Annotated in this window: 49 protein-coding genes, 10 pseudogenes and 1 riboswitch (1 of these 60 running past the window's edge); of the genes and pseudogenes, 35 read left to right on the top strand and 24 right to left on the bottom strand. The window is 59.9% G+C overall.

All coding sequences use genetic code 11. From position 1 onward, the window contains the following. Both HMPREF1024_RS20630 and HMPREF1024_RS20635 read right to left on the bottom strand, forming a co-directional pair. A protein-coding gene (locus HMPREF1024_RS20630) for a hypothetical protein (protein ID WP_004179939.1) crosses the window boundary here: on the bottom strand, positions 1-399 show its 5' portion. 135 nt of this gene lie to the left of the window's left edge; the window shows 399 of its 534 coding nt (coding positions 1-399); its start codon is at positions 397-399; its stop codon lies beyond the left edge, outside the window. Between the two features lie 64 nt (positions 400-463). Continuing rightward, positions 464-1,354 carry a LysR family transcriptional regulator gene (locus HMPREF1024_RS20635; protein WP_004218747.1) on the bottom strand — a complete coding sequence of 297 codons (891 nt, stop codon included), beginning with the start codon at positions 1,352-1,354 and terminating at the stop codon, positions 464-466. Between the two features lie 174 nt (positions 1,355-1,528). On the opposite strand from HMPREF1024_RS20635, the gene HMPREF1024_RS20640 reads away from it, so the two are divergent. Then, on the top strand, positions 1,529-2,506 hold the full coding sequence (locus HMPREF1024_RS20640; RefSeq protein ID WP_009307839.1) for a nitronate monooxygenase family protein: 978 nt from the start codon (positions 1,529-1,531) through the stop codon (positions 2,504-2,506). Positions 2,507-2,538: 32 nt separating this feature from the next. Here the strand turns inward: HMPREF1024_RS20640 and hpxK are convergent, their stop codons facing one another. The 7 genes from hpxK to hpxU all read right to left on the bottom strand — a co-directional run bounded on the left by hpxK (position 2,539) and on the right by hpxU (position 8,940). Then, positions 2,539-3,798: an allantoate amidohydrolase gene (gene hpxK, locus HMPREF1024_RS20645; RefSeq protein WP_009307838.1), complete on the bottom strand. Its 1,260-nt coding sequence runs from the start codon at positions 3,796-3,798 to the stop codon at positions 2,539-2,541. Beyond that, complete coding sequence (locus HMPREF1024_RS20650; RefSeq protein ID WP_004224900.1) at positions 3,795-5,036, bottom strand: alanine--glyoxylate aminotransferase family protein; 1,242 nt, start codon at positions 5,034-5,036, stop codon at positions 3,795-3,797. The genes hpxK and HMPREF1024_RS20650 overlap by 4 nt, the downstream gene beginning before the upstream one ends. Before the next feature lie 15 nt (positions 5,037-5,051). Continuing rightward, on the bottom strand, positions 5,052-5,789 hold the full coding sequence (locus HMPREF1024_RS20655) for an amino acid ABC transporter ATP-binding protein (protein WP_004143660.1): 738 nt from the start codon (positions 5,787-5,789) through the stop codon (positions 5,052-5,054). Continuing rightward, a complete protein-coding gene (locus tag HMPREF1024_RS20660) occupies positions 5,770-6,426 on the bottom strand; it encodes an amino acid ABC transporter permease (RefSeq protein ID WP_004176118.1) in 657 nt (218 codons plus the stop codon). Before HMPREF1024_RS20660 ends, HMPREF1024_RS20655 begins: the two co-directional genes overlap by 20 nt. Continuing rightward, the gene (locus tag HMPREF1024_RS20665) at positions 6,426-7,091 is read right to left on the bottom strand and encodes an amino acid ABC transporter permease (protein ID WP_004176117.1); all 666 of its coding nucleotides are present in this window, start codon (positions 7,089-7,091) and stop codon (positions 6,426-6,428) included. Before HMPREF1024_RS20665 ends, HMPREF1024_RS20660 begins: the two co-directional genes overlap by 1 nt. A gap of 9 nt (positions 7,092-7,100) precedes the next feature. Next, positions 7,101-7,886 carry a transporter substrate-binding domain-containing protein gene (locus tag HMPREF1024_RS20670; protein WP_004143665.1) on the bottom strand — a complete coding sequence of 262 codons (786 nt, stop codon included), beginning with the start codon at positions 7,884-7,886 and terminating at the stop codon, positions 7,101-7,103. Between the two features lie 214 nt (positions 7,887-8,100). Further along, a complete protein-coding gene (hpxU, locus tag HMPREF1024_RS20675; RefSeq protein ID WP_004176115.1) occupies positions 8,101-8,940 on the bottom strand; it encodes a MurR/RpiR family transcriptional regulator HpxU in 840 nt (279 codons plus the stop codon). A gap of 179 nt (positions 8,941-9,119) precedes the next feature. Between hpxU and hpxW the strand changes: the two are divergent. The 5 genes and pseudogenes from hpxW (at position 9,120) to HMPREF1024_RS0125775 (ending at position 13,188) form a co-directional block, all read left to right on the top strand. Continuing rightward, positions 9,120-10,707, top strand: a pseudogene (gene hpxW / locus HMPREF1024_RS0125785) (oxamate amidohydrolase). 10 nt (positions 10,708-10,717) lie between these two features. After that, the gene (gene hpxX / locus HMPREF1024_RS20680) at positions 10,718-10,903 is read left to right on the top strand and encodes an oxalurate catabolism protein HpxX (protein WP_004179955.1); all 186 of its coding nucleotides are present in this window, start codon (positions 10,718-10,720) and stop codon (positions 10,901-10,903) included. Then, positions 10,900-12,298 (top strand): annotated as a pseudogene (locus HMPREF1024_RS31680) (AtzE family amidohydrolase). Before hpxX ends, HMPREF1024_RS31680 begins: the two are co-directional and overlap by 4 nt. Continuing rightward, positions 12,295-12,681 (top strand): oxalurate catabolism protein HpxZ, encoded by a 387-nt coding sequence (gene hpxZ / locus HMPREF1024_RS20685; protein ID WP_009307833.1) that lies wholly within the window; start codon positions 12,295-12,297, stop codon positions 12,679-12,681. Before HMPREF1024_RS31680 ends, hpxZ begins: the two are co-directional and overlap by 4 nt. Positions 12,682-12,765: 84 nt before the next feature. After that, positions 12,766-13,188 (top strand): annotated as a pseudogene (locus HMPREF1024_RS0125775) (GNAT family N-acetyltransferase). A gap of 37 nt (positions 13,189-13,225) precedes the next feature. On the opposite strand, the gene asd reads toward HMPREF1024_RS0125775, so the two are convergent. After that, positions 13,226-14,344 carry an aspartate-semialdehyde dehydrogenase gene (gene asd / locus HMPREF1024_RS20690; protein ID WP_009307831.1) on the bottom strand — a complete coding sequence of 373 codons (1,119 nt, stop codon included), beginning with the start codon at positions 14,342-14,344 and terminating at the stop codon, positions 13,226-13,228. A gap of 201 nt (positions 14,345-14,545) precedes the next feature. Between asd and HMPREF1024_RS31110 the strand changes: the two genes are divergently transcribed. The 5 genes and pseudogenes from HMPREF1024_RS31110 to fabF all read left to right on the top strand — a co-directional run bounded on the left by HMPREF1024_RS31110 (position 14,546) and on the right by fabF (position 19,102). Then, positions 14,546-14,668 (top strand): hypothetical protein, encoded by a 123-nt coding sequence (locus HMPREF1024_RS31110; protein WP_032408689.1) that lies wholly within the window; start codon positions 14,546-14,548, stop codon positions 14,666-14,668. Then, the gene (locus HMPREF1024_RS20695; protein ID WP_009307830.1) at positions 14,665-15,222 is read left to right on the top strand and encodes a helix-turn-helix domain-containing protein; all 558 of its coding nucleotides are present in this window, start codon (positions 14,665-14,667) and stop codon (positions 15,220-15,222) included. The genes HMPREF1024_RS31110 and HMPREF1024_RS20695 overlap by 4 nt, the downstream gene beginning before the upstream one ends. After that, positions 15,206-16,249: an HlyD family secretion protein gene (locus tag HMPREF1024_RS20700; protein WP_009307829.1), complete on the top strand. Its 1,044-nt coding sequence runs from the start codon at positions 15,206-15,208 to the stop codon at positions 16,247-16,249. Before HMPREF1024_RS20695 ends, HMPREF1024_RS20700 begins: the two co-directional genes overlap by 17 nt. Continuing rightward, on the top strand, positions 16,246-17,808 hold the full coding sequence (locus HMPREF1024_RS20705) for a DHA2 family efflux MFS transporter permease subunit (RefSeq protein WP_009307828.1): 1,563 nt from the start codon (positions 16,246-16,248) through the stop codon (positions 17,806-17,808). The genes HMPREF1024_RS20700 and HMPREF1024_RS20705 overlap by 4 nt, the downstream gene beginning before the upstream one ends. Before the next feature lie 19 nt (positions 17,809-17,827). Then, a pseudogene (fabF, locus tag HMPREF1024_RS0125765) lies at positions 17,828-19,102 on the top strand (beta-ketoacyl-ACP synthase II). Between the two features lie 3 nt (positions 19,103-19,105). Here fabF and HMPREF1024_RS31675 read toward each other — a convergent pair. Continuing rightward, positions 19,106-19,297 (bottom strand): annotated as a pseudogene (locus tag HMPREF1024_RS31675) (hypothetical protein); the annotation flags it as partial. Positions 19,298-19,450: 153 nt separating this feature from the next. On the opposite strand from HMPREF1024_RS31675, the gene HMPREF1024_RS20710 reads away from it, so the two are divergent. Further along, positions 19,451-19,807, top strand: a complete 357-nt coding sequence (locus HMPREF1024_RS20710; RefSeq protein WP_072143287.1) for an ASCH domain-containing protein — start codon at positions 19,451-19,453, stop codon at positions 19,805-19,807. Between the two features lie 200 nt (positions 19,808-20,007). Then, on the top strand, positions 20,008-20,907 hold the full coding sequence (locus HMPREF1024_RS28355; RefSeq protein ID WP_009307826.1) for a hypothetical protein: 900 nt from the start codon (positions 20,008-20,010) through the stop codon (positions 20,905-20,907). Between the two features lie 460 nt (positions 20,908-21,367). On the opposite strand, the gene HMPREF1024_RS20715 is transcribed toward HMPREF1024_RS28355, so the two are convergent. After that, positions 21,368-22,168 (bottom strand): helix-turn-helix domain-containing protein, encoded by an 801-nt coding sequence (locus HMPREF1024_RS20715; RefSeq protein WP_008804809.1) that lies wholly within the window; start codon positions 22,166-22,168, stop codon positions 21,368-21,370. A 92-nt stretch (positions 22,169-22,260) separates the two neighbouring features. Between HMPREF1024_RS20715 and HMPREF1024_RS20720 the strand changes: the two genes are divergently transcribed. Next, entirely contained in the window at positions 22,261-22,986 is a 726-nt protein-coding gene (locus HMPREF1024_RS20720) for a GMP synthase (RefSeq protein ID WP_003026048.1), read from the top strand. 331 nt (positions 22,987-23,317) lie between these two features. Next, complete coding sequence (locus HMPREF1024_RS20725) at positions 23,318-24,013, top strand: alpha/beta fold hydrolase (RefSeq protein WP_004176102.1); 696 nt, start codon at positions 23,318-23,320, stop codon at positions 24,011-24,013. A 162-nt stretch (positions 24,014-24,175) separates the two neighbouring features. On the opposite strand, the gene HMPREF1024_RS20730 is transcribed toward HMPREF1024_RS20725, so the two are convergent. Both HMPREF1024_RS20730 and HMPREF1024_RS20735 read right to left on the bottom strand, forming a co-directional pair. After that, entirely contained in the window at positions 24,176-24,400 is a 225-nt protein-coding gene (locus HMPREF1024_RS20730; RefSeq protein ID WP_009307825.1) for a hypothetical protein, read from the bottom strand. A gap of 202 nt (positions 24,401-24,602) precedes the next feature. After that, positions 24,603-25,370 carry a helix-turn-helix domain-containing protein gene (locus HMPREF1024_RS20735; RefSeq protein ID WP_009307824.1) on the bottom strand — a complete coding sequence of 256 codons (768 nt, stop codon included), beginning with the start codon at positions 25,368-25,370 and terminating at the stop codon, positions 24,603-24,605. A gap of 109 nt (positions 25,371-25,479) precedes the next feature. Between HMPREF1024_RS20735 and HMPREF1024_RS20740 the strand changes: the two genes are divergently transcribed. Further along, positions 25,480-26,271 carry a sulfite exporter TauE/SafE family protein gene (locus tag HMPREF1024_RS20740; protein ID WP_009307823.1) on the top strand — a complete coding sequence of 264 codons (792 nt, stop codon included), beginning with the start codon at positions 25,480-25,482 and terminating at the stop codon, positions 26,269-26,271. An 88-nt stretch (positions 26,272-26,359) separates the two neighbouring features. Here HMPREF1024_RS20740 and puuE read toward each other — a convergent pair whose 3' ends face one another. The 3 genes and pseudogenes from puuE to HMPREF1024_RS20755 all read right to left on the bottom strand — a co-directional run bounded on the left by puuE (position 26,360) and on the right by HMPREF1024_RS20755 (position 28,764). After that, positions 26,360-27,292, bottom strand: coding sequence for an allantoinase PuuE (gene puuE / locus HMPREF1024_RS20745; RefSeq protein WP_004179983.1), 933 nt, complete (start codon positions 27,290-27,292; stop codon positions 26,360-26,362). Then, positions 27,177-28,048, bottom strand: a pseudogene (gene hpxA, locus HMPREF1024_RS20750) (allantoin racemase). Before hpxA ends, puuE begins: the two are co-directional and overlap by 116 nt. Continuing rightward, positions 28,048-28,764 carry a GntR family transcriptional regulator gene (locus tag HMPREF1024_RS20755; protein WP_009307822.1) on the bottom strand — a complete coding sequence of 239 codons (717 nt, stop codon included), beginning with the start codon at positions 28,762-28,764 and terminating at the stop codon, positions 28,048-28,050. Before HMPREF1024_RS20755 ends, hpxA begins: the two are co-directional and overlap by 1 nt. Positions 28,765-28,908: 144 nt before the next feature. On the opposite strand from HMPREF1024_RS20755, the gene HMPREF1024_RS20760 reads away from it, so the two are divergent. Next, complete coding sequence (locus tag HMPREF1024_RS20760; protein WP_004891791.1) at positions 28,909-30,405, top strand: NCS1 family nucleobase:cation symporter-1; 1,497 nt, start codon at positions 28,909-28,911, stop codon at positions 30,403-30,405. Positions 30,406-30,506: 101 nt separating this feature from the next. Beyond that, positions 30,507-31,817, top strand: coding sequence for a guanine deaminase (gene guaD / locus HMPREF1024_RS20765; protein ID WP_009307821.1), 1,311 nt, complete (start codon positions 30,507-30,509; stop codon positions 31,815-31,817). A gap of 98 nt (positions 31,818-31,915) precedes the next feature. Here guaD and HMPREF1024_RS20770 read toward each other — a convergent pair whose 3' ends face one another. Further along, complete coding sequence (locus HMPREF1024_RS20770; protein ID WP_032451321.1) at positions 31,916-33,172, bottom strand: sensor domain-containing diguanylate cyclase; 1,257 nt, start codon at positions 33,170-33,172, stop codon at positions 31,916-31,918. A gap of 398 nt (positions 33,173-33,570) precedes the next feature. Here HMPREF1024_RS20770 and HMPREF1024_RS20775 point away from each other — a divergent pair, with 398 nt between their 5' ends. The 3 genes from HMPREF1024_RS20775 (at position 33,571) to HMPREF1024_RS20785 (ending at position 36,913) form a co-directional block, all read left to right on the top strand. Beyond that, complete coding sequence (locus HMPREF1024_RS20775) at positions 33,571-34,611, top strand: LacI family DNA-binding transcriptional regulator (protein WP_004148452.1); 1,041 nt, start codon at positions 33,571-33,573, stop codon at positions 34,609-34,611. A 192-nt stretch (positions 34,612-34,803) separates the two neighbouring features. Continuing rightward, a complete protein-coding gene (locus tag HMPREF1024_RS20780) occupies positions 34,804-35,727 on the top strand; it encodes a sugar phosphate isomerase/epimerase (protein WP_009307819.1) in 924 nt (307 codons plus the stop codon). 13 nt (positions 35,728-35,740) lie between these two features. Continuing rightward, positions 35,741-36,913 (top strand): Gfo/Idh/MocA family protein, encoded by a 1,173-nt coding sequence (locus HMPREF1024_RS20785; RefSeq protein WP_009307818.1) that lies wholly within the window; start codon positions 35,741-35,743, stop codon positions 36,911-36,913. A 37-nt stretch (positions 36,914-36,950) separates the two neighbouring features. Here the strand turns inward: HMPREF1024_RS20785 and HMPREF1024_RS0125745 are convergent. Together HMPREF1024_RS0125745 and HMPREF1024_RS31105 are read right to left on the bottom strand one after the other, a co-directional pair. Then, a pseudogene (locus HMPREF1024_RS0125745) lies at positions 36,951-38,058 on the bottom strand (DUF4056 domain-containing protein). A gap of 159 nt (positions 38,059-38,217) precedes the next feature. Continuing rightward, positions 38,218-38,304 (bottom strand): annotated as a pseudogene (locus HMPREF1024_RS31105) (hypothetical protein); the annotation flags it as partial. Continuing rightward, a riboswitch (TPP riboswitch) is annotated at positions 38,305-38,406 on the top strand. A 68-nt stretch (positions 38,407-38,474) separates the two neighbouring features. Here HMPREF1024_RS31105 and tenA point away from each other — a divergent pair. From tenA to HMPREF1024_RS20820, 7 genes and pseudogenes are all read left to right on the top strand, one after another. After that, positions 38,475-39,170, top strand: a complete 696-nt coding sequence (gene tenA, locus HMPREF1024_RS20790) for a thiaminase II (RefSeq protein WP_004143671.1) — start codon at positions 38,475-38,477, stop codon at positions 39,168-39,170. Continuing rightward, positions 39,167-39,895, top strand: a complete 729-nt coding sequence (locus tag HMPREF1024_RS20795; RefSeq protein WP_004180001.1) for an ABC transporter ATP-binding protein — start codon at positions 39,167-39,169, stop codon at positions 39,893-39,895. The genes tenA and HMPREF1024_RS20795 overlap by 4 nt, the downstream gene beginning before the upstream one ends. Further along, positions 39,892-40,632: an ABC transporter permease gene (locus HMPREF1024_RS20800; protein WP_004143673.1), complete on the top strand. Its 741-nt coding sequence runs from the start codon at positions 39,892-39,894 to the stop codon at positions 40,630-40,632. The genes HMPREF1024_RS20795 and HMPREF1024_RS20800 overlap by 4 nt, the downstream gene beginning before the upstream one ends. 24 nt (positions 40,633-40,656) lie before the next feature. Beyond that, positions 40,657-41,592, top strand: coding sequence for an ABC transporter substrate-binding protein (locus tag HMPREF1024_RS20805; protein WP_004176075.1), 936 nt, complete (start codon positions 40,657-40,659; stop codon positions 41,590-41,592). Positions 41,593-41,898: 306 nt separating this feature from the next. After that, positions 41,899-43,284 carry a diaminobutyrate--2-oxoglutarate transaminase gene (locus HMPREF1024_RS20810; protein WP_002905540.1) on the top strand — a complete coding sequence of 462 codons (1,386 nt, stop codon included), beginning with the start codon at positions 41,899-41,901 and terminating at the stop codon, positions 43,282-43,284. Positions 43,285-43,293: 9 nt separating this feature from the next. Next, entirely contained in the window at positions 43,294-44,775 is a 1,482-nt protein-coding gene (locus tag HMPREF1024_RS20815; RefSeq protein WP_004217942.1) for an aspartate aminotransferase family protein, read from the top strand. Between the two features lie 193 nt (positions 44,776-44,968). Beyond that, a pseudogene (locus HMPREF1024_RS20820) lies at positions 44,969-45,861 on the top strand (LysR substrate-binding domain-containing protein). Between the two features lie 278 nt (positions 45,862-46,139). On the opposite strand, the pseudogene HMPREF1024_RS20825 reads toward HMPREF1024_RS20820, so the two are convergent. From HMPREF1024_RS20825 to HMPREF1024_RS20840, 4 genes and pseudogenes are all read right to left on the bottom strand, one after another. Then, positions 46,140-47,331, bottom strand: a pseudogene (locus tag HMPREF1024_RS20825) (cytochrome c biogenesis protein/redoxin). 102 nt (positions 47,332-47,433) lie between these two features. Beyond that, complete coding sequence (locus HMPREF1024_RS20830) at positions 47,434-48,777, bottom strand: ATP-binding protein (RefSeq protein WP_004180013.1); 1,344 nt, start codon at positions 48,775-48,777, stop codon at positions 47,434-47,436. After that, positions 48,774-49,514 (bottom strand): response regulator, encoded by a 741-nt coding sequence (locus HMPREF1024_RS20835; RefSeq protein ID WP_004180014.1) that lies wholly within the window; start codon positions 49,512-49,514, stop codon positions 48,774-48,776. Before HMPREF1024_RS20835 ends, HMPREF1024_RS20830 begins: the two co-directional genes overlap by 4 nt. Positions 49,515-49,600: 86 nt before the next feature. Beyond that, positions 49,601-50,593, bottom strand: coding sequence for an alpha/beta fold hydrolase (locus tag HMPREF1024_RS20840; RefSeq protein WP_009307813.1), 993 nt, complete (start codon positions 50,591-50,593; stop codon positions 49,601-49,603). 243 nt (positions 50,594-50,836) lie between these two features. Between HMPREF1024_RS20840 and HMPREF1024_RS20845 the strand changes: the two genes are divergently transcribed. The 7 genes from HMPREF1024_RS20845 to pqqF form a co-directional block, all read left to right on the top strand. Then, entirely contained in the window at positions 50,837-51,856 is a 1,020-nt protein-coding gene (locus HMPREF1024_RS20845; RefSeq protein WP_009307812.1) for a dipeptidase, read from the top strand. Positions 51,857-51,992: 136 nt separating this feature from the next. Then, positions 51,993-52,064, top strand: coding sequence for a pyrroloquinoline quinone precursor peptide PqqA (pqqA, locus tag HMPREF1024_RS0125735; protein ID WP_002905689.1), 72 nt, complete (start codon positions 51,993-51,995; stop codon positions 52,062-52,064). Between the two features lie 54 nt (positions 52,065-52,118). Then, on the top strand, positions 52,119-53,045 hold the full coding sequence (gene pqqB / locus HMPREF1024_RS20850; protein ID WP_004148467.1) for a pyrroloquinoline quinone biosynthesis protein PqqB: 927 nt from the start codon (positions 52,119-52,121) through the stop codon (positions 53,043-53,045). Beyond that, positions 53,039-53,794 carry a pyrroloquinoline-quinone synthase PqqC gene (gene pqqC / locus HMPREF1024_RS20855; RefSeq protein ID WP_004143685.1) on the top strand — a complete coding sequence of 252 codons (756 nt, stop codon included), beginning with the start codon at positions 53,039-53,041 and terminating at the stop codon, positions 53,792-53,794. The genes pqqB and pqqC overlap by 7 nt, the downstream gene beginning before the upstream one ends. Positions 53,795-53,796: 2 nt before the next feature. Next, positions 53,797-54,075, top strand: coding sequence for a pyrroloquinoline quinone biosynthesis peptide chaperone PqqD (gene pqqD, locus HMPREF1024_RS20860; RefSeq protein WP_004143686.1), 279 nt, complete (start codon positions 53,797-53,799; stop codon positions 54,073-54,075). Beyond that, on the top strand, positions 54,062-55,204 hold the full coding sequence (gene pqqE / locus HMPREF1024_RS20865) for a pyrroloquinoline quinone biosynthesis protein PqqE (protein WP_004184158.1): 1,143 nt from the start codon (positions 54,062-54,064) through the stop codon (positions 55,202-55,204). The genes pqqD and pqqE overlap by 14 nt, the downstream gene beginning before the upstream one ends. Next, on the top strand, positions 55,204-56,775 hold a 1,572-nt coding region (gene pqqF / locus HMPREF1024_RS20870; RefSeq protein ID WP_009307811.1), incomplete at its 3' end, for a pyrroloquinoline quinone biosynthesis protein PqqF. The genes pqqE and pqqF, both read left to right, overlap by 1 nt.

Genomic DNA, 56,775 nt, shown 5'->3' with positions numbered 1-56,775 from the left:
CTCTTTGACTATGCGGTCACTTTCCTGCTTTGCGTTCTGCTTCACCGCATCGGCCTGGGCTTTCGCCTGCTGGGCGATGGCGTCCGCCTTCTTGTCCGCCTCGGCCTTGATGGCGCTGGCCTGATCCTTCAGGCGATCGGCCTCGGCGTCAGCCTGGCTTTTCAGCGTATCGATTTGCTTATCCGCATCCTGTTTAATTGCCTGCGCTTTATCCGCCGCGGCATCCTTCATCTGCTCCGCATTATCTTTAGCCTTATCCAGTTTGTTATCAACTTTCGACGCATCGTCGCAGCCAAACAGGGTCAGGCACAGGGCGGAAGCGAGTAGTGTTTTATTCCAGAGTTTCATCAGCATTCCCTTACAGGTTAAGTCGTTATCCAGCTTTGTGATTCGTTGCATTAATAGCATTCACATTTTATATATAAACGCTCAGCCGATAGAGTCAAGGCGACAGCGCCGATTGTCAGTCCAGGGTCGCTACCAGCCCCTGCAGCCAGTCGGCAAAGACCCGAACCTTATGCGAGAGATGCCGGTGCGGATAGAGCAGCGACAACGGTCGACGCGGCGCCGGAAAGTCCGGCAAAACTTCCACCAGTTGCCCGCTGTCGATATAAGGTTGCAAAAAGAAACGCATCCCCTGCAGCATCCCCAGCCCCGCCAGCCCGGCAGCAGTAAAGACTTCAGAGTTGTCCAGCACCAGTTTACCGGGAATGGCGATCTGCCTGATGCCCTCCGGGGTCTGGAATCGCCAGGGCATAATCTGCCGGCTGCTGCTGTTCACCCAGTTCACCGCCAGATGCGACTGCAGGTCCTCCAGCGTCGCGGGCGCCCCATAGCGCGCCAGATAGCCCGGACTGGCGCAGGTGGTTAACGCCACCTCCCCCAGCGAACGCGCCACATAGTCGCCATCCTCAAGATCCCCCACCCGCAGCAGGCAATCCAGACCATCGCGCAGCATATCCCGGCGTACGTCGGAGCTGCTGAGGACAATCTCCACCTCCGGATGGGCCTGATAAAAATCCGGCAGATGCGGGATCACCAGCAGCCGGGCAAAGGCGATCGGCATATCAACGCGCAGCTGACCGCGGATCGGCCGGTCCGGCGCGAACGACTCTAGCAGATCGTCGGCCTGGGAGAGCAACGGTTTGCTGCGACGATAAAACTCTTCCCCCTCCGGCGTAAGATACAGACGCCGGGTGGTGCGCTGCAGCAGCCGGACCCCGCTCTCCTGCTCCAGCTGCTGCAGTGCTTTGGTCACCGCCGGTCGGTGGATCTGCAAATTTTCCGCCGCCTGGGCAAAGCTGCCGGCATCGACGATTTCAATAAAAATTTTAATATTTTCAAACAGATTCATTTGCATGATGACCCGCCTCCCACCTCTTCATCAGTTCACATTATTACTAATTTAATAACAGTGATGAAAGTTTTTGCTCATTTTTTAAAACAATAAAGACGCCTACACTGCCCTCATTGCCGCATCGCTGGGGCGAACAAATTTATAACTTATTAACATACAAGGAAAAATAGCATGCAACCTAACCGCGTCGCCCGCATTCTGGGTATTGAAAAACCGGTGGTCCAGGGGCCCCTCTCCTGGCTAACCGATGCTCGTCTGGTGGCGGCCGTCGGCAACGCCGGTGGGCTTGGCGTGCTGGGCCCGAACGCCGGACTGACGGCGGCAACCGCCGTCTCCACCCCGGAGGCCACCGCCGAGAAAATGCGCGAAGAGATCCGCAAAACCAAACAGCTGACGGAGAAACCCTTTGGCGTCAACCTGATCCCGACGGCGGAAAATGACATCTGGACGCCGGCGATCCTCCCGGTGATCAAAGAGGAAGGGGTTAAGGTGGTGGTCTACACCGGCTACGGCGACGGTTCGTTAAAACCGGCGCTGTTCGACGAACTGAAAGCCGCCGGGATCACCATTATCTATCGTGACATCAACCCGACGCCGGAGAACAGCCGCCGCGCGGAGCAGGCCGGAGCGGATATTATTGTCGCCACCGGCTTTGACGAAGGCGGCACGCTGCCGGGTACCGCCCTCGGGACCTTCACCATCGTCCCGCTGATCGTTGACGCGGTACAGCGGGTTCCGGTGATGGCCGCCGGAGGGATCACCGACGCCCGGGGCGCGCGCGCCGTTCATGCCCTGGGGGCGGAGGGCGTCTTCGCCGGTTCGGTATTTATCAGCACCATCGAAAGCCGGGTTCCCGACTCGGTGAAAGCGAAAATTGTGGCCGCCAACGGTCTGGATCTGCGCCTGTTCCGTACCCTGCCGGACTACTACCGCGCGCTGCCCGGCAAACTGAGCGACACACTGGTAGCCATGGACCGGGCCGGCGCCTCAAAAGCCGAGCTGGCCCAGGCGATGGGCGGGCTGCGCGGGATGCGGCTGGGCATGCTGGAGGGGAATACTGATGACGGATATATCTCGGTGGGCGCGGGGATCGGCAACATCCATGCCATCACCTCCGTCGCCGAGGTGGTCAACCAGCTGGCGGTATGAAGCCGCCAGCCGGGGCACGGTAACCGGCGCGATCAGGCGTCAGCCACCTTCTCTACCGCCCGGGAGAACGCGTCGATAGCCAGCCCGACGTCGGCGGCGGTGACCGACTCCGCCGGGTGATGGCTGACGCCCCCCAGGCAACGCACAAACAGCATCGCCGATGGCCAGCGCTCGGCGATGGCGATGGCGTCATGCCCTGCGCCGCTCGGCAGCGTCAGCGAACGGCCCTGCACCGCCACCACCGCCTCGCTCAGCACCGCCTGCAGGTGACTGTCGCAGGCGGTGGCGGCGATGCGATAATACTCCTCGGCGGCGAAACGCAGCTGGCGACGCCCGGCAATGGCCTGCGCCTCGCCCAGCAGCTCATCCAGCAGCGCCGTCAGCGGCGCATCATGCGGGCCGCGAATATCCAGCGTCAGCTGCACCTCGCCCGGTATCACGTTTACCGCGCCCGGCGCACAGCGCAGGGTGCCGACCGTCGCCACCAGGTTACCGCCGTGCTGCCGGGTCAGGTTTTCCACCTGCATCATCCATTCCGCCGCCGCGGCGAGGGCGTCCTTGCGATGTTGCATCGGCACCGTGCCGGCATGGCCAGCTTCGCCGGTAAAGCGGCAGTTCAGCCGTCTGGCGCCGTTAATTGCCTCCACCACGCCGAGCGCCAGCCCCGCCTGCTCCAGGCACGGCCCCTGCTCGATATGTAGTTCCAGATAGGCAGCGATATCCCGCGGGTGACGGGCGGCGTGGGCGATCCGCGCCGGATCGAGTCCGGCATTCACCAGCGCCTGGGCGACGCTCACTCCATCAGCATCGCACTGTGACAGCCAGCTTTCAGGCCAGGTGCCGGTGACGCCGCGGCTGCCGAGCAGGGTGATGCCAAAGCGGGTACCCTCTTCATCGCCAAAGCCGACGATCTCGATTGCCTTTGCCAGCCGTCGCCCCTGCTGGTGCAAACGCTGGACCACCTCAATCGCCGCCAGCACGCCGAGCATGCCGTCGTAGCGTCCGGCGTTGCGCACGGTATCAAGATGAGAGCCCAGCAGCACCGCCGGCGCCCCCTCCTGTTGCCCTTCATAGCGTCCGCAGATGTTGCCGACGCTGTCCTGCCACACCATCATGCCGGCAGCCTGCATCCACTGGCCCACCAGCTGGTTGGCCTGCAGATGCTCGGGTGACAGATAGACCCGGGTCAGGGCATCGGCGGTTTCGCTGAGGGCGGCCAGCCGATCGGCACGCGCCATCACCCGGCTGGCGGCCGCCTCTCTCTCCGCCTGCTGGCGGACGGTGTCACTCATAGGATGGCCTCGGTGCGATAGTGATCCCAGGCCGCCTGCATTGCCGCGCCCTGGGTGGTGGTGAACCTGAGGTAGTTCAGGACCGCTTCCAGCGCGCTGAGCGTCTGCATCACGCAGTCTTTACGCGCGTTATAGCCCATGGTGCCAATGCGCCAGACTTTACCGTGCAGCGGACCAAACGAGGTGCCAATTTCAATGCCGAAATCTTCCAGCATCAGTTTGCGTACCTGATCGCCGTTGACCCCGTTGGGGATCACCACCCCCAGCACGTTATTCATTTTGTGCCGCAGGTCGCCAAAGGTCTCGAGCCCCATCGCCTGGATGCCCTTCAGCAGCGCATCGCCGTGCAGTTTGTGGCGGGCGATGCCGTTGTCGAGTCCCTCCTGGAGGATCAGGCGCGCGCACTCCCGGGCGGCGAACAGCGCCGAGGTCGCTTCGGTATGGTGGTTAAGGCGCTCCGGCCCCCAGTAATCCATTACCATGCCGAGATCGAAATAGTTGGAGTAGATCATCTCGTCGACGCCATCGTGATGGGCATCGGTGCGGATCCCCTGCTCAATACAGCGGCGGCGGCGGATGACCTCTTCCATCCGCGGGCTGAGGGTGATGGGCGAGGTGCCGGAAGGACCGCCCAGGCACTTCTGCATCCCGGCGGACACGGCGTCCAGCTGCCAGGCGTCGGTTTCCAGCGGGTTACCGCCGAGCGACGCGGTGGCGTCGGTATAGAACAGCACATCGTGACGACGGCAAATCTCTCCCAGCTCCGCCAGCGGCTGCAGCATGGTAGTGGAGGTATCGCCCTGCACGGTGAGCAGCAGGCGCGGCCGCACGCGCTTGATCGCATCCTCAACCTGATCCGGTTTAAAGACCTCGCCCCACGGCACCTCGATGGTGTGCACTTCTGCCCGACAGCGACGCGCGATCTCGCACAGCAGATGACCAAACCGGCCGAACACCGGCACCAGCACCTTGTCACCGGGACGGATCGCCGACAGCAGAATCGCTTCGATCCCGGCGCGCGAGGTGCCGTCGACCAACATCGTCCAGCGATTTTCGGTGCGAAACACGCCGCGATAAAGCGCCATGACTTCATTCATATAGTGAGTCATCGCCGGATCGTACTGGCCAACCAGCTGACTCGACATGGCGCGCAGCACGCGCGGGTCGGCATTGATCGGCCCCGGCCCCATCAGCAGGCGCTGCGGCGGGTTAATTTGCGAAAACTGAGTGATATCCATCTGCCATTCCTTACGTTAGTTAAGACCGCGCACCGAGGAGATAAACTGTTTCAGTTCGCTGGTCTGCGGGCTGGCGAACAGCGTTTTGCTGTCGCCCTGCTCCCAGACGCGTCCCTGATGCATAAACACCACGCGGTCGCCCACTTCGCGGGCAAAATTCATTTCATGGGTGACGAGGATCAGCGTCATACCTTCCGCCGCCAGTTGCTCCAACACCTTCAGCACTTCACCCACCAGTTCCGGGTCGAGCGCCGAGGTGATTTCGTCACAGAGTAAAACTTTCGGCGACATGGCCAGCGCCCGGGCAATGGCCACGCGCTGCTGTTGGCCGCCGGAGAGGTTGGCCGGGTAGTAATCCAGACGGTCGCCGAGCCCGACCTTCTCCAGCATCCGCTGCGCCAGCTCCCGGCATTCTGCCTGGGACTTCTTCAGCACCCGCCGCGGGGCCAGCATGACGTTCTCCAGCGCCGTCATGTGCGGAAAGAGATTAAAGTTCTGGAACACCATGCCGATGGAGCGGCTGATCTCCCGGGCCTGGGAATCGCGGTTGGTGATGGTCATGCCCCCGAGCTTGATGCTTCCCTCCTGGTAGCCCTCCAGACCATTGATACAGCGCAGCAGGGTGCTTTTACCCGAGCCGCTGCGGCCGATGATCGAGATCACTTCCCCCATGTCGATATCCAGATCGACGCCCTTCAGCACATGGTTGTCGCCGTAGTACTTCTGCATCTGATTAATGGTGATGAGAGGCATTGAATTTGTTCTCCAGATAGCGGCTGTAGCGGGACAGCGGATAGCACAGAATGAAATAGCCCAGCGCCACAAGGGCAAACACTTTAAACGGCTGATAAGTGACGTTGGTCAGCATCGTCCCTGCCTTGGTCAGCTCCACAAAGCCGATAATCGATGCCAGCGCCGTGCCTTTGATCACCTGTACTGCGAACCCGACGGTCGGCGCGATGGCAATGCGCAGCGCTTGCGGCGCCACCACCCGGTACAGAGTCTGGCCGAAGCTCAGCCCGAGACAGCGCGAGGCTTCCCACTGGCCTTTCGGCAGCGCGCGAATGCTGCCGAACCAGATATCCAGCAGAAAGGCGCTGGTGTAGAGCGTCAGGGCGACCGAGGCGGCGGTCCACGCCGAGACGTCGACGCCGAACAGCGCCACGCCAAAGAATGCCAGAAACAGCTGCATCAGCAGCGGCGTGCCCTGGAACAGCTCAATATACCCGCGGATCAGCCGTTTCACTTGGCGTCCGCCGGTGAGGCGCAGCAGCAGTAACGGTAAGGTCACCAGCGCCCCGCCGGTGAACGCGACCAGCGACAGCAGCACCGTCCAGCGACCGGCCAGCAGCAGGTTGCGGATAATGTCCCAGTCAGTAAAAGTGGTCATCAGGCCTGTACCCCCAGCCATTTACGCCCCGCCGCCATCAGCAGCTGGCGCATCGCTATCGATAACGCTAAGTAGATCCCGGTGGTCACCAGATAGACCTCAAAGCTCAAAAATGTCCGCGACTGGATCAGGTTGGCGGCGAAGGTCAGCTCCTCATAGGAGACCTGCGACACCACTGACGAGCCGAGCATCACAATGATGCACTGGCTGACCAGCGCCGGGTAAATCCGCTGCAGCGCCGGGGGCAATACGACGCGAACGAAGGTTTGCGTCCGGCTAAGCCCGAGCACGCGACCGGCTTCCCACTGGCCCTTCGGCGTCACCTGAATACCGGCGCGGACGATCTCGGTGCTATAGGCGCCGAGGTTAACCACCATCGCCAGCAGCGCCGCTTCACCGGCGGTCATCTTCAGTCCGAGGTTCGGTAAACCAAAGACGATAAAAAAGAGCTGCACCACAAACGGCGTATTACGGATGATTTCCACATATCCGCCCCATACCCGGCTGAGCATTCCCGGGCGACCGCTGCGGATCGCCGCCCCAAGGATGCCGATCGCCAGTCCGCCGATCGTCGCCAGCACCGTCAACTGCACCGTCACCCACAGGCCGGCCAGCAGCTCCGGCCAGTGCGGCCAGAGCTCAGAGAAATGAAGTTGCTCCGTCATCCCCAGACCTTACGCGCCGAGGCTGGCAGGCAGTGGCGCTTTCAGCCACTTCTCAGACAGACCGTTGAGGGTGCCGTCCTTAATGCCCTGCTCGATGAGGGTATCCACTTTTGCCTTCAGCGCCGGTTCGTTCTTTTTCAGACCGATAAAGCACGGCGAGTCCTTCAGCATAAAGCTCGGGACCGGCGCTTTGTCGGCGTTCTGCCGGGAGATAGCCGCCACCACCAGGTTTCCGGTGGCGACATACTGCACCTGACCGGACAGGTAAGCCGACAGCGTAGTGTTATTGTCCTCGTAGCGCTTAATCTGCGCCGCCTGCGGCGCCACGCTGGTCAGCACCATATCTTCCACCGCCCCACGGGTCACGCCGATGCTTTTGCCGCTCAGCGCGGCCGCGTCCTTCAGCTCCGCCCCTTTCGGGCCAAACACCCCGAGGAAGAACGGGGCGTAGGCGCGGCTGAAGTCGATCACCTTCTCGCGCTCGGCGTTCTTGCCGAGGCTGGAGATCACCAGGTCCACCTTATCGGTCTGCAGATACGGCACGCGGTTGGCGCTGGTCACCGGGACCAGCTGCAGCTTGAGCTTCATCGATTTCGCCAGATAGCGCGCCATATCGATGTCATACCCCTGCGGCTGCAGGTCGGTGCCCACCGAGCCGAACGGTGGAAAGTCCTGGGGTACGGCAATGCGGATGACGCCGCGTTTTTCAATATCCTGGAGCTGGTCAGCCTGCGCGGCAGAAACAGACGAAAGGAGACAAGCGGCCCCGGCCAGCGCGATCAACAGTTTCTTCATGATGTTTACCCGTTACGTTAGCATGAAACAAAAGATTCTTTGAATCTGTTTTTGCAACTAATGTGCCAGATACAGACGAGGCGAGGGTTGGCGAGGAATTAAAACAAAAAGTGAGAAAGGACAAGCGTTAACGGAAAAGTGCTCAGAGAGCGGCGGCGCCATCACGTGGTTTTTATTGCACCATAATAATGCACAGCACCACGCTGGCGCCCCATCAGCGTTGTTCCAGCTCGTCCAGCTGCTGGTAAAGCGTGGCGATATCGTGGATGCGCGGACGACCGCTGTCGAGCGTTTCATGGAGAAAGGCATTGGCCAGCAGATTAATCAGGCTGTTGACCGAGGCATAGCTATCGTAGGCGGAGACGCTGTCCAGCGGCGCGCAGAGCTGCCAGCGGGAGAGCGGAAACAGGCTGTGGGCCTGCGGCTCGCACATTAACAGGACCGGCACCCCGTCGCGCTGCAGCTGCTGCAGCAGCGGGCGTACTATTCGCGGCCGGCGGCGAAACGCCATCATTACCACCAGATCATCGGCGGTCAGATCGACCAGCTCTTCGCTGAGACTCTGACCCGGCTGGGGCAGCACCAGCACCTGGCCGCGGGCCTGCAGCAGCTGCTGGCGCAGATGCAGCGCCGCCGGATAGGCGTTGCGCATGCCAATCACCACAATGCGGCGGGCGGCCACCATCGCCGTCAGCGCCTCAGCGAACTGGCGGGCGTCGAGGGCGTTGACCCACTGGGTGAGGTTTGCCATCTCCTGCTTATAATGGCGCGCCAGCAGCGTGTTACCCTGCACCGCGTCGCGCTGGTCGGTGAGCGGCATCCCGCTCTGACGCAGAGTGCGCAGTTCATCGCGCATATCCTTATATTTGTCGTAACCGAGGCGCTTAAACAGCCGGCTGACGGTGGCTTTCGACACGCCGCTCAGCTGCGCCAGCTCGGCGCTGTTGTAGCTTATCAGGTCGTCAAAGTGGTCAAAGATGAAATCCGCCACCCGCTGCTCCTGCGGCGACAGCGAGGCGTATTGCCCTTTCAGTCGTTCATCGAGTTGTTGCATAGCGCCCCTGTAACTTTCGTTTCATCATCCATTCCTCATCATACTGTATCTGCTATGCCTTACACATAGCGTGCCAGTGGGAAAATTCTGGTCATCGTTTTTATCAATGAAACGAAACGTTCAGAGATGGAACAGCTTTTGCAGTGTTCTGCGGGTGATTCGTTCAGAAAGGATAATTTATGCACAGTAGCAACGTTTCGACCCACGGCATGGCGGTGGCCCCCCACCACCTCGCCAGTCAGAGCGCGCTGGCGATCCTGCGCGAGGGCGGCAGCGCCATTGAAGCGATGGTGGCTGCCGCGGCGGCCATCGCCGTCGTCTATCCCCATATGAATGGCCTCGGCGGCGATGGCTTCTGGCTGATCGTGCCGCCTGAGGGAGACCCCCATCGCCATTGACGCCAGCGGGGCCGCCGGATCGCTGGCGACCCTCGAGGCCTACGCCGGACAGCGGCATATTCCCCACCGGGGACCGCAGGCCGCGCTGACCGTCGCCGGCACCGTCAGCGGCTGGGACGAGGCGCTGCGTATTTCACGGGACTTAACCGGCCGCGCGCTGCCGGTGGCCCGCCTGTTGGCCGATGCGATCGGCTATGCCGAAGACGGCATTCCGGTCACTGCCTCGCAGGCCCACGCCACCGCCAGCAAACTGGAAGAGCTGCGCCATCAGCCGGGCTTCAGCGAAACCTGGCTGGTCGCGGGCGAGGCCCCGCGGCCCGGCAGCCGCTTCCGCCAGCCCGCCCTCGCCGGTACCCTGCGCATGCTGGCCAGCGACGGTCTCGACAGCTTTTATCGCGGGCCGCTGGCCGAGCGTCTGGCGCAGGGTATGGCCACGCTGGGGATGCCTGTCACCCTCGGCGACCTGCAGGCCCACCGCGCCAGGCGTCCGGGGCCGCTGACGCTCCAGCACCAGCAGGGAACGCTGTGGAATCTTGCCCCTCCCACGCAGGGACTGGTGTCGCTGGCGATCCTTGGCATCACCGACCGCCTGAAGATGGCCGATGCCGACGACGCGCAAACGGTGCACCGTATCGTCGAAGCCACCAAGCGGGCGTTTGCCCTGCGCGATGCGCATATCACCGATCCGCGCCATCTGGATGTGGATGTACAGCAGTTGCTCACCCCGGAAGCCCTGCAGCCGCTGGCCGACAGCATCGACGACGCCAGCGCTTCCCCCTGGGGCGGCGGCAAAGGCCCGGGCGATACCGTCTGGATGGGCGTCGTGGATAACAGCGGACTGGCAGTGTCGTTTATTCAGAGTATCTATCACGAGTTCGGCAGCGGCGTGGTACTCCCGGACACCGGGATCGTCTGGCAAAACCGCGGGGCGGCCTTCAGCCTCGATCCGCAGCATCTCCTGGCGCTGGCCCCTGGCAAACAGCCATTCCACACCCTCAACCCTGCCGCCGCCCGCCTGAACGATGGCCGGGTGATGGTCTATGGCTCGATGGGCGGCGACGGTCAGCCGCAAACGCAGGCGGCGCTGTTTACTCGCTATATCCTGCAGGGGGTGCCGTTGCAGGAGAGCATCTCCCGTCCGCGCTGGCTTCTGGGCCGCACCTGGGGCCAGTCCTCCGATTCACTGAAGCTGGAGGGACGCTTTGCCCCCGCCTGTATCGCGCGCCTGCGCGAGCTGGGGCACGACGTAGAAGTGCTGGCTGATTTCAGCGAAGCGATGGGCCACGCCGGCGCCATTGTCCGCCATCCCAACGGCCTGCTTGAAGGGGCGACCGATCCACGCAGCAACGGCGCCGCCGCCGGATACTAAGGAGCAGACCATGACCACACAGCCAGACTGGAGCGAGTATCTGACGCAGATGACTCACCTGTTGGATATGGAGCTGGATGCGCCGCGCCGTGAGGAGCTGGAGCGCCAGTTTGCCCGCATCGCCGCCATGGCGCAGCCGCTGATGGACTATCCCCTCGGGCCGCGCGAGGAGATTGCGGGGGTGTATAAAGCATGACACTTCAACATTTCACCATCGCCGAGATCCAGCGTGCGCTGCACGAAGGCGAACTGAGCGCCCGGGAGATCGCCCGCCAGACGCTGGACGATATCGCCCGCGTGAATCCGCAGATCAACGCCTGGACCGAGGTCACCGCCCAGCGCATGCTGGCGGAGGCCGACAGCATCGACGCCCTGCGCCGGGAAAAGCGCCCCCTGCCGCCGCTGGCAGGCATTCCTTACGCGGTGAAAAATCTGTTTGATGTCGCCGGGCACACCACCCTCGCCGGCGCCGAACTGCTGAGCGACCGGCCGCCGGCAGCCAGCGATAGCTGGGCGGTGCGCCAGCTGCACAGCGCCGGCGCCCTGCTCAGCGGGATGCTCAATATGGACGCCTACGCCTATGGCTTTACCACCGAAAACAGCCACTATGGCGCGACACGCAACCCGCACGATCTGTCGCGGATCGCCGGCGGATCTTCCGGCGGTTCGGCCGCGGCGGTGGCGGCCGGACTGGTCCATTTCAGCCTCGGCAGCGACACCAACGGCTCGATTCGCGTCCCCGCGTCGCTGTGCGGGATCTTTGGCCTGAAACCCACCTTCGGTCGCCTCTCCCGCTCCGGCAGCCATCCGTTTGTCGCCAGTCTGGATCATATTGGTCCCTTTGCCCGTCGGGTGGCCGACCTCGCCGCGGTGTATGACGCCCTGCAGGGACGCGACCCGGCCGATGACTTTCAGGCCGATAAAGCCAGCGAGCGCACCGGCAACCTGCTGGAGCGGGGGCTGGAGGGGCTGCGCTGCGCGCGGCTGGGGGGGCTATTTCACCACCTGGTGCGATGACGACGCCCGGGCGGCCGTGGATCGGGTCGCCCACGCGCTGGGCGCCGACAGCGAGCTGCAGTTCGCGGATGCCGCCCTGGCCCGCTCGGCGGCCTTTATCATCAGCGCCAGCGAAGGCGGCAATCAGTACCTAACGGATCTTCGCCACTCGCCCGAGCGCTTTGAACCTCACTCCCGCGAGCGGCTGCTGGCCGGCGCGATGATCCCCTCGGCGTGGTATCTGCAGGCCCAGCGCTTCCGCCGTCATGCCCGTCAGGCGATCAAATCCCTGTTCAGTCAGGCCGACGTGCTGATCGCCCCGGCCACTCCATGCAGCGCCACGCCGATTGGCGCCGAGGAGATAGTGATTAACGGCCAGCCGCTGCCGGTTCGCGCCAGCATGGGCATGCTGACCCAGCCGATCTCCTTCCTCGGGCTGCCGGTGGTGACCGTGCCCCTGCGTACCGCCAGCGGCAAGCCGATTGGCCTGCAGCTGATAGCCGCGCCGTTTAACGAACAAGCCTGTCTTCGCGCCGCGCGGGCGCTGGAAACGATGGGCATTACCGATGCCCGAGTGGCGGAGAGTGCAGCATGATCAATCTGGATAATGTAGACCGCCCGGCGATCCTCGCCGAGGTGACGGCGGCGTTTTATCAGTATGAAGAGGCGCTGGTCAGCAATAACATCGAGGCGCTGGATGCGCTGTTCTGGCACGATCCGCGCACCGTGCGGCTGGGGGCCGGTGAGAATCTGTATGGCATCGAGGCGATCCGCGCCTTTCGCGCAGCCCGCCCCGCCGCCGGTCTGGCCCGCGATCTGCGCCATACCATCATTACCACCTTTGGTGCGGATATGGCGGTGTGCAGCACCGAGTTCACCCGCGAGGGCAGCGCCCGCCTGGGCCGCCAGCAGCAGACCTGGGTACGCTTCCCCTACGGCTGGCGGATTGTCGCCGCCCAGGTCAGTCTGATGGACTGAGTGGCATAAATTGGAGCGGACCGGGGAATAAGGTATCCGCCGGCCCGCTCCGGTCCGGTAACACGCTATTTGGAGTCGAAGATCATGGTGTTCATCAGAGCTGCGGAAGCAAAAGATATCCCCTCGCTGCAAACGCTATTTCTGCAGTTGGGCTATCAGACGGAGACGGCGATCTTAGCGCAACGCATCACTGCCCCGCAGAGGATGATGAGTGCGCTGGTGGCGGAAACAGAAAACGCCGTGTGTGGCGTAATCGTTATCAATTTTATTTTACCGGTACATGAGAACCGTTTATGGGCATTAATTTCCGCGCTGGTCATAGAGGAATCGTCACGTGGATCAGGGATAGGCCAGCAGCTTCTCCAGGCCGCAGAGCGCCTCGCCCGCGATAAATAATGCGCTCAGATCGAACTTTCAAGTAGTGAAAAAAGAATCAGAGCGCATCAATTTTATGAAAATAACGGCTACAAGGAGGTTCGCAAACGCTTCGTTAAACATTTGTCTTAACCGCCTGCGCGCGAGGGCTTTCCCCGGATGACCGTAACTATATTTTGCCCAGCAGGATATTTAACATGCGGCGCAGGGGCTCCGCAGCGCCCCACAATAGCTGATCGCCAACCGTTAACACCGAGTAGACTGGGTCATTATTTAGCGACATTTTCTTGTAGCGGCCAATACCTACCTGCAGCGAACCACTAATAGCAGCCGGGGTCAATTTACTGACACTCTCTTGCTTATTATTGCGGACATAATTTACCCACGGATGGGAATGGGTGACTAACTCAGCAAATTCTGCTTCGCTGACCTCACGTTTAAGTTTCAGCGTAATCGCCGCGCTGTGACAGCGGATCACCCCGACCCGAATGCATAAACCATTGACCGGGATGGTACCCGGCGCAAGGCCAAGAATTTTATTAGTTTCCGCCTCGCCCTTCCATTCTTCGCGGCTGTTTCCATCGCCCAGATCGCTGTCGATCCACGGAATGATGCTGCCCATGAGGGGGACGCCAAAATTCTCCACCGGCATGCCCGCGCTGTTAATCAACTCACTCACTTTATTTACCAATGGCAGCACGGAACCTGATGATGTCAGTTCATCCGCGGATAAATGCTGACTGATATAAGCGCTTTGTGCGATTAATTCCCGCACCTGTTTGGCGCCCGCCCCGGAGGCAGACTGATAGGTCATCACGCTCAGCCATTCGATAAGATCCGCTTTTATCAGCCCGGCCAACCCCATCAGGCTCAGCGTAATGGAGCAGTTGCCGCCGACAAACAGTTTCAATCCCGCTTTTACCGCGCGATCGATATTTTCGCGGTTGACCGGGTCGAGAATAATGCAGGCTCTTTCATCCATCCGCAGCGCCGAAGCCGCATCAATCCAGTAACCTTGCCAGCCATGGTTAATTAACGCCGGATAGATGGCTTTGGTATAATCCCCGCCCTGACAGGTGATGATGATATCCATTTCGGCGAGTGCGCTAAGGGAATTCGCATCTTTCAGCCTGTCGCTTTTACCATTAATAACCGGGCCCGGGGCACCCGCACTGGAGGTACTAAAAAAATGCGCTGTAATATCGTCGAAATCATTTTCTTCGATCATGCGTTGCAACAATACTGAGCCCACCATCCCTCGCCAACCAACAATACCCACCTGCTTCATTTATTTAACCTTTATAAGTTATGAGAATGTTAATTTGAGTGTCGCCATACCTTATATCGTATCCCCCAATAAAGGTCATTACCCAGCACATCGATTTTTATCATTATTAAAATGTTTCATCTGCCATCAGCGATATTTATCTCTTATTACGGTCAAGCAGATATAAGGCGGCGGCGACCGTCCAGTTTTCGGCATTCAAAGGTGAAACGGCGTAGCGAAACGGGAGCAGCTTCTTCTCCGGGTACCATGAAGAGTAACTTGCATTTTGATAGTTACTATGTCAATTTGCTGGCAAAAGCCACCTGGTTACTGGACAGCCCATGAAAAATGAACCGCTTTGCCACGCTCCCTGCCCCATCGCCCGCAGCCTGGGCCGCATCGGCGACAGCTGGAGCATCATGATCCTGCGCGATGCCTTCGCGGGCTTTACCCGCTTTGACGAGTTCCAGAAAAGCAGCAACGTCGCGCCCAATATTCTGTCGCGCCGCCTGAAGGAACTGGTCGATGACGGACTGCTGGAGAAGGTGTGCTACAGCAGCACCCCGCCGCGCTACGAATACCACCTCACGCCGCGCGGCCGCGATTTTCGCATGGTGCTGCTGGCGCTGGCGGAATGGGGTAACCGCCACTTCGCCCCCGAAGGCCGTCAGATGCAGTTGGTGGAAACCGCCACCCAGCGACGGGTGGAGCCAGTCATGGTGGATAAAGCGACCGGGGAAGAGATTATTCCGGGTAAATACGCCATGGTGCCGGGCCCCGCCGCCTCGCCGCTGATGAAATATCGTCATGAATATCTGCTGCGCAAACGCGAAGGCGATAGCGGGCAAAAATTCCAGCCTGAACCTTACAGAGATGCCAGCAATGAATCCGACCAGTAAGAAAAATATTCTTGTCCTGGCGGCCCTGGGGGCTGCCGCCCTGGCGGCAGCGAGCTACGGCGCTTACTGGTGGCATACCGGGCGCTTTATGCAGACCACCGATGATGCCTATGTCGGCGGCGACATTAGCGCCATCTCCAGCAAAGTCTCCGGCTATATCCAGCAGCTGGCGGTGCAGGACAATATGGCGGTGAAAAAAGGTGACCTGTTGATCCGCATTGACGACCGCGATTATCGCGCCGCCCTCGCGAAAGCCGCCGGAGAAGTGGCGGCGCAGCAGGCCGCGCTGGCCGATATCCAGGCTACCCGCCAGCTTCAGCAGGCGACCATTGCCGGCTCTGCGGCCTCGTTACTGGCCGCCACGGCGGCAACCGAAAAACTGGCTAACGACAACCGACGCTATAACGCCCTGGCCGCGTCGAGCGCGATTTCCGCACAGATCCGCGATAACGCCTCCGCCGATTATCGCCGGGCGCACGCCGAGCAGGAGAAGGCCAAAGCGGATAAAACCGTGGCCGAACGTCAGCTGGCGGTGCTGGATGCTCGCCAGCAGCAAATCCTGGCTGCCCTGGCGCAGGCCCAGGCTAACCTCGAGATGGCCAGGCTGAACCTCAGCTATACCGACATTCGCGCGCCGTTCGATGGGGTGATTGGCAACCGCCGCGCGTGGTCCGGCTCCTTCGTCAGCAGCGGTACGCAGCTGCTCTCCCTGGTACCCGCGCACGGCCTGTGGATTGACGCTAACTTCAAGGAAAACCAGCTGGCGCATATGCGTGCCGGCCAGCCGGCGACCATCGTCGCCGATGTGCTGCCGAACCATACCTTTAAGGGGCATGTCGCCAGCCTGGCGCCGGCGACCGGCTCACGCTTCAGCATTCTGCCGGCGGAGAACGCGACCGGGAATTTCACTAAAATCGTGCAGCGGGTGCCGGTCCGCATTGCGCTGGAAGGTGACGGGGCAAAGCTTGACGTCCTGCGCCCGGGACTGTCGGTGATCGTCACCGTGAACGAAAAGAGCCCTCGATGAGCACCGTTCAGGCGCTGTCCGTCCCGCAGGGTCTGTCGATGCCGACGGCGAAGAAGATCTTCGCCTTCGCCAGCATGTGCGTGGGGATGTTTATTGCCCTTATCGACATCCAGATCGTCTCCGCCTCGCTGCGGGATATTGGCGGCGGCCTGTCGGCGGGCGACGATGAAACCGTCTGGGTACAAACCAGCTACCTGATCGCCGAGATCATTATTATCCCGCTTTCCGGCTGGCTGGCCCGGGTCATGTCGACCCGCTGGCTGTTTGCCGCTTCCGCGGCGGGCTTCACGCTGATGAGCCTGCTGTGCGGCTGGGCGTGGAACATCCAGAGTATGATCGCCTTCCGCGCCCTGCAGGGACTGGCGGGCGGGTCGATGATCCCCCTGGTGTTCACCACCGCTTTCGCCTTTTTTCAGGGCAAACAGCGGGTCATCGCCGCGGCGACGATCGGCGGCCTGGCCTCCCTCGCCCCTACGCTGGGTCCAACGGTGGGCGGCTGGATCACCGAAAACTACAACTGGCACTGGCTGTTCTTTATCAACGTTGTTCCGGGGATTTACATCGCGGTGGCAGTGCCGCTGCTGGTAAAAGTAGACAGCGCCGACCCCACTCTGCTGCGCGGCGCCGACTATCTCAGTATTCTGCTGCTGGCCTTGTCCCTCGGCTGCCTGGAATATACCCTCGAAGAAGGTCCGCGCTGGGGCTGGTTTGATGACGCGACCCTGACGACCACCGCCTGGGTCGCCCTGCTCTGCGGCGTGGCCTTTGTTATCCGCACCCTGCGCCATCCGCAGCCGGTGATGGATCTCCGCGCCCTGCAGGATCGAACCTTCAGCCTCGGCTGCTATTTCTCGTTTATGGCCGGCGTCGGCATCTTCGCCACCATCTATTTAACCCCGCTGTATCTGGGGAGCGTGCGCGGTTTCAGTGCGCTGGAGATCGGCCTGGCGGTATTTTCCACCGGTCTGTTCCAGGTCATGTCTATTCCGTTTTATTCGTGGCTCGCCAACCGCGTCGATCTGCGCTGGCTGCTGATGGCCGGGCTGATCGGCTTTGCGGTGTCAATGTACAGCTTTGTTCCGATCACTCACGACTGGGGGGCGGACCAGTTGCTGCTCCCGCAGGCCTTTCGCGGACTGGCGCAGCAGTTTGCCGTCGCGCCAACGGTGACCCTGACGCTGGGCAGCCTGCCGCCCGCGCGCCTGAAGCTGGCCTCCGGGCTGTTTAATCTGATGCGCAACCTCGGGGGCGCCATCGGCATCGCCCTGTGCGGCACGGTGCTTAACGACAGAACCAATCTGCACTATAGCCGCCTGGCGGACCATCTGAATAACGCCAACCTGGCAATGAGCGATTTTGTTCAGCGCAGCGCGGCAAACTTCACCGTCCAGGGGATCTCGCCGGATGCCGCGCAGACGGCGGCGCTGAAAAATCTTTCCGCGCTGGCGCTACGGGAGGCGCGAACCCAGGCATTTTCCGATGCTTTCTACCTCATCATGATGGGTTTTTTACTTGCCGCGCTGCTGGTTCCCTTGATGAAAAAGCCGCCGGCACACTGATACTACAGGAGAGTTAACTATGGGCGTTTCCGTTAAACGCATTGTCGTCACAGGGATGGGGATTGTCAGCCCGCTGGGCTGCGGCGTACAGCACGTCTGGCAGTCACTGCTGGCAGGAAAGTCAGGGGTCACCCGGCTCAGCGAGCAGCTGGTCGCGGATATTCCCTGCAAAGTGGCCGGCCAGGTGCCGTCCATTGACAGCGATCCGCTGCACGGCTTCGACCCGCTGGCGACCATCCCGGCGAAAGAGCGCAAAAAGATGGATCGCTTTATCGAGTTTGCGCTGGTCGCCGCCCGTGAAGCGCTGACCCAGGCCGGCTGGTCGCCAGCATCTGCGGCCGAACAGGAACGTACCGCCACGGTGATCGCCACCGGGATCGGCGGCTTCAGCGAGATCGCCAATGCGGTACATACCACCGATGAACGCGGGCCGCGTCGTCTCTCGCCGTTCACTATCCCCTCTTTCCTGGCCAACCTGGCCGCCGGGCATGTGTCTATCGCCCACGGCTTCCGGGGCCCCATCGGCGCGCCGGTCACCGCCTGCGCAGCGGGTGCCCAGGCCATCGGCGATGCAGCGCGGATGATCCGCAGCGGCGAGGCGGATATTGCCCTCTGCGGCGGCGCGGAAGCGGCAATTCATCGCGTTAGCCTGGCCGGGTTTGCCGCGGCAAGGGCGCTGTCCAGCGCCTACAGCGACCAGCCGGAAAGCGCTTCCCGCCCCTTTGACCGTGACCGCGATGGTTTTGTGATGGGAGAAGGCGCCGGGCTTATTGTGATCGAATCTCTGGAGCACGCGCTGGCGCGCGGGGCCACGCCGCTGGCCGAGCTGGTGGGCTACGGCACCAGCGCAGATGCTTATCACCGTGACCGCAGGCCCCGGAAGACGGGAAACGGCGCACTCGGGCCATGGAGATCGCTATTCGCCAGCCGGGGTGACCGTCGACGAGATTGACCATATCAATGCCCACGCCACCTCGACGCAGGTCGGTGATAAAGGTGAGCTGGCGGCGATTAAAACGCTGTTTGGCGCGCATCCGGTCGCCATTACCTCGACGAAATCCGCCACCGGCCATCGTTAGGCGCGGCCGGCGGGATCGAGGCCATCTTCACCATTCAGGCCCTGCGTGACCAGGTGGTGCCGCCGACGCTGAACCTGCATCACCCCGATGAAGACGCGGCAGGCATGAACCTGGTGGCGCTGCAGGCCCGCCCGCAGAAGATGCGTTATGCGCTGTCGAACGGTTTTGGCTTTGGCGGCGTTAACGCCAGCCTGCTGCTGAAACGCTGGCAATAATCGTCAGCTCCCCTGCGGTACTGGCCGACGGGGGATTTCCACCGTTGCGGCTTTTGCCCTGCTGCTGGAGTAAATCAAGTACAGCGCGATACCCAGGGAGACAATGGCGCCTATTCGGCTCATCGAGAATGGAATCGACGCATTGTCCAGCCAGCCGAAGTTATCGATCAAGGTCAGTTTTGAGCGAAGAACGGACCACACTATCTAAAGAATGATATCGCCTATTATGTTGGGACCGCTCATGTTAAAAAAGGGATAGCTTTTCTTTTCATTGACGATAACGAAGGAATTTTCATGGTTGAGGTTGAGGAAATAAAAAAGAAATATCCCGGCGCAGATGCCTGGCAAATGGGTGACAGTCCGCAACTGGCTAACGAGCTGGCTGACCTGATCAAAAAAGGGATCAAAACGGCCTCTTGCGGATCTTTTGCCTCTTACCAGCAGGAAGAATCCGCCCCGAGAATCGGGAGTTATAACATTATTCTTGATGGTCAGAATGTTCCAGTTTGCGTGATCAGACTGATTTCGATGCAGCTGGTTCGTTTTTGTGATGTCACTGAAGCGTTCGCCCGCAAAGAAGGTGAAGGCGATTTAAGCCTTGAATACTGGAAGAAAGAGCATCAGAGATTTTTCAGCTCTGAAGGTCATTTTTCTGAAGATATGGAGTTGATCGCAGAAGAATTTGAAGTGGTTGAGGTGCTGTAAGGCAAGGTCAACGGGCTGACATTTTATCACTGGCCACTCATAACACTGTTCGCTTCTGGCGCGGAGCGGACAAGCTATCGAGCTAAAGGTCCGCATTGAGCAAGGAGCTGACGTGCCAGCTATAATTGGTAATAAAATGAGAGTAGAACTATTCTGATTTGTTTAAAAAACATTTTTACATCCAAGGGAAAAATATTTTTATGCTATCTTACATGCTATCTCAATATGCTAGGCTACCTGTGCCTGAAGTTACTCTACGTTCATGGTTAAAACAATGGTTGTCAGAGCAGGAATCGAGGTGTACAGACAGAAGTTTCTCGGCGCGATTTCCCTGGAGAGAAACTGGATTATGTCAGGAATATTTTTTACAACGAAAACTCAAAATTGATGGAAAGCAATTTCTTACTGGCCCCCGTTATCAGGGCGGAAATATTAACAAACCTTTTATTGATATTGTAGGTATGGATTCTGACCTAAATCATACTGCATTAGAACTCATTAGTAAGGAATGGTCACAACTCAGAGCTCAGTATGTCCGCATTCTTGTGCCAGGCCAGTCCTTCCCGCAGGGTATTCCCGACCAGTATATATATGCCACTTCTTTTTCTGAACCCCCTGAATTCAATGATAAATCTCTTACTTTGCAAGTGGCGACATACGAAGATTTTGACTGGTGTTGTCAGGCCCTGGGTGATGCCTATAAGCATACATGGCAGACAGTTCGCGAACTGTCTGCAAGCAATTTGGTAGCAGTTGATGACGAAGAGTTGTGTGACCATATTTCAGAGAGAGAAGTATATATTATCTATGAAAACGATGTTCGCGCCGGGTTGCTAATATGCCAGAAAGGAAACATCGCTTTTCTGAGAGGATATCGTATTACTGACAAAGTAATACTTCCTGCTTTTCGTGGTCGATCATTGTCGGCCCGAGCGCAACGCCTGCTGTACCGATTATTAACTCATTCCGATTCGGAACTATCTTTGTATATGGGCACAATTATTCCGCAGAATATCCCCTCGATGAAAACTGCAGAAAGAGCGGGACGAACTTGCATCCTAAGTTATCAATTTCTACCCATCTGCAGAACCCACGATTAACATCAACGCTAATTTATCATCAGCCTACTTCCGCTTTTGGCACACAGGGACGTGCAGGGCCCGGGAGTACTCCCCTGGACGCATTAATGGGCAGGATGTGATTGTTGCGCAGGCTATCATATGGCGTGAGGTACAGCAGAATCAGGCTTCGTAGCAATGAGGGGCTCACAGCGTCCGGAATCCACCCGGTGCCGTAAATCACCGCAAGGTCTGTCATAAGGTAATTTCATCACGCATCGCGACACCTTTTTTCTTTACGCAGGCCTTCTCTTTCACGGTTTGTCAGAACTGTTGACCGCAGTAATCTCCACTCCGTGCTTTAATCAATGAGAGTGATGTCGGGTGCAAATTAAACTACCTTTCTCAACAGCAAAGGCGGGATACCCCTGCCCTCGCAGTGTTTCTGCGTCTGGTAATATGCCCATGACAGTCTCAAAGACCGCTTTGAGGGTTTCCCGGTTTAAGGCACAAAATCGCGTGGCGTAGACCCCAGAATGCAGCGAAAAGCAGCGGTAAATGCCGCCGGGCATGAGAAACCAAGCTGATAAGCGACCTGTTTGATTGGAACACCGTTCGCGAGAAGATCCAACGAAGCGCAAATTCTGGCTCTCTGCTTCCATGTTCTAAAACTAAAGCCTGTATCCTTCATAAACAAGCGGGAAAAGGTCCGTTCCGACATGGCCGACATAAAAGCCAGCTCGCTCAGCGATGCTTCCCAGCGCTGATTGACCAGTAGCGATCTGGCCGCGCTAAATAATCGCTCATCATTCGGCATGGGTAGCGCCATCGTTAAAGGTGGAGCCTCGCTGAGAATTTCCAGAAGCAACAACGCTATCTTCCGTTGACTCGGTCTGGCGTAGTCCTCACTGAACAGCCCTGCGATAAGCTCTTTGACTAAGGGCGTAGCCGTGATCACATGCACCTGTTGACTCTTCGTAAAGCTCGTACATTCTGCGATAAGGCTACTGCTGAAATAGATCGCCCTGAGATCGGTTTGTGAAAGCAGATGGTAACTATGGATATGCAAAGGCGGTAGCCATAATGCCCGCTGAGGAGGGATCACCCAACGGTCACTCTCTGTTTGCACCAGCATAACCCCTCTGGTGGCGAAGAGTAGCTGCCCCTCAACATGATGATGGGGAGGATCTACCTCGCCGCGTTGATAGCTTATCGCAGTACTGGACCAGCCTGTGGCTTCATCATGTCTTGGCGCTTTATCTATACTACCTGGCATTTCAGATTTAGCCCCTGCCATTATCATATCGAAACTGGAACCACCCGGAGTAGAGCCTTAGGCAATGGGTGCGTGACTTATCATTCTGATCATCAAAGATATTACAGGAGCTTAACCTCATGCGTGTACACTTTATCGTACATGAAAGTTTTGAAGCCCCGGGCGCATATGAAACCTGGGCAATAAACCAGGGTCATGATGTAACTTACTCACGCGTCTATGCAGGCGATCGGCTACCTGATGACGCCGTAGGCATCGATTTTCTAGTCGTTATGGGCGGTCCGCAAGATCCGGACACCACGCTTGAAGCGTGCCCGCACTTTAATGCTAAAGCGGAACAGGCGCTGATTGCTTCCGCGGTTAAAACCGGTAAGGCGGTGATCGGTATCTGCCTGGGTTCACAGCTCATTGGCGAAGCGCTGGGCGCGCCGTTCTCTCATAGCCCGGAAAAAGAGATTGGTAAATTCCCGATCACATTGACCGAAGACGGCAGGAAGGATGAGATGTTCTCTCACTTTGGGAAAACACTGGAAGTGGGTCACTGGCATAACGATATGCCAGGTTTGACGCCAGAGGCCAAAATTATTGCTTACAGCGAAGGCTGTCCGCGGCAGATCGTTGCCTATTCAGACCGCGTCTTTGGTTTCCAGTGCCACATGGAGCTCACATTGGACGTTGTAGAACGGCTGATCGCTCATTCTGAGAAAGACCTGAGCCGTGCAGCAGAATATCGTTTCGTTGACACGCCTGAAGCGCTCCGGGCGCACGATTACAGTGAAATGAATCAAGTACTTTTTGGCTTTTTGGATAAGCTGGAAGCACGTTACAAAGCAGCGCAAGCATAATGTCATGCTCGGTAAGCTTGCCATCGGTTTTGATTTTAATGTCCGCTCCTGGCACAGAGCGGACAAGCTACCTGATTTGAAGGTCCGCTATGAGCGAGAAGCGGAAAAGTGCTCTGGTAGGTTGTACACGGACCTGGGCATTAGAGCTTGCTCAATTCGGGATCAGCCTGTTGATGGTGGAGGAAGCCAGGGAGAACGTTAGAAACGTTCAGAAACTCTGTGGAAATAGACAAACGCCTATCCAGGGCTGCAATTTGATATTGTCGCTGTTAGTAAGATATTTTTAACCTGTCTTATCCAATAAATACACTGATGCATTTAAGCGAGAATTATGAGTTTAAAGCCGCGTAGAATCGTTTTAATTCCTGGGTTTATGCTGAATGAAATGCTTTGGCATGAATTTGAAACATATCTCCCGTCAAACTGTATTGTTCATCATGCAGCTGTAACTGAAGGACGAACCATTCATGATGTAGTGCAGCATTTGATTACTCTTCTGCCTGAGAAGTTTTCTTTGATAGGTTTTTCGATGGGAGGATATATTGCCCGACAACTGGCAGCAGAATTCCCTGAACGTGTAGAGTCCTTAGTGCTTATTGCCAGTTCCTTACGGGAAGATACGCCGTTAGAAGCTGAAGCAAAGCGGAAAAGCGTGCAGTCATTGTCCCCCACAACCTTTAAGGGGCTGAGCAGACATGCTATTGCCCGGTCACTCCACCCTCTAAACACATCAAATCAGGATATGATTTCAGCTATCCAGAAAATGGGATGCTCTCTGGGATTTGAAGCCTTCATCACGCAATCATCCTTATCCAGGCAAGGTATACCTTCTGCAACGATACGTTGTCCAACGCTGGTTATCGCCAGTGAAGATGATGCCATCCGTTCGATGAAGGAGGCAGAAGAATTGGTCGAAGCCATACCTTATGCGTCGTTAAGAATCATTCTGGATTGCGGCCATATGATTCCGCTCGAACAGCCCAGGGAGTTGGCAAGAATTATTGTTGAATGGATCCCTGCTACGTAAATTATTGGGGGTTTATCCGGCAAAAATCCGGATTTACTTCATCGGGGTAAGTTCCGCTCCTGGCTCAGAGCGGACATTCCCCTTTGCCGACGTGAAAACCGCTATTGCCTGACCTCATTCTGGTCAGCCAGATGTTCTGTCCCGCCGCCCTGCCGGCGGCCTCTATCTCAGTAATACCTGTATCAGTTGAACGACGATATACACTCCCGCTACCACCTGTATGATTCGAAATCCCCATCTCAGATAGCGCCATTGATAACGTTCGCTGGCATCAGCGGCTTCAATCGCGGGATCATAGCGTTTTCTTTTCCTGGTTCTGAAGGTATCGAATCCCCACAGGATGAGAAGAATGATGATGATGGTTTTTTCAACGATAAGATGGTTCACAAAGAGAGACTCCGGTCTTCTCACGGTTACAGGCAGAATAGATAAACCGCCTGGATGTAGCCACCACTAAATGTAGGGGTACCTGAAGACGAAGCCAGGCCTTCCTGGATTATCTGTCTTATGACCGCGTAAACGCATAGCAACGCCATAAAAGCGACATTCATTTCCGACACATGCTGCCGGAGTCCCCTTCCCCGACGCATCAGGCTGGGTGATAAAACGACGGCGGCTGCCCGGTCACGCGGCGGAACATGGTGGCGAAAGAGGACGCATTGTCGTATCCAAGGGATAATGCCACTTCGTTCACCGGTTTGCCTGCTATCAACCATGCCAGGGCGCTCACCACGCAGGCTCGCTGTCGCCAGGCGGAAAACGACAGGCCCAACTGCTTCAGGAAATGGCGGCGAAAGGTACTAGGACTCATAAACAGCGCCCTGGCCCAGCGCGCCGCAGGATCATGGATAGAGGGGTTAAGCAAAAAAGCCTGACAAAGCGCCAGCAGCGCCGGATGCTGCGGCAACGGAATGTCAAATTCGCGGACCGGCATAGCGGCCAGTTCCAGCAACATCAACTGTATCAGCGTGCGATCGCGTGGGCTATCGTACAACGGTGGTAAATCCACAGCCTCAAGCAGTAGCTGGCGCAACAGCGGCGAGACGCTGATCACTTCGCAACGACGGTGTTTAATGAAAGCGGCCACACAGTCTGGCTCAATATACAAGCTACGCGTGGTCACCCCTGCAAATCTGACGGCATGCACGGTTTCAGGGGGGATCCAGACAGCGTGTTGCGGAGGAACCACCCATTCTCCGTCCTGCGTAGTGACATACATCAGTCCGGTCGCGCCATACAGCAGCTGTGCGCGACGATGCTGGTGCGGGGGCAGGATAAATCCCTGCACATAGTCATTACCTAACGCCACCACATCACGATCGAGTCGATCGAACTCGTCAATTTTTACGTTGCGCACACCTGCCTCCCTCTGACCGATTTACAAAGGTAATTGAGCGCTACGCAAATGGGAAGCAGTACGCGACCGGTATAAGCTGCTCGCTCATTTTCAGGTCGGGGATACTCTCTTGAATGAGATCGTTATTATTGCGCTGGCAGGCTTTACTACCGGCATTACCACGGTGCTGTTCGGCTTCGGCGGCGGCTTTGTGGTGGTGCCCTTTGTCTATCAACTGATGCTCCGGCAGCCGGCGATCGCGGGCAACGCCATGCATGTCGCGGTGGCTACCTCAACGGCGGTGATGATATTTAACGCCGGCTGGGTCAGCTATCGAAACTGGCGGGCGGGCAGGCTTACCGCGCAGACGCTGTTTCCGTTGTTATGGTTTATTGCCATTGGGGCGGTGGTAGGCTCCTGTCTGGCGGGGATATTGAGCGAGAAGATCGTTCGCGTGCTGTTTATTCTCTATATGCTGGCAACCATCAGCGATTGTTTGTTGCGCAAGGGTTTTTTCACGGGCAGCGCTCGGCGTCGCCTGTCCCTGCCAGTGGTCACCGGCGGCGGTGTGATTATCGGTACGATCGCCGCATTGCTGGGCGTGGGCGGCAGCGTCATGACGGTGCCCCTGCTACGGCGACACGGGTATGCAATGCAGGAGTGCGTTAGCGCATCCAACCCGCTTTCTTTGCCCGTGGCGCTATGCGGGGCTGTGACCTATGCCGTCATTGGCTGGCACAGCATTCCGCTGAGCGGATTTCTTGGGTTTATCAGCCTGAAAATTTTAGGCCTGCTCGTCCTGACCGGCTGGGCCGGGATAGTGTTTAGCCGCCGGGCAATCCCTGCGGTACCTGATGTATGGTATGCGCGCATCTATGTGCTGCTGCTGTGCCTGGTACTCCTCGCCATGCTTATTCAATAATCAAATTACATTCTGGTAAACCGGTGTAACAGACGCGACCTGGCGGAGCCCTCTCCCTGAAGAGAGGGCCAGGATCAGGGGCAACAAGCTACCCGCGATACGGATGGGTTTCGCGCCAGTGGTCGGCAATCTGCTGCCGGGTGCAGACCCACACCTTGTCGTGCTGCTGGATATAGTCAAGGAAACGCTGCAGCGCGCGGAAACGGCCCGGGCGCCCCAGCAGCCGGCAGTGCATTCCCACGGACATCATCTTCGGTGCGGTTTCACCCTCGGCGTATAGCACGTCAAAGCTGTCTTTCAGATAGGTATAAAACTGCTCCGCGGTGTTGAATCCCTGGGCGGTGGCGAAGCGCATGTCGTTGGCGTCGAGGGTATAAGGCACGATCAGGTGCGGCCGCTGGCTGCCGTCGCTGCAGGCCACTTCGCTCCAGAAAGGTAAATCATCGCCGTAATAATCGCTGTCGTAATCAAAGCCGCCGTGCTCCACCACCAGCTGGCGGGTGTTAGGGCTGTCGCGGCCGGTATACCAGCCGGTGGGCGGTTTGCCGAACAGGTCGGTCAGTACCTGCACCGCTTTTTGCAGATGCTCGCGCTCCTCGGCAATATCCATGTGCTGATAGTGGATCCAGCGCCAGCCGTGGCTGACCACATCGTAATCCGCAGCCTTGATCGCCGCCACAATCTCCGGATGCCGCGCCAGCGCCATCGCCACGCCGAAGACCGTCAACGGCAGCCCGCGCTGGCTGAACTCGCGATGGATGCGCCAGAACCCTGCCCGGCTGCCGTACTCATAGAGTGAATCCATCGACATATGGCGCGCCGGGTAGCTGGCGGCGCCGATAATATCGGACAGGAACTGTTCCGAACCCGCATCGCCATGCAGGACGTGATTCTCCGCGCCTTCCTCATAGTTGAGGACAAACTGCACCGCGATCCGCGCCCCGCCCGGCCAGCGCGCGTGCGGCGGCTCCCCTGCATAACCTCGCAGATCGCGAGGATAGTGTTCCTGGTTCTCTCCCATCTCCTGCCCCTTTTAAAATGGATTTAACGACTGAAACTGTCCGCTTAACGCTTTTTTCTCCGGGAACGCTAAGTCCCCATGCTTGCTGGTCGCCAGGCCCAGCGCGACCAGCGACTCCACCATCTTCACCGCCGCGCTGACGCCATCGATCACCGGCACCCGCAGCTCGCGGGTCAGCTCCTGCGCCAGGGTCGCCATCCCGCCGCAGCCAAGAACAATCGCCCCGCTGCCATCCTCTTTCAGAGCGCGAATGCAGCGCTCACGCACTTTCTCCTGCGCCAGGCCACTGCCGTCTTCCAGCGCCAGCACCGGCAAGTCAATGGCGTGCAGCGCCGCGCAGTGTTGATGAAATCCGTACTGGTGCAGCAAATGACGGGCGATGATCAGCGTGCGCGGCAGCGTGGTCACAATGGAGAAACGGGTGGCGACCATCGTCGCCATATGCATTGCCGCCTCCGCGATACCGATCACCGGCCCCTGGGCCAGCTCCCGCGCCGCCAGCAGCCCCGGGTCGCCGAAGCAGGCGATCACATGCCCATCCACCCCCTGCTCGCGTCCGGCCCTGATCTGCTCCAGCACGCCGACCGCCGCGATGGCTTCGTCAAAGTGGCCCTCAATTGACGGCACCCCGGCGCGGGGACAGACCGCAAGGATCTCGGTGCCCGGTGCAGCGACCGCACGCGCAGCGGCGCCTATCGTTTCAGTCATCGCCAGGCTGGTGTTGGGGTTAATCACTTGTATACGAACGGAAGACATCACGACTCCTTGTGGCCGGCGAACAGCCGGGAAAAATCGGGCAGGCTGACGCCATCGCGCTCGAAGCACAGGCTGGCGACAATATGATCAAAATGGTGCATCAGCGCCTCGCTGAGCGGCTGCAGGGCTTTATCCCGCAGCAAACCGATCAGCTGCTGGTGATCGTCGCAACGGCAGCCCTGTCGCCAGGGGGCGCCCCAGGCGGCAATCACTAAAGAGGAGCGCTGGCTGAGGCGGGTCACCATCTCGGTGAGCACCGGGTTGCCGGAGATAGCCTGCAGCTGAATATGAAAGTCAGCGGAGTGGCGGATCGCCGCCGGGCCGTCGTGCGCCGCATGGGCCTGCTGTTCACGCTGAATAATGTTCTCCAGCGCCGCCAGATGCGGCGGCTGACAGCGCGCGATCACATCGGGGAGATTGGCGACCTCGAGCAGCGCCCGGGTGCGAAAGATCGCCTGGGACTCTTCCACGCTCGGGCTGGTGACGTGTGCACCACGTTTGGGCGTCAACGTGACCAGTTGCACAGCGGCGAGTCGTTGCAGCACCTTTCTGATGCCGGTGCGGCTCACGGCGAACACCTCGGCCAGCGCCTCTTCCGGCAGTTTGCTGCCCGGCGGCAGCTGATGTTCGACGATAGCCGTCATCAGCGCCTGGTAAATGCTTTCGTCCTTGTCCTGCAGCGCTGGCGCGGCCTGGAGACGATGTTCATTATTCATTAACCCACTCCGGTTTCACTTATCGATAGCAGATCGTATACATAAAATTTAATTTTTGTATACAAGATTCATCATTCTGGCCTGGATCCTGCAATAGCCTCAGCAATCCATATCAAAGGGTTTTCATTCAGAGGAGCAGGTTTCATGCCACATTCATCCCACACGCAGCAGACGAAGACTCACGAGGCGGCCGCCGGCTACAGTCCGCGGCTATGTAATGACGATCTGGCGCCGACCCGCGACCAGAACTGGAGCTGGTACAATATCTTTTCATTCTGGATGTCGGACGTGCACAGCATGGGCGGCTACGTAGTGGCGGCGAGCTTCTTTACGCTTGGGCTGGCCAGCTGGCAGGTTCTGCTCTGCCTGCTGGTGGGCATCTGTATTGTCCAGCTGTGCGCCAACCTGGTGGCGAAGCCGAGCCAGATGGCCGGGGTGCCTTACGCGGTGATTTGTCGTCAGGCGTTTGGCGTTTTCGGCGCCAATATCCCGGCGGTGATCCGCGGGCTGATCGCCTTTGCCTGGTACGGCATTCAGACCTATCTGGCGGCGAATGCCCTGATGCTGGTCCTGCTCAAGTTCTGGCCCTCCCTTGCCTCGCTGACCAGCAGCAGCTTTCTCGGGCTGTCGCCCCTCGGCTGGCTGTGCTTCGCCACTATGTGGCTGCTGCAGGCGATGGTGTTCTGGCATGGCATGAACGCCATCAAACGCTTTATCGATATCGCCGGTCCGGCGGTTTATGTGGTGATGCTGGCGCTGGCCGGCTGGATTGTATACAAGACTGGTCTGGACGGTATCTCCTTTACCCTCGCCAGCAAATCCCTGAGCGCCGGCGAGCAGACCTGGCAGATGATCACCGCCACGGCGCTGGTGGTCTCCTACTTCTCCGGGCCGCTGCTTAACTTCGGTGACTTTTCCCGCTACGGCAAAAGCATGGGCGAGATCCGCCGCGGTAACCGCTGGGGACTGCCGTTTAACTTCCTGCTATTCTCGGTGGTGACCGTGGTGATTGTCTCCGGCACCCAGTCGCTGTTCGGCAAAATGATCACCGACCCGATCGAAACCGTCAGCCGCGTGGGTAACGATCTGGCGGTGGCCATCGGCCTGCTGACCATGATCACCGCCACCATCGGCATCAATATCGTGGCTAACTTCGTCTCGCCGGCCTTCGATTTTTCCAACTGCGCGCCGCAGAAAATCAGCTTCCGTACCGGCGGGATGATTGCCGCGGTGGGCTCGATACTCCTGACGCCGTGGAACCTGTTTAACTCGCCGGAGCTGATCCACTATACCCTCGACGTGCTGGGCGCCTTTATTGGCCCGCTGTTTGGCATCCTGATCGCCGACTTCTACCTGATCAAACGCGGCCGGGTGTCAGTGGACGATCTGTTTGACGATACGCCGCAGGGTAAATACTGGTACCGCAATGGCTTTAACCCGAAAGCGATTGCCGCCCTGCTGCCGTCGGTGGGCCTTGGGCTGATTATCAGCTTTATTCCGACCCTGCATGAAGTGGCGAACTTCAGCTGGTTTATCGGCGTCTTTCTCGGCGCCACCGCCTACCGCTGGCTGGCTCGCGACGAGCGTGAAGTGCAGGCGAAAGCCGCCTTCCGCTCCGGCGCGGTGGCGCAAAAAGAGTAACCTTCCCCTTCTGCCGCGGCGTCTGGCCGCGGCAGGCTGCAAACTGGCACCAATCTTGCTGTTTATCACTATTCCCAGAGCGTTAAGAGAAGGCAGGTTCGATGATGGATTACCAGACCGCGGTGCGCGGTGCATTTTTTGATATCGCCGGCGTGGCGGAGACCCCGGATGAGGTGGCCGCCCAGGCTCGCTATCTCGATGATGGCCTGTTGTTTCTGCAGGAGGGGAAAATTATCGCCCTGCTGCCATGGCTGGAGGGGGAAGCCTTTCTGCATCCGCTGAAGGGCTATGTCGACCTGCGGGGCAAGCTGCTGTTGCCGGGTTTTGTCGATACCCACATTCACTATCCGCAGACCGAGATGATCGGCGCCTTTGGCGAACAGCTGCTGGAGTGGCTCACCACCTACACCTTCCCGGTGGAGAGCCAGTTTGCCGATGCGGATTACGCGCAGGAGATAGCGCAGTTTTTTGTAAATCAGCTGATAAGCCATGGCACCACCACCGCGCTGGTGTTTTGTACCCTGCACCCGGCCTCGGTGGAGGCGTTATTCAGCGAAGCGCTGCGCCTCAATATGCGCCTGATCGCCGGGAAAGTGATGATGGATCGCCATGTGCCCGACTACCTGTGCGAAACCGCCGGGGAGAGCTACGAGCAGACCCGGGCGTTGATCCGCCGCTGGCATCAGCGCGGCAGGCTGGGCTATGCCATCACCCCGCGCTTTGCCCCCACCTCGACCCCGGGGTTGCTGGAGGCGGTGCAGCGCCTGCGGGCCGAGTTTCCCGACACCTGGCTGCAGACGCATCTCAGTGAAAACCGGGAGGAGATCGCCTGGGTTAAACAGCTGTGGCCTGAGCATGCGCGCTATCTGGATGTCTATCACCACTATCAGCTCACCGGCGAACGCAGCGTCTTCGCTCACGGGATCCATCTCGATGATGCCGAGTGGCAGTGCCTGCATGACACCGGGTCCGCCGTCGCCTTCTGCCCGACGTCGAATCTGTTTCTCGGCAGCGGGCTGTTCCGCCTGCCCGCCTGCTGGCAGCACCAGGTGCGGATGGGCATCGGCAGCGACGTCGGAGCCGGGACCACCTTCAGCATGCTGCGGACGCTGGGCGAGGCCTACAAGGTAGGACAACTGCAGAGCTATCGCCTGCGCGCCAGCGAGGCCTTCTATCACGCCACCCTTGGCGGGGCGCGCGCCCTGCGGCTGGAGGAGAAAATTGGCAATTTCCAGCCGGGCAAAGAGGCGGATTTTGTGGTGATTGACCCGGCGGTCACCCCGCTGCAGCGCCTGCGCATAGGCCGCTGCCATGACATTTATGAGCAGCTGTTCGTGCTGATGACCCTGGGTGATGAACGCAATATCAGCGAGACGTGGGTGAATGGCGAGCGGGTGTGGTGTCAGGACTGACCCCTCAGCCAGTCCCACTTCCTGAAAAGAACGAGAAAACGCACCATACCTTGTTTGCCACCTTAACGCAGGCTAACCCACTACAGGCGGGGGCTTATTCAGGCGGCGCCATCTCTACTGCGCCGTCGCTCAGAGCTGTCAAAAGGCATGCGCGTCACCCGATTACGCCCGTCATTTTTTGCCGCATACAGCGCTTTATCGACGCGGGAAAACAGTTGATCAACCGTTTCGCCGTCATGATGTTCAGCCACGCCGATGCTGACGGTCACCGACAGCGTCTGGTATTCGCTAACCGCCTGGCGGATCCCCTCCGCCAGTATCAGCGCGCGGCCGATCGGCGAATGGGGCAAAAAAAGCAGAAACTCTTCTCCACCCCAGCGATAAATTTTATCTTCGCGGTCGACCGACGTTTCCAGAATACGAGAGAGCACCAGCAGGACCTCATCGCCTTTTTGATGGCCGTGAATATCATTAATGCTCTTGAAATGATCGATATCGATTAACAGCAGACAATAACCCCGGGGGATAAAAGTTGGCGCCTCAACCAGACGGTGAAACTCCCGGCGATTAAGCAAGCCGGTTAACGGATCGTGGGCGGCGGAAAATTCCAGCTCTTTTTTCAGATGCACTTCTTCGGTGATATCGTGAATGATGCATAGCATCAGTCGAATATTATACAGCACCACCGGCCCGGCATAAGTTTGGACATGACGTAGCGAGCCGTCAGCCAGAATATGCGTAAAATTAAGCGGTTTATGACCGCCAGGCAGACTGGCAATATTATTCATAATGGGGATGACGTCCCGGCCCAGGGTATTTATTTGCCAGGTATGTTTGGTGCGCATTTCCTCATCGGAATAATGATAAAAACGTAGCGCGGCAATATTGGCATCGACAATCCGGCCATCTTTATGAGGGTCGATCAACAGCATCGGCGCGGTATTGGTCATAAAAAAGCGAGCGAAAAAGCCATTGTTACGCCGCTGGTAGCGGCGGGAGCCGGTATGAATCGACTGATTTTGCGCCAGCAGCTTCACGGCTTCAAACAGCAGCAAGCAACCACAGTCTTCGGTATCAATCAGGGTGGTTTTGCAATACACCGACTGCAACCCATTGGCGGTGGGTAACGTCCAGACTTCGAATATCTCGCTCATGGTGTCGAGATAGCGAAGGTAGTGCTGCAGTTGCGTTTCCGGACAGGTGGAATAAACACCGTTACGCATCTCATTGAGCGACATCTCGCCGCTCAATGTCCGGGAAGCCTGATTGGCATAGACCACCCTTTCGTTAAAAGGATGAACTACCCATATCGGGGTGCTTAAGACCTCAAAAACAGCCAGCTCTTTTAATAACATACAGGCCCCAAACCGACCCACTGCCGGCGCGGAACGGCACTTAACGCTGTGCAGCCCCAACGCTGGTTTAAAGTGAAAGCAAAATAGACACCGAGAAACCGCAATTACGCGCGAGCGCGCCAAGTATAGTCGGTTATGCGCCCAGTAAAGCCCTCTGAGGGTGACTTTGCGCGCAGTTTAACCAACAGAAGCGATGCTGCCTTTAATAATAATTTTATTTCAACAGCATAGCAGCAATGCCAGAACGGGTAGTCGCTTTTGATCACAGAGTGTGCATCGCCAACAGGGGTTACCCGGCAGGCGCAGCGGCATAGGCCAGGGCGGGCAGAGAGTCGCTTTTCTGCCCAGGCTAACCGTGATAGTTTCTATCATTACGCTCATTCATAGCGACAATTACCTTGAAAAAAATCGCCACTAAAATCACCCTTGCCGACATTGCGCGTGAAGCGCGCGTCGGCGTAGCCACCGTCGACCGGGTGCTCAATAAGCGCGCGGCGGTGAAAGAGTCCACGGCGCGGCGCGTGCTGGAGGCCGCCCGCCGGCTGGGTTTTACCCTCGAGCAGCCCCACTATCGCCTGGCTGCCGGCAAAGCGCCGGTCACGATCAGAATGGGCTTTATCCTGCTGCAGGAGAGCCACTCCTTCTACCTGCCGTTGGCCCGGGCGCTGACGCGCGAGGCTGCCCCATGGCTACCGGCGGGCCAGGCGCCGGTGATACTGCATTTTGCCATCGATGCGGTGGAAGCGATGGCTCAGGCCATTCACCGACTCAGCGATGAAGTGGAGGTGCTCGGCCTGGTGGCGCTGGATCACCCGCTGATTCGCCACGCGGTGGCCCGGGCCGCCGCCCGCGGCGTGCGCGTGTTCACCCTGCTTTCCGATCTGTCGGTCCCCCAGCGCAGCGGGTATATCGGCCTCGATAATCATAAAGCCGGGCGCACAGCCGCCTGGTTTATCGAGCGCTTATGCCGGGGGAATGGCGAAATTGGCATTATCATTGGCGATAATCGTTTTACCTGCCAGGAAAGCTGTGAGATCAGCTTTCGCTCCTGCCTGCGAGAACAGGGCAAGGGGCAACAGATCCTTGAGCCGGTTCGCAGTCATGAACGGGCGGATATCGCCAGGACCGTGACGGAACAGATGCTGACTCAGTACCCGGCCCTGCAGGCGATCTACGCCCCCTGCGGCGGCGTCGAAGGGATCGTCGACGCGCTGCGCGACAGCGGCCGTCAGCAGGAGATCGCTCTGGTCTGCCACGGTCCGCTCAGCGACAGTGAACTGGCCCTGATCGATGGCACCATCGACATCATGCTTAACCACCGGCTGGATGAGTTTGCCGCCGTTACGCTGCGCGCCATGGCGGACGCTGCTTCACGCCCCCATAGCGAGGTGATTTCACTCCCTCAGCCTTTCGATATCATCACCAAAGAAAATATGTAAATTTTCGGCTCCGTCTCCAGCGGAGACGGTTATCGGGCGGACCGCGCCACCTCTCGACTTGATAAAAAATTATCAAAAAATCCATCAATTAAAATCATGATGATTATCATAAAATCAAAATTCCATCATTGTTGATAATGAAATCTTTATTCAATACTCAGCGGCATCCCTTGTATGAAAAAGGAAGCCGACATGATACATCCTATCGCTAACGCCCCCTGCAGCTGGGGCGTCGATGACCCGAAAAACCCTAACCTCCCTGCCTGGGCTACCGTGCTTAAGGAGGCGGCGCAGGCTGGCTATCGCAGCATTGAGCTCGGCCCCTGGGGTTATCTCCCCACCGATCCGGCCAGCCTGCGCGCGGCGCTGGAGCAGCATCAGCTGTCGCTGGTCGCCGGCACGATCTTTGACGATCTGGTGAGCGAGGCCCATTTCCCCACCCTGGTGGCGCTGACCCATCAAATCTGCCGCAATCTGTCGCAGGTAGCCGCTGCCGAACCGATCCCGGGCCGCCCTTTCCAGCCGCCCTATCTGGTGATTATCGACTTCGGCAACCCCGAACGGGCGCGCTTTGCCGGGCGCGGCGCGCTGGCTCCGCGCCTCAATGACAAAGACTGGCAGCGCATGATGGAGCACATTATCGCCCTTAGCACCCTCGCCTGGCAGGAGTACGGTGTGCGGGCGGTTATCCATCCGCACGCCGGGGGTAGCATTGAATTCGCGGATGAGATCGAGCGGCTGGCCAACGATATCCCGCACGACGTCGCCGGGTTGTGTCTGGACACCGGACATCTCTATTACGCCGGGATGGATCCGCTCGACTGGCTGGATCGCTATTACCACCGCCTGGACTATCTGCACTTGAAGGATGTCGACCCGCAGGTTTATCAGCGCGCTATCCATGAAGGTATCGACTTCTTCACTGCCTGCGCCGAAGGGGTGATGTGCCCGCTCGGCAGCGGCGCCATTGACTATCCGGCTATCAAAGACTTTCTTGCCCGCCGGGGGTATCAGGGCTGGATAACCATTGAACAAGAGCGCGACCCGCGCCATGCCGCAGGCAGCCTGCAGGCGGTCACGGAAAGTCTGCGCTATCTGCGCGACGTCGGATTCTGACAGGAGGCACGACATGATTAACGGTTTAAAACCTCTCGACCGCACCCTGCGCTGGGGCATGGTCGGCGGCGGCGGCAGCAGCCAGATCGGCTATATTCACCGCTCTGCAGCGCTGCGCGATAACACCTTCACGCTGCTGGCCGGCGCCTTTGATATTGATGCCGAGCGCGGACGCCAGTTCGGCCAACGGCTGGGGGTGGATCCCGACCGCTGTTACGCCGACTATCAAAGCCTGTTCCGCAGCGAGGCTGCCCGGCCTGACGGCATTCAGGCGGTGTCAGTTGCCACGCCAAATAACACCCACTATGCCATCTGTCGGGCCGCGCTGGAGGCCGGGCTGCACGTGGTGTGCGAAAAGCCGCTGTGCTTCAGCAGCGAGGAAGCTGACGAGCTGGTGGCGCTCAGCCAGCGGCGGCGCAAGATCATCGGGGTGACCTACGGCTATGCCGGCCACCAGCTGATCCTGCAGGCCCGGCAGATGATCGCCGACGGGCTGCTGGGTGATATCCGTATCGTTAATATGCAGTTTGCCCACGGTTTTCACGCCCAGCCGGTGGAACAGGAAAACGCCAGTACCCGCTGGCGGGTCGATCCCCGCTTCGTCGGCCCCAGCTATGTGCTGGGCGACCTGGCCACCCATCCGCTGTTTCTGGTCGAAACCATGGCCCCGCAGCTGAAGATCACCCGGTTGATGTGCGCCAGACAAAGTTTCGTCAAAAGCCGCGCGCCGCTGGAAGATAACGCCCATGTACTGATGGAGTATGACAACGGGGCCATCGGCTCACTGTGGAGCTCCGCCGTCAACTGCGGTTCGATGCACGGGCAAAAGGTGCGAATCATCGGTGAAAAAGCCAGTCTCGAATGGTGGGATGAACAGCCCAACCAGCTACGCTACGAAATCCAGGGCGAACCCGTGCGCATCCTCGAGCGCGGTATGGACTATCTCGATCCGCTGGCGCGTCAGGATGATCGCATCGGCGGCGGCCATCCCGAGGGACTGTTTGAGGCATGGTCGAATCTCTATCGCCGCTTCGCCATCGCCATGGATGCCGCCGACCGTCGCGACGAGGCGCTGCTGGCCGACTTCTGGTACCCGGACGCCCGCGCCGGGGCGTTCGGCGTCCGCTGGGTGGAAAACTGCGTGCGTTCTGCCGACAACGGTGCCTGCTGGGTCGACTTCCGCTAACTCGCCGGCTCAGGGCGTTCGTCCTGAGCCTTTACGGCTATTTTTCTGTCCGCGCCAGCTGGGTTTTATCCGCCTCATGGGCGCGGTCCGCCAGCCCCTGGAACGCTCCGGCGCCATAGTATTGCGCGGGAACCGGCAATGCCTGCATATCGTGCCCTGGATAGATCTGCAGTTCGCCGAGGTCGCGTAAGCGGAATCCCCCGACCTGCTCCGGCATGGTCAGGCGATACGGCGGCATGGTTTCGAATGGGACCGGCGTCGGCAGCCGGTTTTCCTGTAGATCGTAGTTACGCTTCAGTACCAGAAACTTATCCGGCACCCGCCGGTGACTATTCCACCAGTCGCCGTCGATCTGCTGAAACATCGCTTCCGTCTCTCCGCGCGTCGCCACCAGCAGCCGGGTCAGCACTTGTTTCAGCGCCGCATCCATGGCCTGGTTATAATCCTCCAGCGAACCGCCGTGGCCGCTGAGGATGACATTAATCGCCAGCCTCGCGCCCAGTAAATTGGAGTAGAGATCCTCGGGCGAAAAAAGCGGAAATCTCTTCGGAAAACCCGGGGACCGACTGGAAGCCATACCACTGGGCGATCTCATGCCACTGGGCGATTTCGAAGGCCAGATGCCCGGCGAGCCAGGCCGCCAGCTGATAGCGCTGCCTGACGCCCGCCGGCGGCGTAAAGGCATTCAGCTGCACGCGGCGCACGCCCAGTTCTTCACTGTAGAAGATCCGCCCCGCCTGGCCCAGCGTCGGCGCAATACGATTGAACAGATAAAAGGTGTTGTCCGCCGTATCGCGCACATGGGCGATATCAATAAACCCGCCGCGGCGGGTATAGATAAGCCCGTTCTGCTCCTCGCTGAGCCCCAGCAGATTTTTCACCGCACCGAACGCGCTGTCGTTGTAATGGTGCTTACCCAGCGTACCCAGAGTCAACACATTACCGATCTGGTACATCGGGATCGGAATGCCCGCCGCGCGCACGTGCAGGTCGTAACCAAAAGCGCAGCACGGTCGCAGCGACTCCGGCGGCGGCAGCTCACCGAGGGTGGGCGCCGTATGGATCGCCGTCACGGCGGGTAGCACCGGATCCTGCGCCAGCGCCGGCAGCGCCAGCGCGAATAATAGCCAGAAGGCTTTACGCATCAACAGCCTCTCCACAGCAATAAAAGTGCGCGCATCTTACCGGCAGATAGCGCCTGCGGTTTTAGTTAAAAACGGTATTCAGCGCCGACAACGAAACTATTGCGCGCGTAAAAGCCGCTCTTCCGTTCGTCGCGGCCCGGTGGTTAGTAGTTTTTGCGCGGAAAAGCGCTGGCTATCCCCCATTACCATCATCCTGCGGCAAGGTGGCGCGGTGATTGTATTCAAAAGGTGAATGTCGTATAACATAGCGCTACCGAGGGGTGTCCCGTGAGGGCTGAGATGGCGCAAGCCGAACCCTTTGAACCTGATCTGGGTCATGCCAGCGAAGGGACGGGTCGGCAATTTTGCCAGCATTACCGCCATTGCCTGTTCACACCCCTGCACGCCCGGATCTCCCCTGAATAAATGGAGGTCCTGTGATCGTTCCCGCTTTTAGCCAAGGTCTTTACGGCCGTTTACGCCAGCTGGCCGCCGCTGACTGGCAGCGCTATGTGGCGCATCCTTTCGTCCAGCAACTTGCCGATGGGACGCTGGCGGAAAACGCCTTTCGTCGCTATCTGACCCAGGATTATCTGTTTCTGATTCACTTTGCCCGCAGCTACGCGCTGCTGGTGAGTAAACTGCGCACGCTGCCGGAGATGCGGGCCGCGGCCGCCTCGATGAATGCCATCCTCAACGAACTGCCGCTGCACGTCGGCTACTGTGCCCAGTGGGGGATTAGCGAACCGGAGATGGCCGCCCAACCTGAAGCCCCCGAAACCCTCAACTATACCCGCTATGTGCTGGATATTGGCCACTCGGGTGACGCGCTGGATCTGCTGGTCGCCCTGATGCCCTGCGTCGCGGGCTACGCCGAAATCGGTCTCGGCCTGCTGCAACATCCCGCCACCCGACTGGACGATAACCCCTACGCCTCATGGATCCGCAACTATGGCGATGAAGGCTATCTGCAGGGCGTCAGCGCCGCGCTGGCGCTGTTGGAAACGGTGTGGCAGCAGCGCGGGAGCGAGGCGCGAATCACTGAGCTGAGCGAGATTTTCACCACCGCCACCCGCCTTGAGGCGCAGTTCTGGCAGATGGGCCTCAACGCCGCGGCGGAGACCCGGGCGTGACGGCGCCGGGTATTGAGGTCCGTGGCCTGAGCCTGCATGTCGGCGACCGTCGGCTGTTCGACAACCTGTCGTTTACGGTCCCCGGCGGGCAGTGGGTGTCGCTGCTCGGCGCCAGCGGCGCCGGCAAAACCAGCCTGCTGCGGGTGATGGCCGGTCTGGCGCCCGCCACCCGCGGAGAAGTGGTCGCCAGCGATGGGCAACCGATTCAGGGCCGTCTGGCGTGGATGGGGCAGAAAGATCTGCTCTACCCCTGGCTGAGCGTTAGGGACAACGTCGCCCTCGGCGCGCGGCTGCGCGGTGAAAAAGTCGATCGTGCCCGGGTCGCCGCCCTGCTTGAACAGGTTGAGCTTTCATCCTGCGCCGACGCCCGCCCGGCGACTCTCTCCGGCGGCATGCGTCAGCGCGCCGCGCTGGCGCGCACGCTGTATGAGGATCGCCCCATCGTGCTGATGGATGAGCCTTTCTCGGCGCTGGATACCCTCACCCGTACGCGCATTCAGACCCTGGCGGCCACCCTGCTGGCCGGTCGCACGGTGGTGCTTATCACCCACGATCCGCAGGAGGCCTGCCGGTTGAGCCACCGCCTGCTGGTCCTCTCGGCGGCCGACGGCGACATTGATGATAGCCATCACCTCGCCGGCACACCTCCGCGCGCGCCGGACGCGCCCGATCTCCTGATCGGCCAGGCCGCCCTGCTGCAGCAGCTGATGAGGGCCCAACCATGACTGGACGTCTCTGGCGCGGCGGCATGGTATTCGGCGGGCTGATGCTCCTCTGGGGTCTGGCCAGCCGCAGCGGCATTCCCCATTTTCTTTTACCGTCCCCGATGGCGGTCGCCGAGGCGCTATGGGTTAATCGCGCCTATCTCGGCTGGCATACGCTTATCACGCTCAGTGAGATCCTGAGCGGCCTTGCGCTGGGCGTGACGCTCGGCGTCACCCTGGCGCTGGGCATGATCCTCTCCCCCCGTCTGCAGCGCTGGCTGATGCCGCTGGTGCTCACCAGTCAGGCGATCCCGGTCTTTGCCCTCGCCCCGCTGCTGGTGCTGTGGCTGGGCTTTGGCATGAGCGCCAAAGTGGCGATGGCGGTGCTGGTGATTTTCTTTCCGGTAACTTCCGCCTTCTTTGATGGCTTGCGGCGGGTCAACCAGGAGTATCTCGATCTGGCGCGCAGCATGAATGCCTCCTTCGGCGCTCAACTGCGACATGTCCGCCTGATGGCCGCCCTGCCGGCGCTGGGCTCTGGCCTGCGCATGGCGGCGGCGGTGGCGCCCATTGGCGCGATCATCGGCGAATGGGTCGGCTCCGCCGAGGGGCTGGGCTACGTCATGCTCAACGCCAATGCGCGACTGCAAACCGATATCTGCTTCGCCGCGCTGTTTATTTTAGTACTACTGACCCTCCTGCTGTGGCTGGCGGTAGATACCCTGCTACACCGGCTGATCGACTGGTCGCCGGAATAAGAATGACGTAATAAAGGAAAACAGATGAAAAAGTCGCTATTCGCCGGGGCAACCTTGACCGCCCTGTTCAGCGGCCACGCGCTGGCCAATGAACCGCTGACGCTGGTGCTGGACTGGTACATTAATCCCGACCATGCGCCAATTATGGTGGCCGAGCAGATCGGCGCCTTTAAGGCCCAGGGGCTGGACGTCAGGATTATCCCCCCTTCCGATCCCGCGCTGCCTCCGCGCATGGTGGCCGCCCGTCAAGCGGATCTGGCCATCACCTACCAGCCGCAGGTGCACTTCTTTGCTGACGAAGGGTTACCGCTGGTGCGTGTAGGGACTCTGATTAATTCGCCGCTGAATACGGTTATCGCCCTGGATAAGCAGATCAAAACCCCGGCAGATCTGCAAGGCAAGAAGGTGGGCTACTCGGTCAGCGGCATTGAGCAGGCCACCCTGGCGACCATGGCGCAACATGCAGGGATCGATCCGGCCAGCATCAAACTGGTGAACGTCAATTTCCAGCTGACCAGCGCCCTGCTGGCCGGCCAGGTGGACGCGGTTATCGGCGGCTATCGTAATATAGAAGCGCAGGAGCTGAAGCTGCAGGGCAAAACGCCGGTAGTGATGAACGTCGAAGATTACGGCGTGCCGGCCTATGACGAGCTGGTGATTGTCGCCCATCGCGACGCAATTCATGAGGCGAAGATCCGTAAATTCCTCACCGCCCTGCAGGCGGGAGTGGGCTATCTGCGCGCCCATCCGCAGAAGAGCTGGGAGGCGTTCGCCGCCGCCCATCCGGAGCTTAGGACCGAACTCAACCACCAGGCGTGGTTGCAAACCGTGCCCCTGTTCGCCACCGATCCGGCAGCGCTGGATAAAGCGCGCTACGAGACTTACGAACAGTTTTTATATAACAATAAGTTGGTGAAAAAAGTTACACCTTTAACAAATTATGCGGTGCAACTGCATTGAGTCTTGCTATCGCTGACGGAAGGCATTCCGTCAGCGCTTTAACGTAGCGGCAATAAAAATATAGAGACTTTCTCACTAATAATTACACTTTAAAGGGTTATAGTGACAGAGCGTTGTTCTATTATAATTCAGCACGTTACGTTAATTTTGCCCCTGGTAAGAATAACGTCAAAATAGCGCAATCAATAAAACGTTGAATGCGGATTTAAAAAGCCATATATTGTGCGCGCTTTATGAATGCCAATTCAATTTCTTACACCAATTATTCAACCAGCGTTCAACCGCAATGCTGGTTGTGGGAGTGATATGATGACGGATAAAGTCCGTATTGATACTTTACGTGCCGATTTATTAGACGCAAACAACGAAACCTTTTTGGCCCGTCAGGCCGAATTCGAATCGAATGTCAGGAGTTACCCGCGTAAGCTGCCGCTGGCTATCACTAAAGCCGAAGGCGTGTGGCTGACGGATGCGGATAACAAACAGTACCTGGACTGCCTCGCGGGCGCCGGTACTCTCGCTCTGGGCCACAACCACCCTGATGTATTGCAGAGCATCCAAAGTGTCATTACCAGCGGCTTGCCGTTACATACTCTCGATCTTACCACCCCGTTAAAAGATCGCTTCTCCGAATACCTGCTCTCTTGCCTGCCGGGCGAAGGGAAAGAATATTGCCTGCAGTTCACCGGCCCGTCCGGCGCTGACGCCGTGGAAGCCGCGCTGAAGCTGGCGAAAAAATACACCGGTCGTACCGCGGTGATCAGCTTCTCCGGCGGCTATCACGGGATGACCCACGGCGCGCTGTCCGTCACCGGCAACCTGTCGCCGAAAGCGGCGGTTAACGGCATGATGCCGGAAGTCCAGTTCATGCCTTACCCGCACCTGTATCGTTGCCCGCTGGGCATCGGCGGCGAAGCCGGCGTGAAAGCCCTGACCTACTACTTCGAAAACCTGATCAACGATGTGGAGAGCGGCGTCCGTAAACCGGCGGCGGTGATCCTTGAAGCCGTTCAGGGCGAAGGCGGTGTGAACCCGGCGCCGGTCGAGTGGCTGCAGCGCATCCGCAAAGTGACCGAAGAGCACGGCATTCTGCTGATCGTCGATGAAGTGCAGGCTGGCTTTGCCCGTACCGGTAAATTCTTCGCCTTCGAGCACGCCGGTATTCAGCCGGACATCATCGTGATGTCGAAAGCGGTTGGCGGCGGGCTGCCGCTGGCGGTGCTGGGCATTAAAAAGCAGTTCGACGCCTGGGAACCGGGTCACCACACCGGCACCTTCCGCGGCAACCAGCTGGCGATGGCCACCGGCCTGACCACCCTGCGTCATCTGCGCGACAACAAGATCGCCGACAAAGTCGCCGCCCAGGGCGAGTGGCTGAAAGGTAAACTGGCCGAGCTGCAGAAACGCTACCCGGTGATTGGCCACGTTCGCGGTCTCGGTCTGATGATCGGTATCGAAATCGTCAAGCCGAACGAAGCGCAGGATCACATGGGCTGCTACCCGGCTGACGGCGAACTCTCTGCCCTGCTGCAGAAGAAATGCTTCGAAGCGGGCCTGATCCTCGAGCGTGGCGGTCGTCACGGCTGCGTGCTGCGCCTGCTGCCGTCCCTGCTGATCAGCGACGCGGAGCTGGACGTGTTCCTCGACAAATTTGAACAGGCCCTGCTGGCCGCCGGCGTAAAACCGGTCTGAGTGGAGTAAGTGACCGCCATGTCCACATTGAATCCGATTCTTGCTGGTTCAGCGCAGAGCGTTGAAGCCTATCAGCAGGTTATCGAGCAGACCAGCCAGGCCGTTGTGCAGTGGCTGAAGCAACCTGAGATGTATCAGGGGAAAAGCGTTGACGAGCTGCGTGAGCGTATCTCCCTTGAATTTAACGAACAGGGTTTGGGTAACCAGGCGGCGATTGATCGTGCGATCGAGTACTTCCTGAAAGACAGCCTGTCGGTGCATCACCCGCAGTGCGTGGCGCACCTGCACTGCCCGAGCCTGGTGATTAGCCAGGCGGCGGAAGTGCTGATTAACGCCACCAACCAGAGCATGGACTCCTGGGATCAGAGCCCGTCGGCAACCATTATCGAGATGAAGCTGATCGAATGGCTGCGCGCCCGGGTCGGTTTTCCGGCGGGCGACGCCGGCGTCTTCACCAGCGGCGGCACCCAGAGCAACCTGATGGGCCTGATGCTGGCGCGCGACGCCTTCTTCGCCCGTCAGGGCCACTCCATCCAGCAGGATGGGCTGCCGGGGGATATCCGCAAGTACAAAGTCTTGTGCTCGGAAAACGCCCACTTCTCGGTGCAGAAGAACATGGCGCTGATGGGCCTCGGCTACCGCTCGGTAACGCTGGTGAAAACCGACGAATTCGCGCGGATGGACGTGTCCGACCTGCAGGCGAAGATTGCGCAAGCGCAGGCTAACGGCGAGCAGATCATGGCGATCGTCGCCACCGCCGGCACCACCGACGCGGGCGCTATCGACCCGCTGCGCGACATCGCCGGTATCGCTGCGGAACATCAGATCTGGCTGCACGTTGACGCAGCCTGGGGCGGCGCCCTGCTGCTGTCTGAGCAGTATCGCGACTACCTTGACGGTCTGGAGCTGGTGGATTCCGTTACCCTGGACTTCCATAAGCAGTTCTTCCAGACCATCAGCTGCGGCGCATTCCTGCTGAAGGACGCGCGCCATTACGAGCTGATGCGTTATCAGGCGGCCTATCTGAACTCCGAGTTCGATGAAGAACACGGCGTACCGAACCTGGTGTCTAAGTCGCTGCAGACCACCCGTCGCTTCGATGCGCTGAAGCTGTGGATGGGTCTGGAAGCGCTGGGCCAGAAACAGTATGCGGCGATCATCGATCACGGCGTCACGATGGCGAAAAACGTGGCGGAGTACGTGAAGTCGCAGCCGACGCTGGAGCTGGTGATGCAGCCGCAACTGGCGAGCGTGCTGTTCCGTTCCCGTCCGGCGCAGATGGCCGGGAGCGACGCGGCGGCTATCGCGCTGCTCAACCAGCGCGTCGGCGACGCCCTGCTGGCCTCCGGCCGCGCTAACGTCGGCGTAACCGAGCACAACGGCGTTACCTGCCTGAAGCTGACCCTGCTGAACCCGGTGGTGACGCTGGATGACGTGAAGGTTCTGCTGAACCTGGTGGAGCGCACCGCTCAGGAACTGCTGGCGCAATAACCTGCCTTAGCGAGGCGGCGCCTGCCGCCCCGCTGCCAGCCTTGCCTGCAATAAGCCGATAATGTCCTTATCGGCTTTTTTTATTTCTTTCCGCACCGCTAATGCTCTCTTCGCAGGGCCCGTTGACCCCTGCCTCTCGCGATGCCACAGTACTATCTCGAAAATAACAACGTTCAGGATAAACGTCCTGAAAATGGGGATGATGATGGAGAAACGCTTACCAGGGCTGGATCTCGACGCCCTGCGCAGCTTTGTGACCGGCATGGAGTGCGGCAGTTTCGCCCAGGCAGCGCTGCGCCTGTCGCGTTCCACCTCCGCGGTCAGCTCCCAGCTTAAAAAGCTGGAGAGTCAGTGCGGTGCGGCGCTGGTGACCAAACAGGGGCGCCATCTGGTGCTCACCGCGGAAGGCGAAAAGCTGATGAGCTACGCCAGACGCCTGCTGGCGCTCAATGATGAAACCCTGCGCGCGCTGCAGGGTGAGCGGCTCACCGGCGAGATCCACCTTGGTATGCAGGAAGATTTTGGCGAATCGCTGATGCCGGAGATCCTCGGGCAATTTAAACGGCATCATCCGCAGGTGCGGATAGTCGCCAGGGTGGATCGCAATGGTCCGCTGCGCCAGGCGCTGGCGGAAGAGGCGCTGGATCTGGCGCTGCTGTGGCAAACCGAAGATCAGGGTCCCGGGCTGGGCCTCTGCCCGCTGGCGTGGATTGCGCATCCTGACCTGGATATTCGCGCTCTGCTGGTCTCCGGCGAGCCGCTGCCGCTGGTGATGTTCGACAGCCCGTGCCTGATGCGCTCCCGCGCCATTGCCTGTCTCGATGCCGCGGGGATCCCCTGGCAGGTGGTGTTCGTCAGCCACAGCCTGAGCGGCATCTGGGCGGCGGTGCAGGCCGGGCTGGGCCTGACGATACGCACCCGCATCGGCATGCCAGGCAACCTGCGCCCTGCAGGAGGACTGCTGCCAGCGCCAGGAAGTCTGGCCGTCAGCCTGCGAAAACCCCGCGTGAGGAATCGCATTCCGCCGCCGTGGCGCTGCTCGGCGAACTGATGACCGAGGCCCTGCAGGGATGGCTCGACAGGTGACACTGTCACGCCATTTCCATTCATCCTCACCCTAACCCTCTCCCTGAAGGGAGAGGGAACCGTTCGGCAGCATCTGTTACCCCACTCCACATTCTGTCTCCCGGGCAAACGCAGCCCAGCCCAGCCCAGCGCCGTTCCCGCTTCAATGCCCGGTGGCGGCTGCGCCTTACCGGGCCTACACGCGGCTCCGTAACGATGTAGGCCGGGCAAGCGCAGCGCCGCCCGGCAATGGGTATAAGGGCTGGAGGGATCCGTCCGCCAGACGCCTGCGCCGCGGGTCAGGCTTTGCTCTCCTGCAGCAGCTGCTGGATCACCTGCTCCTGGCGAGCATAATCCCCTTCGCCGAAGGCGGTATAGCGCAGCTGTCCGCGAGCGTCGAAAATGTAATGCGCCGGCCAGTACTGATTGCCGAAGGCGTTCCAGATGGCGTACTCATTATCCGCCACCACCGGGTAGGTTATCCGCCAGTCCTTCACCGCCTGGCGCAGCAGGGGCAACGAACGCTCCCAGGGATATTCCGGGGTATGAACGCCAATCACTACCAGGCCCGCCGCGCGGTATTTGTTCGCCCAGTCGCGCACGTAAGGCAGGGTATGCTGACAGTTGATACACTCCCGGGTCCAGAAATCCACCAGCACCACTTTGCCCTTCAGACGCTCCGGAGTTAACGCCGGGCTGTTGATCCATGCGCTTCCCCCCGCCAGAGAGGGCATCGCGCTGCTGGGCTGCGGCGCGGCGATCGGCTGGAGGCTGGTCTTTTGCTCCGGCTGCGGCAGACGGGCGGCCAGCCGCTGCTCCAGCGCCTGGCTCAGTCCACCAGCGCTCTGCAGATAGCGATCGCCGCCGCTGGCGATCAGCGCCACCGAGGCCAACATTGCCCCCCCTGCCAACCGGCGCAGCCGTTCGCCGAACGCCTGTCCGCGACGCAATCTGGTGATCAACGCCGCCCCGCACCACCCCAGCAGGAATAACATCAGCGCCCCGCCGCTGCCGTAGGCCAGCAGCAAGCCGCCGGTAGTCGCCTGCCCCGGATGCACAAAGCCCAGGCTAAGTATCGCTCCCAATACCGGCCCGGCGCACGGCGCCCACAGCAGGCCCACCGCCAGCCCGGCCAGTAGAGAACCGATCCAGCCGCGCTGGCGTGAACTGGCATCGTTAAGCTGATTCCCCAACGCTACCAGGGGTGAGGTCAGCCGTTGCGCGACGCGTTGCGAAAGCAGACTCAACCCGACCAGGGCGAAGAACGCCAGCGCCAGACCGCGGCCTGCGAGGGTCAGATTCACCACCCAGCCGCTGGCGACCGTCACCAGCCAGGAGACAGCGCCGAACATCAGCGCCATTCCTGCCAGCATGATCGCCAGCTGCCCCCGGCGGCCCCGGACACTGGCGAACAGCAGCGGGATCACCGGCAGCGTACAGGGGCTCAGCAGAGTTAACATCCCGCCCAAAAAATGCAATTAATATCGACATCGCCTTCTCCTCATTATGCCGTCGCTGCTGAGAGTGGCAGCCACGACATTACAGCAAGGCCATGTAAGGCGAATGTGTCGGGAAAGGGGGAGAATTGTCGGCTTAGTTATCCGTTTTCCCCGAAGATACATCAGGATACAATCCCGCCGCGGCAAGGCGAACGCTGGCGTCCAGGCCGCCCTGCGGGCGGTTGGCCAGGCGCAGCGCGCCGTCCATCTGGCTGACCAGCTGCGCGGCGATCGCCAGCCCCAGGCCGGTGCCGCCGGTATCGCGATTGCGCGAGTCCTCCAGGCGATAAAACGGCTGCAGCACCTCCTGCAGCGAGGCCTCGGGGATCCCCGGCCCCTCATCCAGCACATGAAGGGTGATATCCCCCACGGCGTCACGGGTCAGGGTTACCGTGGCCGTCGTACCGAATTTCAAGGCGTTATCGATAAGATTGGTCATCACCCGGCGCAGAGCCTGCGGCGGGATCCACACCACCCCGGCGGTCTCTTCGGGACAAAACTGGACCGGCCGGCCGACATCGGCATAATCGCAGACGATGGTGTCGAGAAACGCATCGAGATTCAGCCGCTGTCGCGCCTCCTCCAGCGGCTGCGAGGTGCGGGCGAAGGCGATGCCCTCCCGCACCAGACGGGTCATATTGTCGAGATCCTGCAGTAGCTTATCGCGCAGTTCCGGCTGGTCGGCCATCTCCACCCGCAGCTTCATTCGGGTTATCGGGGTTTGCAGATCGTGGGAGATGGCGGCAAGGATCCGCGCTCGCTCCTGCAGATGATCGTGGATGCGCGCCTGCATCGCGTTAAACGCGCGGGCGGCGCGACGCACCTCCTCCGGCCCCTGCTCGGCCATAGTTCCCGCCGTGTCGCTGGCCGGCTCCAGGGCATTTACCGCGTGGGTAAAGCGGGAGATGGGCAGCAATACCTGGCGAACCGCGTACCAGGCGCAGGCCAGCAGGAGGACAAACTGAGCGATCAGCACCACCGGCAGCCAGCGGGCGATGGCCGGTAGTTTCGGCCACAGGTCGAGGGTCAACGGCGCGCCGTCGTGAAGGGTAATATGGGCCTGAATATGCTGCCGCGGGCCGGGGATCGCCACAATACTTACCGGATACTGCGCGCTCAGCGCCTCCTGCAGGGAGCGCGCTGCGTCCCGGGCGCGCCAGCTGTCCGGGTAATCGCCGCGCTCCCCGGCGTCCAGCAGATAGCGATAATTGCCGCGCGCCAGCTTCGGCAGCCATTGTGGGCGCTCAGCGGCCGGCAGGCGGTCAAGGATCGCCACGCTGGTGGCGACATCGGAAGCCAGATTGCCCAGCATCACGCTGCGAGCGCTGCTCATACGCTCATAAAACAGCAGCGACAGGGTTAAGGTATTCGCCAGCAGCAGCGCCAGAAACAGCAGCGCCATCAGCCTCGACTGCAGCGAGGCGGGCCAGAACCTCATTCATGCCTCTCGCGAATGGAGACCGGTACCGACAGCACATAGCCTTCGCTGCGCACCGTTTTAATGTAGGCCGGCTCGCGAGCATCCTCCCGTAGCCGCTGGCGCAGTCGGCTCACCAGCAGGTCAATTGACCGCTCAAACAGTTCCGCGTCGCGTCCCTGGGTCAGATTGAGCAGCTGATCGCGGTTCAGCACCCGCTGGGGATGGTCGAGAAACACCCGCAGCAGCCGATACTCCGCCCCGCTGAGGGCGACGATGGCGCCGCTGTCGTCCAGCAGATGACGGGCGGCAGTGTCGAGCAGCCAGTCGCCAAAGGCGATCAGCCTGCCCGCCTCGGTGATCTGCAGGTTCGGCGGCAGCGCCCGGGTGCGGCGTAAAATGGCTTTGATGCGCGCCAGCAGTTCGCGAGCCACAAAGGGCTTAATCAGATAATCGTCAGCCCCCATTTCCAGGCCGAGGATCCGGTCGCTGTCATCGGTGCGGGCGGTGAGCATCAGCACCGGGATATCCTGCTGCGGGTTAGCGCGCAGCTGGCGACAGAGCGTTAAGCCATCCTCTCCCGGCATCATAATATCCAGCACAATCAGGTCAATTTGATGGTTTTTGAGTACCGACCACATGGCTTTGCCGTTCGCCGCGCCGCTGGCGCGATATCCCGATTTTTCCAGATAGTCGACAATCAGTTCCCGGATGTCGCGGTCGTCGTCGACGACCAGGATGTGGTCAATACGCTCCAAAGGCTGCTCCTGGGGCAAAATAAACTCTTCACAAGCATAAGCCGTGTTGCCGGAAGCGCAACGTCGCGCCGCCGGCAAGGCGCGGGTTACAAACGATCGGCGTCCACCACCGCCTGCACAAACGCCGTCGGATCCTCCTGCGGCGGGTTATGGCCCACCGCTCCCGGCAGATCCCGGTGCTCATATTTACCAGTAAATTTGGCACGGTAGCTGGCGGGAGCCGGATGCGGCGCGCCGTTATTCGCCCCTTCCAGGGTGATGGTGGGCACGGTTATCGGCGGTAGCGCCACCAGCCGTTGTTCATAGCCGGCATACTTCGCTTCCCCTTTCTCCAGCCCCAGGCGCCAGCGGTAGTTGCTGATGGTGATCGCCACATGGTCCGGGTTATCCAGCGCCCGGGCGGTTTTGGCAAAGGTCGCGTCGCTGAATTGCCACTGCGGCGACGCCTGATGCCAGATAAATTTCGCAAAGTCGTGGGTGTTTTGCCGGTAACCGGCCTCCCCACGCGGGGTGGCAAAATAGAATTGATACCACCACGACAGCTCAGCCTGCGGCGGCAGCGGTTTTTCGCCAATCTGCTGACTGCTGATCAGATACCCGCTCACCGAGACCAGGGATTTCACCCGCTGCGGCCACAGCGCGGCGACGATATCCGCCGTGCGCGCGCCCCAGTCAAAACCGGCCAGATCCGCCTGCCTGATGTTAAGGGCGTCCATCAGATGGACAATATCGGCCGCCATCGCCGACGGCTGACCGTTACGCGGCGTGCTGGCGGAGAGGAAACGGGTCGTGCCGTAGCCACGCAGATACGGCACGATCACCCGGTAACCCTTCTGCGCTAGAGCCGGCGCCACCTGGGCATAGCTCTGAATATCGTAGGGCCAGCCGTGCAGCAGGATCACCGGCTGGCCGTCGCGCGGGCCGATATCCACGTAGCCAATATTCAGGTCGCCGGCGCGGATCTGCTGGATCTTGTCGAACGCCCCCGCGTCTTCAGCGGCGCAAACGGCGGCGGACCACAGGGTGGATAACCCCAGCGCCACGGCGCTGGTATAGCGGATCAGGGATAATCTGTTCATCGTTTTCTCACCTTTTATCGTCATCAAGAGAGTACGTGACCAGTAAAACGGAAATTTGTATCCGCCATGTGCCCGACCGGGGCCATTTTTATCTCTTAATGTCAGCGCTGCGCCGCGAGATACAGTGTGATACAAAGTCGAGGTTGGCAATTGTTGCGGGCATGTGAATTTATGCTTGCCCCGGGAGATAAATCCGTTACCGTGGCAGGCATTTTTCACCACTTAAGAACGCAGGAACCCGCTATGGCGATTTTTGATGGTCACAATGACCTGCTGCTGAATCTCTGGCTTCACCATCGCGAGGATCCGGTGAGCGCCTTCTTTGCCGGAATTGAGAACGGCCATCTCGACTATCCGCGCATGCTGCAAGGCGGATTTGCCGGCGGGCTATTCGCGCTATTCGTGCCACCGCAGGAATATATTGCCCGTATGACGCCGCAATACGCCAGCCAACGATGGGATCCGATCGATATCCTCTGGCAGCAACTGGCCATCCTGAAGCAACTTATCGCCCACTCCGCTGGACGCTTGAGATTGTGTCTGAGCGCGGCGGATATCGAACGCTGCCGCGAGGATAAGGTACTGGCGATGGTGGCGCATATTGAGGGTGCCGGAGGTTTTGATGGCGAGGGCCGCGACCTGCAGGCCTTTTATGCCGCCGGGGTCCGCAGCATTGGTCCGTTCTGGAATATTGCGAACCGCTTCGGCAGCGGCGTTAACGGTTCGTTTCCCGGTAGCCCGGACACTGGGCCTGGACTGACAGCGGCAGGTATCGATCTGATTAAGCAGGTCAATGCCTTGAAGATGCAGATGGACGTGTCTCATATGAATGAAAAAGCGTTCTGGGATACCGCCCATCACGCAACGTCACCGCTGGTGGCCACCCACTCCAATGCCCATGCCCTGTGCCCGCAGCCGCGCAATCTGACCGACCAGCAACTGCGGGCGATCCGCGACAGCGGCGGCGTGGTGGGCGTCAATTTCGGCAATGCTTTCCTGCGCGCCGACGGCCGGCGCGATAGCGACACGCCCTTAACCACCATTGTCCGGCATATCGACTATCTTATTAACATAATGGGTGAGGATCATGTGGCCCTTGGCTCGGATTTTGACGGCATCACCCTGCCGGACGAGCTGGGCGATGTGGCCGGCTTACCGCGGCTTATCAATACGTTGCGCGCTAGCGGCTATGATCAATTGGTGCTGGATAAGCTGCTGTGGCGTAACTGGCTACGGGTATTAAAAAATGTTTGGCAACAATAGGTTATATTGTAAACATAAAGTTAATTCCTTACAGATTCCGGGTTGATCTCTCTCCCGGTGAAGCGCAATATGCGGCAGCCGTCACAGATCCACCATTATCCGTGAGGCCTGTAGTCATTTTTAAGAGGAACAAAACATGTGGAAGAAACCTGCTTTTATCGATTTACGTCTCGGTCTGGAAGTGACGCTGTACATTTCTAACCGTTAATCGCCCCGCCCGCCGTTCGCGCGGGCACCTTCATTCATTACCCGGTCCGTCTTCATGTTCATTAAAGTCCTCGGTTCCGCCGCCGGCGGCGGTTTCCCGCAATGGAACTGCAACTGCGCCAACTGTCAGGGTCTGCGCGATGGCACCATTCAGGCTGCCCCCCGCACCCAGTCGTCAATTATCGTCAGCGACAACGGTAAAGAGTGGGTGCTGTGCAACGCCTCGCCGGATATCAGCCAGCAGATTGCCCATACCCCCGAGTTAAATAAAGCCGGCGTACTGCGCGGAACGCATATCGGCGGCATTATTCTCACCGACAGCCAGATCGACCACACCACCGGGTTGCTGAGCCTGCGGGAAGGCTGCCCACATCAGGTCTGGTGCACCCCGGAGGTTCATGAGGATCTCTCCACCGGCTTCCCGGTGTTTACCATGCTGCGGCACTGGAACGGCGGCCTGGTGCATCATCCCATCGCTCCGCAGCAGCCTTTTACCGTTGACGCCTGTCCTGATTTGCAGTTTACCGCGGTGCCTATCGCCAGCAACGCGCCGCCCTATTCGCCGTATCGCGACCGGCCGCTGCCGGGTCATAACGTGGCGCTGTTTATCGAAAACCGCCGCAACGGGCAGACGCTGTTCTATGCCCCGGGGCTGGGTGAGCCGGATGAAACCCTTCTGCCGTGGCTGCAAAAAGCGGACTGTCTGCTGATCGATGGCACCGTCTGGCAGGATGACGAGCTGCAGGCCGCCGGCGTCGGGCGCAATACCGGGCGCGATATGGGCCACCTGGCGCTCGGCGATGAGCACGGGATGATGGCCCTGCTGGCCTCCCTGCCGGCAAAACGCAAAATTCTCATTCATATTAATAACACCAACCCGATCCTTAACGAGCAGTCTCCCCAGCGCCAGGCGCTAACGCAACAGGGGATCGAAGTGAGCTGGGACGGGATGGCAATCACCCTTCAGGATACCGCATGTTGATCACTGACACGCTGTCGCCGCAGGCCTTTGAAGAGGCTCTGCGGGCTAAAGGCGCCTTCTACCATATTCACCACCCTTACCACATCGCCATGCATAACGGCGACGCGACCCGCGAGCAAATTCAGGGTTGGGTGGCGAACCGGTTTTATTACCAGACCACTATTCCGCTGAAAGACGCGGCAATTATGGCCAACTGCCCGGATGCGCAGACCCGGCGCAAATGGGTGCAGCGGATCCTCGACCACGACGGCAGCCACGGCGAGGACGGCGGGATTGAAGCCTGGCTGCGGCTGGGGGAAGCGGTCGGTTTGAGCCGCGACGATCTGCTCAGCGAGCGTCACGTGCTGCCCGGCGTGCGCTTCGCAGTGGATGCCTATCTTAATTTCGCTCGTCGCGCCTGCTGGCAGGAGGCGGCCTGCAGCTCCCTGACCGAGCTGTTCGCCCCGCAGATCCATCAGTCGCGTCTCGACAGCTGGCCGCAGCATTATCCATGGATCAAAGAGGAAGGCTACTTTTACTTCCGCAGTCGTCTGAGCCAGGCCAATCGCGACGTTGAGCATGGCCTGGCGCTGGCGAAGGCCTACTGCGACAGCGCTGAAAAACAGAACCGGATGCTGGAGATCCTGCAGTTTAAGCTCGACATTCTGTGGTCGATGCTCGATGCCATGACCATGGCCTATGCCCTGCAGCGCCCGCCCTATCACACGGTCACCGACAAGGCGGCCTGGCACACGACCCGACTGGTGTAATCATGCAAAAAACGTCCATCGTTGCCTTTCGTCGCGGCTACCGACTGCAGTGGGAAGCCGCCCAGGAGAGCCATGTGATCCTCTATCCGGAGGGTATGGCCAAACTCAATGAGACCGCCGCGGCGATCCTCGAGCTGGTCGATGGCCGGCGCGACGTCGCGGCGATTATCGCCATGCTTAATGAACGTTTCCCGGAAGCCGGCGGCGTCGATGACGACGTCATCGAGTTCCTGCAGATCGCCTGTCAACAGAAGTGGATCACCTGCCGTGAGCCAGAGTAAACCCACCGTCAATCCGCCGCTGTGGCTGCTGGCGGAGCTGACCTACCGCTGCCCGCTGCAGTGTCCCTACTGTTCCAATCCGCTGGACTTCGCCCGGCAGGATAAGGAGCTGACCACCGAACAATGGATCGAGGTCTTTCGCCAGGCGCGGGCGATGGGCAGCGTTCAGCTGGGCTTTTCCGGCGGCGAGCCGCTGACCCGTAAAGATCTGCCGGAGCTGATCCGCGCCGCGCGCGACCTCGGGTTCTATACCAACCTGATCACCTCCGGGATAGGGCTGACGGAGAGCAAACTGGACGCCTTCAGCGAGGCCGGGCTGGACCATATCCAGATTAGCTTCCAGGCCAGCGATGAAGTGCTCAACGCCGCGCTGGCCGGCAACAAAAAAGCCTTCCAGCAGAAGCTGGCCATGGCCAAAGCCGTGAAAGCGCGCGACTACCCGATGGTGCTCAACTTCGTTCTCCACCGGCACAACATCGACCAGCTCGATAAAATTATCGAGCTGTGCATTGAGCTGGAAGCCGATGACGTTGAGCTGGCCACCTGCCAGTTCTACGGGTGGGCGTTTCTTAATCGCGAAGGGCTGCTGCCGACCCGGGAACAGATCGCCCGCGCCGAGCAGGTGGTCGCTGACTACCGGCAGAAAATGGCCGCCAGCGGCAACCTCACCAACCTGCTGTTCGTCACCCCGGACTATTACGAAGAGCGGCCGAAAGGCTGCATGGGCGGCTGGGGATCGATTTTCCTCAGCGTCACCCCGGAAGGCACCGCCCTGCCTTGCCACAGCGCGCGCCAGCTGCCGGTGGCGTTTCCGTCGGTGCTGGAGCAGAGTCTGGAATCGATCTGGTATGACTCATTCGGCTTCAATCGCTACCGCGGGTATGACTGGATGCCGGAGCCGTGCCGCTCCTGTGATGAAAAAGAGAAGGACTTCGGCGGCTGCCGCTGCCAGGCCTTTATGCTGACCGGCAGCGCCGATAACGCCGACCCGGTGTGCAGCAAATCCCCGCATCATCACAAAATCCTCGAGGCCCGGCGCGAAGCGGCCTGCAGCGACATAAAAGTCAGCCAGCTGCAGTTCCGCAACCGTACCCGCTCGCAGCTGATCTACCAAACCCGGGACCTGTAATGACGCTAGCGACCCGCACCGTCACTTTGCCGGGCGGCCTGCAGGCCACCCTGGTCCATCAGCCGCAGGCGGATCGCGCGGCTGCCCTGGCGCGGGTCGCCGCCGGCAGCCACCACGAACCGTCGCGCTTCCCTGGGCTGGCGCACCTGCTGGAACACCTGCTGTTTTACGGCGGAGAGCGCTACCAGGATGATGACCGACTGATGGGCTGGGTGCAGCGCCAGGGCGGAAGCGTGAATGCCACCACCCTGGCTCGCCATAGCGCGTTCTTTTTCGAGGTTGCCGCCGATGCTCTGGCTGATGGTGTCGCGCGTCTACAGGAGATGCTGCAGGCCCCGCTGCTGCTCAGGGAAGATATTCAGCGCGAAGTGGCGGTGATTGACGCCGAGTACCGCCTGATCCAGCAGCATGAGCCATCGCGCCGGGAAGCCGCGGTGCGCCACGCCGCCAGCGCGCCCGCGGCGTTTCGCCGCTTTCAGGTAGGCAGCGCCGACGCGCTGGCGGGCGATCTCGCTGCGCTGCAGGCCGACTTAGGCGATTTTCACCGCACCCATTACGTCGCCCGGCGAATGCAGCTCTGGCTGCAGGGGCCGCAGTCGCTGGAGGCGCTCGGCGAGCTGGCGGCCCGTTTCGCCACCGGGCTTGCCGCAGGCGAGGCGCCGCCGCCGGCGCCGCCGCTGCGCCTGGGCGAGTTCACTGCACTGCAGCTGGCGGTCTCCAGCCAGCCCGCGCTGTGGCGCTGCCCGCTGATCGCTTTAAGTGACAACGTCACGTTACTGCGCGAGTTTTTGCTGGATGAAGCCCCCGGCAGCCTGATGGCCGGTCTGCGCCAGCGCCGGCTGGCCGGGGATGTGGCGCTGAACTGGCTGTATCAGGATCGGCACCTCGGCTGGCTGGCGCTGGTCTTCGCCAGCGACCGGCCGGAAGAGGTCGACCGGCAGATAACCCACTGGCTGCAGGCGCTACAGCAAACGACGCCTGAGCAGCAGCTACACTACTATCAGCTATCCCGCCGCCGCTTTCAGGCGCTGTCGCCTCTCGATCAGCTGCGCCAGCGGGCATTCGGCTTTGCCCCCGGCGCGCCGCCCGCCGGGTTCGCCGATTTTTGCTCCGCCCTGCAGGCCGCCCCGTCGGTCAGCCTGGCCTGTCAAACCGTTTCCCCAGGGGAGCCTGTTGCCACCCAGGGCTTTAGCCTGCCGCTTAGCCGCTGGCGCCGCCGCCCTGAGTCTGACCCGGCGCTGGCGTTCGCTTTTTATCCGCAGGCCGCTGGCGATCTCGTTGCCAAATGCCCGGAGAAAGCCGCGCCGCTGCTCCATCTCCCGTTACCGGAAGAGCCGCCGAGGCTCCTGCTGCGACCGCCCTTCTACTGCTCGCCCGATCAGGCCGAGGGGCTGGCGCGTGGGGAACAGCTGCGCCCACTGCTTGCCGCCCTGCGCCATGCCGGGGGACACGGCGAGTGGCATCTGTTCGACGGCAGCTGGCAGTTGACCCTCCAGCTGCCGGAGCCCGGCCGACGGCCGGAGGCGATCCTGCAGGCCATTCTGCGGCAGCTCGCGCTCCCGGTCGCCTCG

This window comes from Klebsiella sp. 4_1_44FAA (assembly GCF_000238715.1).
GTDB lineage: Bacteria > Pseudomonadota > Gammaproteobacteria > Enterobacterales > Enterobacteriaceae > Klebsiella > Klebsiella pneumoniae.
This window is presented reverse-complemented; position numbering and strand designations above follow the sequence as displayed.

Excerpts from the sequence above, each read along its gene's own strand:
- pqqB (WP_004148467.1), top strand. The coding sequence starts at position 52,119 with ATGTTCATTAAAGTCCTCGGTTCCGCCGCCGGCGGCGGTTTCCCGCAA.
- HMPREF1024_RS20760 (WP_004891791.1), top strand. The coding sequence starts at position 28,909 with ATGCCACATTCATCCCACACGCAGCAGACGAAGACTCACGAGGCGGCC.
- HMPREF1024_RS20705 (WP_009307828.1), top strand. The coding sequence starts at position 16,246 with ATGAGCACCGTTCAGGCGCTGTCCGTCCCGCAGGGTCTGTCGATGCCG.
- HMPREF1024_RS20725 (WP_004176102.1), top strand. The coding sequence starts at position 23,318 with ATGAGTTTAAAGCCGCGTAGAATCGTTTTAATTCCTGGGTTTATGCTG.
- HMPREF1024_RS20840 (WP_009307813.1), bottom strand. The coding sequence starts at position 50,593 with ATGAACAGATTATCCCTGATCCGCTATACCAGCGCCGTGGCGCTGGGG.
- hpxX (WP_004179955.1), top strand. The coding sequence starts at position 10,718 with ATGACCACACAGCCAGACTGGAGCGAGTATCTGACGCAGATGACTCAC.
- asd (WP_009307831.1), bottom strand. The coding sequence starts at position 14,344 with ATGAAGCAGGTGGGTATTGTTGGTTGGCGAGGGATGGTGGGCTCAGTA.
- HMPREF1024_RS20785 (WP_009307818.1), top strand. The coding sequence starts at position 35,741 with ATGATTAACGGTTTAAAACCTCTCGACCGCACCCTGCGCTGGGGCATG.
- HMPREF1024_RS20700 (WP_009307829.1), top strand. The coding sequence starts at position 15,206 with ATGAATCCGACCAGTAAGAAAAATATTCTTGTCCTGGCGGCCCTGGGG.
- hpxU (WP_004176115.1), bottom strand. The coding sequence starts at position 8,940 with ATGCAACAACTCGATGAACGACTGAAAGGGCAATACGCCTCGCTGTCG.
- HMPREF1024_RS20660 (WP_004176118.1), bottom strand. The coding sequence starts at position 6,426 with ATGACCACTTTTACTGACTGGGACATTATCCGCAACCTGCTGCTGGCC.
- HMPREF1024_RS20670 (WP_004143665.1), bottom strand. The coding sequence starts at position 7,886 with ATGAAGAAACTGTTGATCGCGCTGGCCGGGGCCGCTTGTCTCCTTTCG.
- pqqD (WP_004143686.1), top strand. The coding sequence starts at position 53,797 with ATGCAAAAAACGTCCATCGTTGCCTTTCGTCGCGGCTACCGACTGCAG.
- HMPREF1024_RS20755 (WP_009307822.1), bottom strand. The coding sequence starts at position 28,764 with ATGAATAATGAACATCGTCTCCAGGCCGCGCCAGCGCTGCAGGACAAG.
- pqqC (WP_004143685.1), top strand. The coding sequence starts at position 53,039 with ATGTTGATCACTGACACGCTGTCGCCGCAGGCCTTTGAAGAGGCTCTG.
- HMPREF1024_RS20810 (WP_002905540.1), top strand. The coding sequence starts at position 41,899 with ATGATGACGGATAAAGTCCGTATTGATACTTTACGTGCCGATTTATTA.
- guaD (WP_009307821.1), top strand. The coding sequence starts at position 30,507 with ATGATGGATTACCAGACCGCGGTGCGCGGTGCATTTTTTGATATCGCC.
- HMPREF1024_RS20655 (WP_004143660.1), bottom strand. The coding sequence starts at position 5,789 with ATGCCTCTCATCACCATTAATCAGATGCAGAAGTACTACGGCGACAAC.
- HMPREF1024_RS20830 (WP_004180013.1), bottom strand. The coding sequence starts at position 48,777 with ATGAGGTTCTGGCCCGCCTCGCTGCAGTCGAGGCTGATGGCGCTGCTG.
- HMPREF1024_RS20710 (WP_072143287.1), top strand. The coding sequence starts at position 19,451 with ATGGGTGACAGTCCGCAACTGGCTAACGAGCTGGCTGACCTGATCAAA.
- HMPREF1024_RS28355 (WP_009307826.1), top strand. The coding sequence starts at position 20,008 with ATGCTATCTTACATGCTATCTCAATATGCTAGGCTACCTGTGCCTGAA.
- HMPREF1024_RS20780 (WP_009307819.1), top strand. The coding sequence starts at position 34,804 with ATGATACATCCTATCGCTAACGCCCCCTGCAGCTGGGGCGTCGATGAC.
- HMPREF1024_RS20800 (WP_004143673.1), top strand. The coding sequence starts at position 39,892 with ATGACTGGACGTCTCTGGCGCGGCGGCATGGTATTCGGCGGGCTGATG.
- HMPREF1024_RS20665 (WP_004176117.1), bottom strand. The coding sequence starts at position 7,091 with ATGACGGAGCAACTTCATTTCTCTGAGCTCTGGCCGCACTGGCCGGAG.
- hpxK (WP_009307838.1), bottom strand. The coding sequence starts at position 3,798 with ATGAGTGACACCGTCCGCCAGCAGGCGGAGAGAGAGGCGGCCGCCAGC.
- HMPREF1024_RS20715 (WP_008804809.1), bottom strand. The coding sequence starts at position 22,168 with ATGATAATGGCAGGGGCTAAATCTGAAATGCCAGGTAGTATAGATAAA.
- HMPREF1024_RS20845 (WP_009307812.1), top strand. The coding sequence starts at position 50,837 with ATGGCGATTTTTGATGGTCACAATGACCTGCTGCTGAATCTCTGGCTT.
- HMPREF1024_RS20770 (WP_032451321.1), bottom strand. The coding sequence starts at position 33,172 with ATGTTATTAAAAGAGCTGGCTGTTTTTGAGGTCTTAAGCACCCCGATA.
- puuE (WP_004179983.1), bottom strand. The coding sequence starts at position 27,292 with ATGGGAGAGAACCAGGAACACTATCCTCGCGATCTGCGAGGTTATGCA.
- HMPREF1024_RS20805 (WP_004176075.1), top strand. The coding sequence starts at position 40,657 with ATGAAAAAGTCGCTATTCGCCGGGGCAACCTTGACCGCCCTGTTCAGC.
- hpxZ (WP_009307833.1), top strand. The coding sequence starts at position 12,295 with ATGATCAATCTGGATAATGTAGACCGCCCGGCGATCCTCGCCGAGGTG.
- HMPREF1024_RS20695 (WP_009307830.1), top strand. The coding sequence starts at position 14,665 with ATGAAAAATGAACCGCTTTGCCACGCTCCCTGCCCCATCGCCCGCAGC.
- HMPREF1024_RS20650 (WP_004224900.1), bottom strand. The coding sequence starts at position 5,036 with ATGGATATCACTCAGTTTTCGCAAATTAACCCGCCGCAGCGCCTGCTG.
- HMPREF1024_RS20720 (WP_003026048.1), top strand. The coding sequence starts at position 22,261 with ATGCGTGTACACTTTATCGTACATGAAAGTTTTGAAGCCCCGGGCGCA.
- HMPREF1024_RS20635 (WP_004218747.1), bottom strand. The coding sequence starts at position 1,354 with ATGAATCTGTTTGAAAATATTAAAATTTTTATTGAAATCGTCGATGCC.
- HMPREF1024_RS20640 (WP_009307839.1), top strand. The coding sequence starts at position 1,529 with ATGCAACCTAACCGCGTCGCCCGCATTCTGGGTATTGAAAAACCGGTG.